Source organism: Butyrivibrio sp. YAB3001 (assembly GCF_900112195.1).
In the GTDB taxonomy this organism is placed as follows: domain Bacteria; phylum Bacillota; class Clostridia; order Lachnospirales; family Lachnospiraceae; genus Butyrivibrio.
The window spans coordinates 57,672-111,490 of record NZ_FOKR01000014.1 but is presented as its reverse complement, the minus strand read 5'-3'; the positions used below and the strand labels follow the sequence as shown (position 1 = coordinate 111,490).

Genomic DNA, 53,819 nt, shown 5'->3' with positions numbered 1-53,819 from the left:
TTGTTTCTTCTCAAACAAATTAAAAGCTTCAAGGGAAAATGTAGAGAATGTGGTAAAACCTCCACACACCCCTGTCTTCCAGAAAAGAATGGTATTATCAGATACACTTTCTCGGTTACTGGTAATTCCAACAACGAATCCAATTAGTATGGCACCGAGGATATTTGTAATCAGAGTTAATATCGGAAAATAAGTCTTAACAGGAATCAGACTTATTGCATATCGCGCTACTGCACCCAAGGCACCACCAAGTGCTACAAATAGAAAATTCATATCAACCTCTCTATTGTCATATATACTGAAATATATATTTCTTTAAACCGAATACCCCAAATTAATATCAAATGGAGCAATCAGCAATTTTTGCAAATCTTTATTGTAATTGTCGAAAAAGATCTTTATGGCCTTGCCATAGTTTTCTTTAGTATCAAATTCCCAATATGAATAATACTTAACACACTTTACAATCTTGGTTAACTCCCTTGGAGGCTCGCCAAGCTCGATTCCATCTATGGTGTAAAATCTCTTGAAAAACTTGAGTGATATGCAACCTTCACATTTAAGCTGATTTGTGCTCATTTCCTCAATCATAGATTCAAATTGCTCGAGTTTATTGGGCTTTACCTGAAAAAGTTTCATCTCGATAAAGGTCTTGTTCATTACGCGTCCCCCATAGTTTCTTCTCCTGAATTCATCCCTATTTTGCTCACTTTATCGCCTTTAATGTATGCGTTGCTTCCCAGTGTTTTAGTTCCTCAATCTGAGTGAACCCTGCCGCAAGAAGAGCCTCTTTTTCATGCTCGACCGTAAGCGGAGTATCGTAGTGATAAAAGACATCATTAGGAAGATTCTGTTCTTGCCTTATACGTAACAGTTCCTGTCGAAAATGGTTTTCTTGTTCATTAATATCAGCAAAATAATCTGTAAGAACAAAATATCCGCCAGGCTTAAGAGCTTTTTTCAGTTTTACATACAACGGTATCTTTTCCTCTTTTGTAAAATGATGCAACGACTCTACAGAAACAGCTGCATCAAACACTTCTTTTCCAAAAGGAACATCAAAATACGATCCACAGATTGTTGTGATATCTTTATCTGAAAACTTCGTTCTGAGCGATTCCAGCATAGCCTCTGTCAGATCTATTCCTGTGACTTTGGCATAAGGATTAACAGAAAAATACTCTTCCAGTTCAAGCCCCGTACCACAACCAAGATCCAAAACGCTGGCCATTTTTACCACAGGTAAAAGCGATGCAGTGTATTTATAAAACGAAGATGCCCCTTCGATATTACTTTTCATATGCTCATCATATCCATCTACTCGAGCAGTAAAAAAGTCATCCATCTTTTCAAGCATTATTTCGGTACTCCTTAGTCAGTTTTAACTGAAATATATTTTCCGAGTTATTTTACTATGCACTACGCCGGTTTCTTCGTCAGATACAGCACATAAGTATCCCGGAACTCGACTTTATCTCCGCCCGCAAGCACCACACTCCGAAGTCCTTCGAAAAACTTCGTTTTATAGGGTTCTGGGATCAAAATGTGATCGCTGTGCGTGCCGCAATACATCACATATTCATCTGCAGAAAAAATGCGTTTTCCGTAAAAATCATGCCGCGTCAGATCCGCATAGCCGTAGTCAGTCGCATGAAGATAGTCAAAAGGCTCCTTCATGTTTTTGTATTCCGTCACCGGTTTATAATACTCGTCGTAAACCTTCTGGATATTGTTAAACAGCTCCTCATTGGGCGATTTATAATCCCCAATCAGAAACATCATCGCCAGCGTTCCCCCTGGCTTTAGCAGTTCAAACGTCTTGGAAAAAGCGACCTTCTCCGGAATCCACTGGATCGTCGCAGCAGAGTATATTACATCATACCTCTGTTCACCGAAATCATGCGTAATGAAGTCGTCATTCACAATGTGGAAATTCGGTCTTGTATCGTATTTTTCTTTCATCTTCTCATAGAGATGCTCCCCGAGCTCAATGGCATTATAATCACAGCCGGTATCCAGAATCGGATCCGTCGCCTGGCCTGTTCCCGGGCCGATTTCCAGCACCTTCGTTTCAGTTCCGATACCGGCTTCCCTGATGAAATATTCGAACAGTTCCGCACTGTAACGGGGTCGAAACTTATCAAACTGCTCCGGGATTGTGTCAAACACCTTACGATATTCCATTGGCTTCTTCCTCATCTCGCTGTATTTTTCATTCTGCCCCAAAATCGTATCTCCTCACTCATTTATCTCAAAATTTAAGAATGTCTCTCAAACAATATATTGTTTACCTGCTCCGTAAGATATAACTCTGTATCTGTCTCTACCAGATTATAGCTATCTATCACTGTCTGATCATGCTTTTTCAGCACTTCCTCGTATCCGTAAGCCGTATCCTTCTTCTTTGGAAATCGTATTGAGCTGTTGAAACTGTCTACAACCATGAGCCCTTGTCTGCGGCAGATAGCTGTCCATTCATCCTTTGTATAAAACTTGATATGACCGTCCTTTTTAAGCCGCATGTAATCGTCAACGAATCTTTCCGTATCACACTCATTAGGGCATGGATCCGATATGAACAGCATCCCACCACTTTTCAAAACCCTGCTCACCTCTCCGATACTATGTTCTATATCCGGGAAATGATGCAAAGCATATCTTGTCACAACCAGATCAAAGGTATTCGCATCAAAAGGAAAATCAATGCCATCATAACTTACAAATGACAAATTCTTTATCCCTTCTGCGACTGCTCTTGCCCGATTTGCTTCTAGTGCTGAATTTACAATATCCAGACCGATCACATCACAGCAAGGATTGTTCTTCGCAATCGGAAACGAAAGATATCCGCTCCCGGTTCCAAGGTCAAGTATCCTCATACCTTTATTCACATTAATAAAGCTTAAGATTCTCTCCAGGTGTTCAGAATCCTGTGTCTGCCTGTTATAAAAATCTCCTACAGCAAAGCTTTTTTCGAATTCTTTTCTTGTGTCAGCAATACTTGATCTGATATCCATCACAGATGTTTCTCCATAACGTCAAAGCACAGATAATCCCCGTTTTCGGTTTCAATCATGTTATATTTTGTAGCTACATAACCGCGTTTAAGATATATTTGTTTAGCCGGTAGTGATGCATCAAGAATAATATGATCATGCTCCTTACTTATCATTTCTTCAGCAAAATTCATTAGCGCTCTACCATATCCCTTGTGTTGAAAATCCGGTAGAACAAATAGCCTGTTAATCTCATTATCGGAAACGGTAACGGTTCCAATTATAATCTCATCTACTTCAAGTACAAATACCTTTTCAGCATCGATATCCGCTTTAATTCTGTCATCTGAATGGTGGTCACTGAAAAAATGCACTGCTCCACTCGGATAGTACTTGGGGTAAACTGACCATATAGTTTTCTGGGTTATATTTTTGACAGAATCAAAATCCGTCTCTTTTGCAGCTCTGATCATTTCTTTTTCCTCTTTGGTTCCTTTTCGGGCAGTTCTGCATACATACCTTCAAGCAATTTTGCAATCAAACCCGTATCCTCAAATTTGTCAAATACGTGCATCAGTGTTTTTGATCCTTCATACGGATAACGCAGTTCGGACTCCGCAAGCAGTCTGTCAGATGTCGGCGTTCTCTTTAAAAACAGTTCATTATTACAAATATCACCTATCAGCTTACCATTAAAATATACAAGATATCGTGCTATACTCTGAATCAGTATTCATTCCAGTGAATCCTGTCTTGAGGATTGATCTCTATCTGTCTGACTGGTTTGATTCCCTTCAATGGTCTTCCGATTCCTATAAAACACGGCATGAAATAATCCTCCGGATATTTCAAAACTTCTCTTGCTTTTACATATGGTAGTACCTTCTCAGAAAAGATGCCTTCTTTACATCCAAAGTAATGATATGCATCTACACTGACTATGGCATCGAAATACTCTTCAATATAATAATGCTTAAACATATGCACAAACTTTAACACGCTATTCTTCACTTTTCACTCTTATACCACGGATGTATCCCGACGATTTCAAACCCAACTGAGCAGGCCAGCCTCATGGAAGCTTCATTTCTTATGTCGCACCCCCATATCGGAGTCTTTCCTCTTGATAAAATTTCTTTTACCATTTCAGCGGCAACAATCCGTCCGTATCCTTTTCCGCGACATTCCTCTGCTGTCTCTACGCCGATATCCACATACTCTTTTGAAACACCTGAAGCAAATGCACAAGCCATCATCTGTCCTTCCTCAACAAGACAATATCCGAAGCCGTTCTCAATAAACTCTTCTTGATTTGGCCATGAGAAAGAAGGAATGATCTTTCCCTTCATCAATTCATAATTATCGTGTGATATTTCCTTGAGCTTAGCATCCAGCGTGTGCGGAATAATGTATTTTTTTCCTGCAAACTCCAAAATATACCTCTCGTGTTTAGCAACCGTTGGAGTTCTAAGTATCATCTCCTCTAAGTGAGAGTCGTTCTCGGTTTGAAGTGCCATACGTCCCGAATGACCTTCCGGAGGATCCTGCATCAACTTCATAGTTTCTTCAATAAAGTTCTCGTCATAACTCCCCAGGATATTGGCGAATCCGCAATAATGCCACACTAATGCTGCTGTTGGTGCCTCGTCATCATCGACAAATATCTCGCCCGTTTGAATCCCCTCTAAAATGGACAGTGGGTATACTTTCTCTATTCTGATCTGATCAACCAAATGGTTGATTTTTCTGTAATCTGTAAGTTTTATCATTATTCCTTATTCCTTCACTTGCAGTTCAGCAATTGATATGTAGTGTTTTACCATAAAGTTCTCAGAAGCCTCTTTTTGTAGCATCTCCATGTGATCTTTATTCCATGCATCCAGCTGCTTTGGTGACATTGATGCCCCTACGCCTCTGCAGGCCCGCATTCTTCCATGCCACCCCTCTTTTGTGAACGGAATATCAACTCTGAATTGCTCTTGCGATAATAAATCAAAATACCTCAAGTACTGCTCCGGCACCCAGACAGGATGAACTGTATCACCATAAGCTGTCCAGTTTGGATTATGCTTTAAAATGATCTCTTCACTTTTACCTGCTATCGGATCTTCATATGGAAGCCACCCCATGTAAAGAATCAGAAATTTGCCTTTCGATTTAAGCATTCTTGCAAAGTTTGGCGCCGTAATATCATGGTCAAAGTACCATATGCACTGGCTTGCCGTTATCACATCAAATGTATTATCAGGAAAAGAAACTTCTTCTGCCCTGGATGTAAAGAAATCGATCTTCATCCCAGCTTCCTCAGAAAGTTCTTTTGCCTGCCTGATCTGATTATCGGCAATATCAGTTCCCGTCCACTTCGCGCCGTACTTATACATGTTCCTCGGAAGTACCCCTGTGCCGGTTCCTATATCAAGTATCCTCTGTCCGTCCTTACACAAACCCAGCTGCAAAATGTACTCATAAAACTCCTGCGGATAAATGTCCCTGTACTTGGCATAATCTTCTGATGTTTTGCCCCAGTCAAAGGGCCTTCCTTTATCAATATCCTGAATTATCATCAGCCTTCTCCAGCATCATCACATCATAACAGAGATAATCTCCATTCTCTGTTTCAATCCTGTTATACTCGATCTCTTTATATTTCTTACATCTTCCAGATTATTCTGGTCAGCCAAAAGTATTTTCACTTTTCCCTCCTTAGTACCCCATTGCTGTACGTACTTCGCTCATCTTTTCTTCTCCCACAAGAATGCTTAAAAGAGAAAATGCAACTCCCGGAGCAGTCTGTGGACAATATGATGTGATGATATTATCTGTCTGAACGATAGGCTCATTTATTACCTCAACACCATATTCACCTAGTTGTTTCTGCCTGTTTCCACTATTTAAGTGATATGTTGTTGCTTTCTTTCCTGTCAGGATTCCACTATGAGCAAGTGCCAGAGCTGCAACGCAGACAGACCTGATCCGCACACAGAAAAAGGTCTGTTTTTCACTGCTTTTGCATTATGCACATTAATACTTTAGAACGTAATATAAAAAGTTATAAATCCAATCCAGCTTTATGCGCCTGGATATGCTGTAGCTTTCTTGGGATGTTATAAAGCTTCCCATCCTTAATCAGTTTTGCTCCTGTCTGGTGATAATAAAATGAGATTCCGTTCTCTTTACACTGTAACCATACCTTCTCTACCCATTTATAATCGCAGACCCTTGCATTTGCTCCTGACTCTCCACCTACGGAAACCTCCTCGATGAGCGGTCGCCCATCGGAAGTCCTGTATTTTTCGATATATGGACTCAAATCCACCTCAGTCAGCATAGGTTCTATCATCACGGCATGATGGAACAATGGAAGATCCAGATAAACCGGAAGTCTCTTATCCAGCATATCCTGATTCTCACAGGTAACGGCTATCGTAACATGCTCCCATCTGTTCCCCCATCCTGCAGGGAGATGATCTGCAATACGCTCAGGTCTTTTAGTAATCATAAAGAATGTACAATCTGAACGCTCATGCATCATTTCCCAGGCATCTTTTCTCCATACATCTGCATCGGGATGAAAGAAATCTGAAGAAAAACATGTATAAATGTGTGACCCGCATGGAACCTTATACATACCCTTATACTGTCCTGACCTTAGTTTTCGTATTGGGAGATTAAAGTTATCTGTCTTATGAAGGACTGTAGGGTCCTTTCCTATGGACTCATCTCTCCGGTAAACATAACAATGTAGGCACCCTGTACTTGCTCTGGTGCATCCATGCCACAGATTCCAGTTAAGTGCCAGCGGAGGCCGTGGATCATTGTGTTTTTCCTCAAAAAACGATAATTGCTCCATCATGAAAACCATCCAGCTCAGAGAGCTGTTCTAATATGAAATCCAGGTACTCTTTAGTTGATGCCATAGGTTCGTTCTTTTCCTTTTTTGAAATCAATTCTTAATAAAGCTTTTCCGTTAGGAAGAGACTCTGTCTCCTCCAGTATCTTCTGATATCCTGCGCCTTCCATCACAGAAACAAGCTCGTCCTGTTCCATCTGGCTATGTACCTCATCAAGCCTGTCAAATACATGGATGTATGGCGAATCTGAAACCCAGTTCTTTTCATCTGTATTAATCTGAATTACGCAAGACACGTAATCAGGATCAACCCGATGTACAGCAACTACAAATGCCTGATATCCAATGTATTCTATTAGCAGATTTGCAATTAGTAGCTGTGCATTAGGCAGCTTTGATGTATCTTTTATAAGATCAACCTGAAGGCACTGCAATACGCCTGACAAGTCTGTATAGCGTCCAGAGACAGCTTCAAGGTACTCTTTATTTATATCTATGCCATAAACAATCTGATACTTTTCTTTGCTGACATGTTCTAATCCATTTCCACCGGCTATGCCAAAAATCATTGCCTTGTTTACTTGATAAGCATCAAACTGCTCTTTCATCATTTTGTTAATGGTCTGCAGCTGCTTTACAGAGTCCAGGCTCATATGCTTTTCATAATCATCAAGTTTTATCTCTTCCCAGGGATTGTTCATTTCTCTTTTACCAAAACCATGCATTCTTCCGAGTCTTCAAAGCCACATTTTTTATAAAGGGGCCTCCCCGCCTCTGTTGCATCAAGGCTGATCTCTGTTGCTCCTTTATTCCATGCATCATCTATAAGGATGTTGACCATTTTCATTCCTATACCCTGCTTACGGTATTCCTTAGCAGTATACACATTCATAAGATGAGCCCGCTTGCCTGATGGATGCGAGAATGTCGGCATAACACTAAAATAGCAGATTGTCGCACAGCCGATGACTATTTCTCCATCCAAAGCAAGAACCGTGGTCTGATCTCCCTCAAGGAAGTATCTCCTGCTTTCCTCTACAAAACTCTCAGAATACCGGTAATCTGCATCAAGAGAATTAACTTCTTTTAACATTTCCAGTCTGCTGCTCATCATGAGATCAATATCTTGTTTGTCTGCAATCCTTATTTCCATCCCAACTCCTGCTTTACCATTTCAAGCATTCTTCTATCTCTTTTGATCATGATTTCATTGAAATAATCTTCACTAGAATACGCTGCATTAGTCGCAATAGCCTCATCTATATCCACTATTTTCAGCACGAACCCCGCTTCGTCCTCATAAGCATCCAAATCCTGTTCGACAGCTCGATCCTCAACATCGCAGAAGTAGTAATAATTCTCCTGTTCAAAGATTTCACCATCCTTTACGGTGCTCTTCTGTCTTCGCAATACACTTCCATATTCCCTGATAGATTCAGGAATTACAACAAGTCCTACTTCTTCCCTAACCTCTCTGATGAGCGCTTCTTTCTTGTCTTCATCATCATGGATTCCTCCTCCAGGGAACTTGTAATATTTCTCTTTCTTGCTGTAGACTAGGGCAAGTTTATCATTTTTTATAATTATCGCCCTGGCTGAAGGTCTGCGAAAAACTGCATCTGTTTCTTTATAATCTTTAAGATCAATTTCAAATAACTGTTTCATACTCTTTTTATCACCATTTATATGTCCTCACAAAACTCTATTATTTCCTTTTTCCTTGGCCCCACGTTTTCCTTATACTCCACAGAACATAGCCCCAGACTCTTTACCACTTGAATCTCCAAATGTCCGTAAAAGTGCTCGATACTATGAATAATCCGCTCACATTCAGGCATACTTGGCCCTGTTCTAAGGGCTATAGAGTAGCCTCTTTTACCTGGCCTAATCGTTGCATGTGGCTCATGGGTATTACACCATGGGGTACATCTGTCTATAAAAGCTTTATATTGTCCGGGAATATCAGCCCAGTACGATGGAGAAACTGAAAATATCACATCTGCAGCATCAAATTCATCCATGACTACCTATATATCATCCTCTATCACGCACTTGGCAGTACTGTGGCACGAACGGCATCCTTTGCAAAAGCTGAAGGTATAGTCATCAATGCAAACGCTTTTCACATCATATTTCTTGGACAATTCCCGTGAAACAATGCTCACTATTTCCGCTGTAGCTCCGTTTCTGACCGGGCTGCAGTTAATCACTAATGCTTTCATTCATCTCTCCATCTTAACGATATATTCAGGTGTACCTTCTTCTAACTGTCTATCTCCCGTTCTGCAGAATCCATGAGTCTCATAGAACTTGATTGCATCATGATTCTTTTCCAGTGTCCACAAGAACCTGACTTCATATTCCTTCTTTGCAAACTCAATTAATTCAGCCCCAATGCCCTGCCCCATGAAGAAATAATCAACATAAAGCTCCATTACTTCATTATTCTCAATATGAATTAATCCCTTTACTATCTCATCTTCTTCATATACCCAGATATTCTCAAGAATCTCTGGGTTGGAATACTGCTCAGCTACAGGGATCACCTGCAGCTCTCCGAAAGAATATGCGTCATTATGAAAAATAGAACGATACTTCATTCTTTTTACAAATACCAGAATCTCTGCAATCCTGGACAAATCACTTTTATTGGCTCGTCTGATCATTATTTTTTCCTTTTTTCGCTATTAGTAAAATCCCTGACACTGCTAAAACAAGCCCACCTATCACAGCAGTAATAATGGTACCTGCGCCATATTTTCCGGCAAGGAATATAGATGTTGGGCCATCAGCACCACCTATGATTGTATAAGAATGGGGTTTAGTTGTGTAAAGAGTTACTGCTATCCACAGCACTCCTGCAATGGCCGCCATAACTCCAAGAATAATTCTTCCAACCCTCTTATGAATGGCAAGCTTTATAAGAAGGCACAAGATAATAAAGGCCACAAAAGCCACTGCATTTGGAACTGCGGAATAGTAGTACCAGGGTGCTGAATTGATCTCATACGCTTCAGGGTGATTTATGAAATCCCTATACGCAGCAAAAAGACTTTCTACAAATACTCCTGCTCCAAATACAATTATCAGGTTTATCAACATATTAAACTTCTTCATTACCCCTCCAACAATTATCAGATATTTACCTTCTACTATATCTGTTTTCACACAATAAAAAAAGCCATCTGACAGTTTTTTATCTGCCAGATGACTCGCAAAACTCCTTGTTTATGCTAACTCAAGTCTGTCTCTCACAAAACATCCTATCCGCTCTATTTAAGCACGATAATATTCCAATTTTATTTACTATCCGGTAGAATTTTCTCCTCAACTCGTCCTGCTTGTATAAGCATAGAAACACCGATTACAATAACAAGCAGAACTGCAACTGCACCGGATATGATCGTCATTGTCATCGAGAACCTATCACCTGCATCTCCGAATGTGCCGAGCATGGATCGTTCCAGTGACAATAGTGCCACAATAGCACAAGCCATGGATATATTTCTTAGCATTATCATTGATGGATTTTTCCTTTTTTGAGCTTTTACAAAGCTTATAATAGCTTGAATAACTATGTAAAAGGTGTATGCTGCGATAGTGATCATTACAATGGTATTATATTTTGGGTTACGCTTTTCAGCTATGCCCATACATACAATACCCGATACCACGATAGCCAGAAAGATCATGCCAGTGCCGATTACTTTCATCATTCTTGATTCTGACTTCCTCCGCTTTTTGCTTTTCGAAGAAACAACTATAAATCTCATTTCGGACAAAACCAGATAATAAGCAAACATAGACGCAAACCAGAATGAATGGTATTTGATTCCCATTACCCCGTTAAAAATTGCATATACAGCATTCCATCCCAGACTCATAGTTGTTGTTATGAACAGCCTAAATACAGGATCCCTAAGAATCCTGTGTCCCACTTCAGTACTATATATTTTTTGGATCAGCCGCTTCATATGCCGCTTACGGATGGTAGGGTCAATCCGCTTCTATATATGGTCGTATGCATTTTGTGATCACTCCTGCTATCTCATCTGTTTTTTCAAGACATTCGGCCTCCAGCCATTGCTTTATCACAGCGACAATCCCGCTGATATAAAAATTTATCGCATACCTGCGCTCATTCTCCGGATAATGAAACCTTTCAAGTATCGGATTAAAAACATGCTTGTACAATCCTTCATACTTACCTGCCGATTGCATGCCTCCAGGACTGTTAACTGCGGCCGCAAACACAAATCTGTTTTCCTTTACAAAATTCAGATAAGGCATCAGATAGTCCTCTTTGATAAGGATCAGATCATCAAGTGCGGCTTCTTCTATTCTCTCCGAGAACAACTCCTAATACCATCATCGGTGTTCCGCTTCCGACCACCTGCATACACAAACACATTCCCAGACCCATAAACAAGGCTGCACATATGCCAAAAGTGTAGGTAAAAACCGCAGCCGGCATTTTTGCCTTTCTGTCAAGCTTCTTTAGCGTAACCACCTTGGATGCATCTTTAGGTGCATATTCGCTGGCCAAAGCCTCTGCATAAGTTTTATCTGTGTTCATAATCATTACCTCCTGTGATGTAGTGTTTTGTTTTATGACTTCATTCTACCTAGGAGGAATGTTAAACTGAACAACACAATTTCAAAAAAGTGTTGTTTTCAATAATAAATTATCTTACAGATTTAGTTTTCAATACCAATATCATTGACAGTCAATAACTAGCTTTTCAGTTCTATTCACTGAAGATACAGATATAGTAATCTTACTCGGCTGTTGACCGGAACGAATCACAGCCTGTGCTTTTCCGAGATATGTAGAGTGAGTATTTCCTATAAAAGATTCTTTTGGCGCGGGTCTGGCTGACCCAAATGCAATCAGCTCTCCTTCTCCGTCCACCTTGATGCGAAGCATCTTGTCGCATGATGATTTTGTTATATTCTTATCACCTACAAGATCAATGTCAACAAAACAGCTGTCCTCTCCATTGGCAACAAGTTTTGTTTTTGAGGGAGTAAGCATTATCCGTGTCTCGCCTTCATCGGTCAGCAGTTCTTTTTCTCCAATAAGTCTGTTTTCTGTATCGTAAGACTTGGCAGTTATTGTTCCTGGTACATACATGATATTTTTAAAATCAGCTTTGTATTCTTTGGTTTTCTTGCGGCCATAGCTTTTACCATTAACCAATAGCTCTACATAAGCTCCTGTTGCATATACTCTTACTTTGTTTCTTTTTCCCTCACATCCCGGCCAGGTCCAGCTTGCGACTCCATCATTATCTCTCCACATGCTGATGGAGTTCTTTTCTCCTGCATGACTCATTGGTTCAACACTTATTTCAGGGATGTCAGTCATATGCCATATCATGCGGTTCCATTGCATTTCTGGTCTCATTTTACCGCATATATCTATAAGCCCGGGACCACCGGAGATGATAAGGTCACCAGCATCCATTTCTGACTTATACTTAACAGTGCCTATACCGGACTCACCCAGATAGTCCCATCCTGTCCAGACAAAATCTCCTATAAGATAGGAGAGTTTTTCACAAAGCTTCCAGTTTTTATATATACTTCGGGGAAGGGTCTCCGAACCAACTATCACTCTTCCTGGATATTTCTTTCCTTCTGAAATATATCTGGAAGTTGCATAATTATATCCATTGATATCAAGGATTCCTTCAAGGCGGGCAGTAACTTTATCTGCATCTTTTCCGGACGCCATTTTGTCCATGATGTCTCCCATGTGATTCATCAGCATATTGAAAAATGAACTTGTAGGCATATTGTCCATGGACTGGTTTCCTGAATTATTACCATCTTCTTTTCCGTATAGGCCTTTTCCTTTTGCTGCCATTGTTGCGAGCATCAGATTGATTCCGGCAGTAACGCATCTTGTTGGATCAATTTTCTTTACATACTCAGCAAGTTCTTTAGCCATATTGGCACCGCTATCCAGGCCAAGTTCTGAGATTTCATTGCCGATGGAATACATGATTACTGATGGATGCGAGAAGTCCTTACGGATCATTGCCAAAAGGTCTTTTTCCCAATTTGCCTTAAACTCTTCATTCGCATAATCGTATGGGTTTTTGTGGATCAGCCAATGGTCAGCAAATTCATCCATTACGTATACTCCATATTTATCACAGGCATTAAGAATGGCCTTGGAGCATGGATTATGTGCACTTCTGATCGCATTAAAACCTGCTTCTTTATGTATCCTGATCTTCCTGTCTTCAGCTTCATCAATTGCCGCAGCACCTAATATGCCGTTATCGTGATGTATGCAGCTTCCACGCAAAAGAACTTTCTTGCCATTAACAGTTAATCCATTAGCACTGTCCCAGCTTATAGTCCTAAAGCCAAACTTCAGCGAAGTTTCATCAAGAGACTGCTCGGCTTCAAAAAGCTCAATAGACAGATCATATAGTGTCGGGGTGTCCTCATCCCATAATGAAGGGTCATCAACTTGTATTTCTGCCTCGAACTTCCCATCCGTTACCTGAGATAATGTGTCAGCAACAAGTGTTCCGTCTTTCGAAATGCAAAGCTTTACTGCTTCTCCACCTGTGACTTCACCCTTGATAAATGTCCTTCCATCGGCTTCTGCTTTAACAAATACAGAATCGGGAACTATATGTTTTTTATTGCCTACATACAGTTTTACATTTCTATATATGCCGCTTCCGGAATACCATCTTGAATTGGGCACGTCTGAGTTATCTGCCACTACCTTTATAGTGTTTTCTTTTCCCAAAATGATTTCATCATTTATAGGGACAAAGAAATTGGAATATCCATATATATTGCTGCAAACTTTGTTTTCATTGACATATACAACAGCTTTCTGATACACCCCCTCAAACTCAAGGATGACGCTCTTGTTCCTCCATCCTTCATCAGCAGCTATTGTCTTTTCGTATATATATTTTCCGCCGGCAAAATAGGCGCATGCCGCACCGGAAGGATTATCTTTCGAGCGGTTTTCATAAAGCATTGCATCATGTGGCAATGTCACAGTCTTTTTATTGTTTTCACTGCCCTCTTTAAAAAAGGACCATCCTAAATTAAATGATCGTGCTTTCATGTGAGTCTCTCCTATTGTTAAGCGGCTTTCTCAAGTGTTGCGTTTTCTTCTTCAACCTTCATAAATATAAGACATACTGTAATCAGTACAGTCAGAATCAGGGGAATTGCACCATATATGAATTTTATCATATTGAGTACTTCCGGTGTCTGTACTTCTGCTGTTCCAACATATCCCGCTGCAAGCTTCTGCGGAAATGATAAATACCTCTTTTGTTCCATTTTTGTAATCCTCCCATGTATTGTTTATGATACAAATAATATATTAAATACTATTCACATTGAATAAAATGGCATATATGATACAATCAATTCATTATATGTATCATATTCGACTTTAGGAGGGAAACATGTTTGTTTCTTTATCTACAAAAAATTCAGACCTAATAAAAAAGACTGAGGCAAACTACTATCAGGACAGGATCTCCATAAATGGACCTATCAGGCTAACATTTGAAACAGTCCACCCTGATGATCCTGAACAAAATTTCATAGTTACTATCATGGAGCCCAATGCTTCTTTTATGTCCGTAATGGATCGTGATGATCCTAATAATCCCACAAACAGAAAAGGGCTTCATACGCATGAATGTTTTGAGTTAATGTTTGTGATTAAAGGCGAAATGTATCAGAACATAGAATACAAACGACATGTATATCCCAAAGGTAGTCTTTGCCTCGTGAATAAAAAGATACACCACGCAGAAGAATTTTCAACGGACTTTCGCTGTGTGTTTTTGATGATGACTACAGAACTAATAAATTCAGTTTTCTTTCCTAATGCGCCATTCATTTTTGATGAAAAAGAAAAGTTAAAGAGCTCTGCAATAGAAAGATTCTTTCATCAAAACACAGTCGGTACTGATTTTGACCGTAGGGAGTATATAGATTTTATTCCGGTTTCTGGTTCTCAGGGAACGTATGAAAATATGTATAGGAAATTCGATAATCTTACTGCACATATGCTGGCTCCGGAATTGGGGAGTACATTCGCAGTAAGAGGTATCATAATGGAGATATTTTACGATCTTATGAATCCCGGATCTTATAGTACAATTCCTATAAGTATCGGATCTGATAAGGAGTTCATGATATTTGACAGTATCAATTCCTTGATGCTTCGTCATAATGGCAGGATAAGCCGTTCACAGTTAGAAAAAGAATTATCCTATTCTGGTTCGTATTTAAATGCTATATGTAAGAAATACTCAGGATTAAACCTGTTTGATTATGGAATGAGAATATGCATGGAAGAAGCATGCAGTCTGTTATCCGGTACCAGGGCGAATATTGCAGACATATCAGAATCCCTTGGCTTTACCAACAGAAGCCATTTCTATTCTATTTTTAAAACACATTATGGGATGACTCCCGCTGAATTCAGGACGATCAAAAAAGGAAACTTCTTATAGAATGGTTCCTTACCTTTGGCTGCCATCAGACACATCTTTACCTTATAGCCTGGCTTAGCATCTGCTTTAATTCTATCAATACAGGTCTCAACAAGCATTCTCCCTATACCCTGTCCCTGATATTCCGGATCCACGATAACATCAGATAAAAAAGCTATATATCCTCAATCCCATATAAATACTGGGTTTCCGACACTTTTATAAAGACAAAATCCACGGCAGATGCCGTGGACTTTGTCTACAGTCTGAGACTCCGGAAACAAAAGCTCCGGAGTCTTTTCAAATTGAAGGCATGACCTTCAGGGCGCCATATCTTTCTGTTATCTTAGAAGCTGCATTGTTGGCTCTTTGCAGCATTTCCATAATTGTTTGTCTTGATAGATCAAGCCTGTTCTCAGCACCTTCCTCCTTCATATGATCCAGACAGGAATCGATGATGCAACCCATGAAGGTATCTCCCGCGCCGGTTGTATCGACTGCATTGGGGTTTGGAGTAGATGGACACCTTACAGTCTCATCACCATAGTATGCGATGCTGCCAACCTTTCCGAGAGTCGCGCACACAAGGGCGATATTGAACCTTTCCCGGATCATCCTGATTCCTTTGTCTATGTCACTTTCCCCGGTGAAAAACAATATCTCATCATCAGAAATCTTCAGGATATCGCAGCAGGACAAGCCATATTCCATCTTCTGCCTTGCAAGGTCTGGGCTGCTCCATAAGGGTTTCCTTATGTTGGGGTCAAAGCTGATGACAAGGCCCCTTTCCCGTGCAATGCCGATAGCCTTTTTAGTGGCAGCTTCCCCGCATTCAGAAGTCATAGACAAGGTCCCGAAATGAAATAACTTTGATGAAGCTATGAGTCCTTCATCGACATCCTGCTCTGACAGCATCATATCTGCGCCGGGATTTCTGTAAAAAGAAAAGTCCCGATCTCCGTCAGCTTTCCTGTGGACAAACGCAAGAGTTGTATGGACATCCGGATCATATACAAGACCCCCGGTGTCGATTCCCACTTCCTTTATGGTATCAGCAAGTAAATGTCCGAAATGGTCATCTCCCACCTTCCCTATAAAAAGAGTCTTCCTCCCAAGTTTTTGGAGCATGGCAAGTACATTACAGGGAGCACCTCCCGGATTGGCCTCCAGAACCGGATTGCCACTTTCGCTGATCCCCTTGTCGGTAAAATCGATCAGCAGCTCTCCCAGTGCAGTAACATCATATTCTTTGTTTTTCATCTGACCTGCTCCTATCAATCCTTAATTGCATCAGGCACAAGTTCAGCGCCACAGATATCTGCAACAGCTCTTTTATCTGAAGAAAAGACAATTTCCTGAGCTTCAAGAGGTGTGTAGACATTCATTGATGCTGACTTTTCACCGTTTCCTGCAAACAGCTCGATGCTGTATCTGTCCATAATGATCCTGAGTTTTAGCCTGTTATCACAAAGAGGGGCTTCAAACTCTCTGATATTTACAATATCTCTGATGCCTCCGCTCATGCTCCTGTCGAGCCTTAGCGTGTTTTCTGAAACATCATATTTTACAGTGACCGAATGGGCCTTGTCTTTGCATAGTTCTATCTTAAACCAGTTCATACCGGCATTTTCCGTCAGGTCAAGGCTCACTGTAAGATCAAGGCACCTTCCTCTTATGCCGGAAAAGCTCTTTTCTGTGCATATCTCTACGTTTGGATAGTCAAAGCTCTTTCCGTGATAATTCTCCAGCTCCCTTACAGGATTCTGGCAGACTCTCCCGTTATTTATCGATAATTCCCTGGGGATTGTCATCTGACCGTAGATCATCCTCTCTTCGTTGCCCACATTGCAGGTATCCCAATTCTGCATCCAGCCAATCATAACGCGCCGCCCATCGCAGGTTTGAATCGTCTGGGGTGCGTAAAAGTCCATTCCGAAATCCAGTGTCTGGGCGCTTTCCCTTGCAAAAGAAAGGTCCTCTTTCTTTTCCCCGACGAATAGTACCGTGCCATTTCCCGGGTGAAATTCTTTTCCGTCCCCCTTCATGTCCTGGGGGCTGACGATCAGTATCTGCTTCCCATCAAACTCAAAATAGTCGGGGCATTCCCACATTCTGCCGTACTCATTCTCACACCGTGCTACCACAGTGCGATATTGCCAGGTCTTAAGGTCATCGCTTTCAAACAGAAGTATCTCGCCGCTTCCGTCTCCGGGCCTACTGCCGATAAGCGCATAGTACTTATCTTTTTCCTGTATTATCTTTGGATCTCTGAAATCCTCTCTGCTGTTACCCTCAGGGATCATCGCTGTGCTAATGACAGGGTTTCCTTCAATCTTTTCATAGTCCAGCCCGTCTCCCACAGCAATAGACTGCTGCTGCCTGTCGATGCTCTTTTCACCCACCTGTACCCTTGTAACGCTGGTATACATAAGAAGCTGTCGGCCATCAGGAAGAGTGATCGCACTTCCCGAAAAGCATCCGTCGCTGTCATACTCTGCATCTGGAGCAAGCGCCGCAGGCAGACTCTCCCACCTTATGAAGTCCCGTGTCCGCACATGGCCCCAGTGCATGGGGCCCCAATGTGTGGAATAGGGATGATACTGGTAAAAGAGATGATAGTAGCCTTTATACTCTGAGAAGCCGTTGGGATCATTGATCCAGCCTACGGGAGCAGTCATATGGAAAAGAGGTCTCTGGCTTTTGGGAACTTTTGCAGCAAACTCTTTTTCATATTCTCTTGCTCTCCGCAAAGTCTCACTTATCATTCAAATAACTCTCCGTATATCATCAATTTATTGCAAAATCACTTTGCAGCAGCGTACCTGTCATAGGCATCCTGGTAGATCTTAAGAAGTTCTTCCATTCCGCAGCTGTTTGTAAGCTTGTCCTTGTAAGCTGCCCACTCTTCATCGCTTGGGCCGCCTTCCTTGAGCCAAAGGCCTTCCTGCTCTGCAACCGTGTTCTCAAAATCAGTCTTGTACATATCGATGGTCTCAAGCTCTTCGCTGGTGAATACACAGTCGATAGGATATGTAGAAGTGTCTTTTACCTGAGGCATCCAGAAGTCATAAAGATCTGTAAGTCTTTCGATGGCTCTGTCTTCCATGTTGAAGGTATCTTTATAGTAATGTGAGAGGATAAGCTTAGGTCCGTTAACCTCGTAGTAGCCCTTGAGCTCGCCGGCGCTCTTTCCATATTCTTCCCTTGACTGCTCGTCTGTAATAGAGTTCCATACACCGTTTGCGTCTTTTTCCTTGAAGTAAACACCGATAGGGCCGTACTGAAGCTGCATTACATTCTCACCCTGATACCAAAGGTCAAAGATTTTAGCGAGTTGCTGCACTACTCGGCACTGTATTTACGTACCAAGCAGTACTGCCGCAGACTTGACTAGCACTTTATGCTACTATAAAGCCCTACAATATCGGCTTCATTTTGCTGTATTCGTGCTGTCAGGAATATTCGATTGTGATTATGGCCCATAAAATGAGTCATTTTTGATGATGTTTGTTTTACTGAAGATTCAAAACCTTTTTCGCTATCCTGATGAATGGTTGCTGTCATTTGCTGTCAAAAAAACTGTCATTTAGATTTGCTGTCAAAACCGTTCCGGTTTAAAAAACATCATCCATCTTATCAGAAAGCAGTCCCATAATTTCATTGTTCTTTGTCTCACTTGGATCTGCATATATGTCCATCGTGGTCTCAACACTCTTATGTCCCATGATAGAGGTGATGACCTTCAGGTTCGTACATACTTCTACAAGTCTTGTAGCGAATGTATGCCTGCATATATGAAGTGAAAAATCCGGGAGCAGAACTGGGTCTCTCTTCTCTTTTAGTGCACGCTTTTCTTCTTCCGCATTGTAGTGTGCAACAATGCATTTGATCTCGCGATTAAGTGTCTGTGGATTATGAACTGTTGAATATTTGTTTAAGAAAACAAAATTTGAAAGTCCATCAATTACAGGCTGCTCATATTCGCATCCCTCAAGTTCTTCCTTAGCCATCTCGAATGCAAGCTTTACTGAGTCAAGCATTGGTATGAGTCTTGTTCCAGCATCAGTCTTTGGTCTGTGAACATGCATCCTGCAAATCTTCTCACCTCTCTTTTTGTAGTATGACAATGTATGATTAACGCTAATCGTGCGCTTCTCCATATCAATGTCGTCCCAGGTAAGGCCTACAAATTCTGCGGAATCATCACAGTGACTAAAAAAAAGATTTTGCTCAAAGCTCGCAACCGTGCGAGCCTTGAAATATCTGGGTTTCAAAAATCAGTCTTTTTTGACCAGTTTTCAAAAGTATCAAAAAAATCCATTAGTCATATTATTAATTTTTCCTTTTAACCCTATTCGCAGACCTAATATCCAGACTTATTTAAGGCATTTTTTGAACGCTTTTTCATTTTACAAAATCGGCCCATTCATACTCGATGTGATCTTCATATACCTTCACATACTTAATTATCTTTTTCAAGACCGCTGTATCAAATGAATCAAGCTTTCTTACCTCCGTAAGTGTTGTCTTAACATCAACACTTGCTGCAAGATTTCTGTTTGCTTCATAAGTCTTCTTATCTATTTCTGCAAGCTGATCTGCCAGTTCCATCTGCTTGGCACTGATTTTCTCAGACGCTTGCATATATGTATTCTTGGAGATTTTCCCCTCCCTGTACTGGTCATAGAGCTTAAGCTTCTTTATAGAAAGCTTCTCTGCTTTTTCGCGCAGCTCAGTGGTACCTTTCCATTCCCTTATATTGTGATTCCAGGTGGCGATGTCTTTCTTAAGCTGAACATTCGTCTCATCTGCTTTTTTCTTTGCTGTCGCAAGCACCTCTTCTTCAAAAGGATATCGCTTACGCTTTATGAGTTTACATTCAGGTAAGCCTGAGCTACTTGCTCTTGCGCACCTATAAGCCATATTGCTACCGGTAAATCCCATTGTTCTTCCACAAGAACCACAGATAAACAACCGCGGTTTTCCTGGCTCCATTCTCTTTTGTCCTTGACCAGTGAATGCTACTTCATTTGCCTTTTGGAAAAGCTCTTTACTTACAATTGCTTCATGAGTGTTTTCAACTACAATCCACTCACTTTCCGGAGTCCTCCTTTGACGATGAGAGCCAACTTCTAACCGCTTATACTTATTAGTAATGGTAGTTCCTATGTATACTTTATTTCGAAGCATGTCACTAATAGTAGTAATGGTCCAAAGTTTCTTTTCTTTTTCAATGACCCATTTTCTTCCATGCCCCTGTGATCTTTGATATTCTATGACTGTTGGAACACCATCATTGTTTAAATATGTGGCAATGGCGCTTTTATGTATGCCGGCTGCTGCCTCTTCGAAAATCCTTCTGACAATAGCCGCTGATTCTTCATCTATAATTAACTTGTGACAATTCTTAGGATCTTTCTTATAGCCATATGGCGCATGAGCTCCGACAAACAGGCCCTCCCTGGCCATGATGTTCCTCCCTGAAACCACTTTAAGTGAGAGATCTTTTGCATACATGGTATTCATATAGTTTTTAAATGCCATTTCCATTCCACCGGTCATGCCAATGTAATCATTGCTATCATAATTATCATTAACAGCGATGAAACGAACATGATACATTGGGAAAATTCTCTCCAAATAGTTCCCGCCTTCTATGTAGTTTCTGGCGAACCTGCTAAGATCTTTTACTATGACACAGCGAATGTTTCCACGCATAAGTTCTGTCATCATCAGATTAAACTGAGGCCTTCCAAAATTCATTCCCGAATACCCATCATCTGCATATTCCACAACAGTCATCCCTTCAAACTCCGGATGATTCTTTACAACCTGACGAAGCAATAATCTCTGATTCGTTATGCTATTACTCTCTCTTTTAACTACGTCATCATTATCCTCGTCTTCATCTGACAGCCTTATGTACAAAGCCACTATTGGATCAATTCTTTTCATTTTCTTTTTCCCTCTCTCTGGCAAACTTAACAAGATCAGCCAGCATGTCGTCATATACGAGCTCAACTTCAGCATTTCCATCTTCATCAATGCTTACCTTTTTAACAAAAGCATCAACCATTTTCTTGGTCAGAAGGCGCTTGTCCCTGAATGAATTGATTAAGTCATCCCACTCTTTATTTGTCTTATATTTAGTATCGTATCTTGCTCTGGCTTCAAACATTTCAGCATATTCTGCCTTATAATACTTTTCCCTCTCTTCGTATTCCTTCTTGAACTTAACATACTGTTCAGAATCAATGATCTTAGTAACATAGTCCTCATATAAACGCTGTCTGTCAGTTGCAAGTCTGTCCAATTCTTTTTGAAGGCGTTTCACTTCCTTATTGAAAATAGTGTACTGTTCAACATTATCTTTCCTGCTATTGATTTTCTTTATCAGTGCCAGGTTATCTGTATAAACATTGATATGTGTATGTATAACCCTAAGCACCTGATCATTAACTGTCATGTCCCATGTTGTATGAGGTGTGCAAAACTTTCTGTTTGAAGCATGGCCCGAACAGAAATAATTGACTCTGGCCCAGCCTTTTCCAATACTCATAGTTGATCCACAATCAGCACAGAAAATTTTTCCTTTAAAGAAATTGAGATGTCTTGCAGAATACTTTCCGGGACTAATGACTTCTTTTTCTCTTCTCTTCTTCGTTTCTTTTTCAGCCAGCTGATATGTGCGATAGCTGACTATTGCGGGATGCTCGTTGGGATTGATAATCCATTCTTCCTTAGGGTTTTCCCGCATAACTTTCTGTCCAATTTTGCTGGTATAGTATCTATTGTGAATACCATCACCGGTATAAGCTCTGTTATCAAGAATCTTTATTACGTTATGTCCCTGCCAATTTATTTTCTTGTATTTGGCACCTCTGAGAGATTTCCTGTATTCCTCAGGAGTCAGTGCGCCTTTATCATTTAATTCACGGGCAATTTCTGCACAGCTTTTCCCTGCTATGTACTCATCAAAAATAAGTCTTACATTATCAGCAACTTCTTCATCAATAATCATCTTGTGACTATCATCCGGATCCCTTTTGTAGCCATATGGAAGCTTTCCGGCAACACACTTTTGATCTTCCCATGCTGTTCTGTAAGATGCTCGTATCTTTTTCGATATGTCTCTTGCATACATCTCATTAAGAATATTGGTTACTCCAAGAAGCATAGAGCCATCGTTCTTATCCGAATCATAGTTATCATTAACTGCTATGAATCTAATGCCAAGGAATGGAAATATCCTCTCAATAAAATTGCCTGCGTCAACATAGTTTCTTCCAAGTCTTGAAAGATCCTTGACTATGATGCAGTTTATAAAGCCTTTTCTTGCATCATCCATCATCTCTTCAAAACCTGCGCGGTCAAAGTTGGTACCAGTCATAGAGATATCATAGTAATGCTTCTGGATAACTATATCTTCCTGTGTCTCAACAAACTTCTTACAGATAAGAACCTGATTCTCGATTGAGCCCCTCTCCCTATCCTCTTCTTTCTCACTGGATAGCCTGGCATATACACCGGCCCTGTAAACAGCAAATTCCGAAAGAGGCTTAAGTTCCTGCTTCGCGGGAATAACAACAACTTCTTCTTTTTCCTTTTCTTCCGGTTTGTAATCTATGCTAACTTTTCTACTTTTCCTTGCCATCTGTACTATCTCCTTCTATGTGATCGTCATTAAGTTCAACGTAGATGCTGTCTTTTCCATAAAACAGTATCTTTCTTACATATTTATCTATATGCTCCTGGGTTAGTTCCTCGATCCATAAGCCATATCTGAGTCTTAGAACATCTATCACAGCTTCGTTAATATACTTAAGATGTGCCGGTCGTGTGCCACAATTGGTAGCCTTAACATCTATACTTCGGCAACGATAAACTATGTAGTTCCCATCTGTTCTGTAGCTTCCAGGTCTTCCACATACACCGCAGAATATCTTTCCTTTATAGCAGTTGGTGGAAACACCATGTGTTCGTGGTCCTGAATATCCTTTAGGAAGTATCTTTCCCGCACTTATCTGAGCAATGCGTTCCTGTACTTCATCAAACATCTCCCTGGAAATAATAGGCTCATGCGTATTAGGGACAATTATCCAATCCTCTTTATCAAGATGTTGCTTTGCCCTTTCTTCATCAGGATGTTTCTTATGTTGCGTATGAACAGTATCTCCGGCATAGAACCTGCTTCTTAAGATTCTCCAGACAGTGCAGTCCTTCCAGTTATATCTGTCAGTAACTTGCCCTGTTCTCTGAAACACTTCATATGCTCTAGGAGACAACACATTCATTTCCTTGAGATCCCTTGCAATTTCATATGCCCTGTCATTTCTCAGATATCTCTCAAAAATGTTCTTCACAATAGGCGCTGTATCCGGATCAATATATAAACGATTGTCGATCCTGATGTATCCATAAGGAACAGGGCCCAGATGGTATTTACCTTCTTCCCAATTGCGGTTTCTGCTATCAAAGATATTCCTGCTAAGGGATCTTCTTACTGTCTCATCTGCCAAATGATATCTTCTTTTCCAGGTCCATTTGTTGTCCTTTTCAGAGTCATAATTATCTTTAACTGCTATCAGACGAACTTCCGCAAACGGACAGTACTTGGAAAGAAAATCCACTGCTTCCTGATAGTTGCGCCCAACCACTTCGATACTTCTGACAACAACGCAGTCAATCTTGTACTCATCGATATCATAGAGCAGCTTCTCAAAGACCTCGTTATCGCTGGATCTGTCCCCTGTATCCAGGTACTCCTCAACTACTTCAAAGTCCTTGTCCGCATCTAAAAAACTATGTATCGTCCGAAGCTGACGCTTCAGACTGTTATGCTTTTCCTCCTCATAAGATGAAGGATCATAGTGTGCATATACACCAACTTTATATTTTCGTTTCATCACTAAATTCTCCTGTAGCAAGCTGTATTCTGCCATTCTCATCTACACCGGTAATTTCTCCCTGCTTTTCAAGCGCGTAGATAAGCTGCTGGTACATGTCATCAAAGTTAAAAACCACTTCAACCTTGTTCTTATCATGAACAATAATCTTGTCTATAAGTTCAATAGCAGCAATTCTTGTAAGCTCCTGTATGTTCTGGTACTCTGCAAAATAATCAATCCACTTAAACTTATCTGATCGGTTCTCGATAATGTCTCTGATCTCATGCTCGTAGGTTCGTATCATTTCCTCAGCATTTCTGGCCCTTTTGTTATAGGATTCGTAAAGCTCGTTATACTCTTCCTGAGATACCGTGCCATCCTTAAGATCTTCATACAGAAGATTTCTATGTTCTTTGCATCTCCTAAGCTCCTTGATCTTAAGTTCCTTCTTCTTTTCAATTTCCTTTATATCTATCTCCTGAAGAGGAACATCCTTCAGATACTTAAGGATTCTCTGAATATCAAGAATGTTTTCTATAAAGGTCTGTATCACTTTAAGTACGATCGATTCCAACTTTTCCTGTCGAATTCTGTGACTTGAGCACTTTTTTGTCTTTTTATTTGTGTTGCATAAATAGTAGTGATACTCTCTTCCTGCTACCGGAATATTCTTTTTTACCATGCCCAATCCGCAATCAGGGCATATAACAAGCCCACTCAGCGGATATACTACTTCCTCATAAGGTGATGTCCTGGTGTCCATGCCAAGTAATCTCTGTACCAGATCAAACTCTCTTTTCCCAATAATAGGTTCGTGATTATCCTTGCATACTGTCCATTCATTCTCCGGCTTAACATAGTGCTTTTTTACCTTATGGTTTGGGGTAGTTACTTTCCCCTGAATCAAATCCCCGACATATATGCGATTAGTAAGAATTATCCTAACCGAACCTGGATTCCAGGGACAATGCTCATCCTTGGCATAAGGACTCGTGTAGTTCATCCCCTTCGACCTCTTATAAGCATATGGTGAAGGAATCTTTTTATTCTCCAGATGAATTGCTATACGATTGATGCTCATGCCATTGAGTTTTAATTTATAAATCTCTCTGACAACCATCGCCGCTTCTTCATCGATAATAGCTTTGTACTTATCCTCAGGATCCTTCATATATCCATAAGGAAGAAAAGAGCTTACAACCTTTCCATCCTTCCTCTTGGCCTCAAGGCTGCTCCTGATCTTGATTGAGATATCTCTACAATAGGAATCATTCAAAAGATTCTTGAAAGATATCAGAAGATCATTCTGCTGATCATTGATACTGTCCACGTTATCTGTGATAGCAATGAACCTTACTCCCAGTGCCGGGAATATTCTCTCCAGGTAATTACCGGAGTCTATGTATTCACGTCCAAATCTTGAAAGATCTTTTACAATAACGCAGTCAACGACGCCTCTTCTTATATCCTCGATCATCAACTGGAACTGAGGCCTGTCAAAGTTACTGCCTGTATAGCCATCATCTACTCGTTCTGAAACAAGGATGATGTCATCTTTGTCCTTAAGGAATTGTTTGATCATCGCCTTCTGGGTAGAAATACTGTTGCTTTCTGCCTTCTTGGCGTTGGAAACATCACCGTCCTCCTGAGAAAGCCTCAGGTACATGGCGGCGTGATAGATTCTTTTAGAATAGTTCATATGTTGCCTCCTTCAATTCATTCGTATATGTATTAAAGCTGGCAACACCGGTGTTTTAGAAAGTTAACTTCTTGCTTTACGCAAACAGTAACATAAACACCTGGTATACACCAGCTTGTCGATTCTCACCTCATGACATCAGAAGCAAATTTTCAAAAGCATCTTCAAAAGATACTCCGTTGTTTGCAAATCTGATCTTCACTTTTGTATCTCCAACCTTCACCAGGTATGGATTTCCTGCTGCCCTAAGAAACTGTTTCTTCCTTCTTTCCTGTGTTCTGTTCCTATCAATCCTGATCTTGCTGATGTCTACCAACTTATCCAGGCTCACGTCATCAAAATCTTCTTCCAAAAATTTCTTATGCTCTTCTGCTGTCATACACCCTCCTACGGCGCTTCAACACTCTCCGGAACATAAAACCCCAGATGTGCCTTAACTGCTTCTTCTACTCCCTTTAGTTCCTTTTTCTTCAGTCTCCCCAGGTACCTGATAACGCGCTGTTTGGATATGGTCTCAACACATTCTCCAAGTGCTGTAGATCTCAGGTCCAAGCCTCTGACGTTTACCAGTTCATAATGAGTAGGCTGATCCGGCTTCTTATCCTTGGATGTCACCGGGACAATAGTTATGTTCGGAGAAAAGAAATTTCCGACATCATTCTGCAAAACAATGACAGGTCTAACTCCACCCTGTTCGCTCCCGATTCTTTCACCAAGATCAGCCATGTAGATATCGCCTCTGCGATAACTCCAGTCTTCTCTTAACATTTAGCCTCTCCTTCCCAAATGTATTTATAGGAACGGAATCTGTTCCTATGTAAAACGACCGGCATGTGATATACCGGTCGCACCAATTTTTATATGATGTTCCTCATATTCGCCCTCGGCCCCCTGAGCGGACTAAATAGTCCTGGGAAATCATCAGGCGGCTGTAGCTACAGCTCCATGGGAATCTCACCCCTCCGCGGTTCTCGCCAAGCAGTCCATCGACTGAAGTCTCATTATCTCTGCATCTTTCATTGCCTCCCCGGTTGCTGTCCGGTTGTCGCAGTTGCGCTTCCTCGCACATGGCGAGCGGCTGCTTCGGCTGACGTTGTCACATCTGATGCAGGATCGTACCTGATGAATGACTATTCGGTTTTGAAGGTTCGTGAAGGGGAATTATTAACCCCTTCACTTATTTGGACTGGGAGAACTAAATCGTTCGGGTGTTTTTGAGATTTTTTTACTCTGCCTCATCCATAAGAGCCTTCAATTTCTTAAGTCCAGCGCTGACAGACTCATGAACTGTAGACTTTGCGTGCCCTTCCTTATTTGCAATTTCTCCAATAGAAAGTCCATCAAAGAAATGCATTTCAATTCTTCTTTTCTGAACATTTGGAAGCTTCGACATAGCAGCAAACAGCTTCTCTTTATCAAGATGATCACTGACAACATCGAACAGATTGTCTTGAATAAGCTCTTCATGACACATCTCAGTTACGCCTTCTTCATAACCAAAAGCATCAACTGATCGTTTCTGTCTCTTTGCATGCTTATCTTCATTCCTGCAAAACTCCTTCATTGCATCACCTTCGGCAACTGATAACACAACGTATGGGATATATGGCTTCAACTCATCTCCATACAGCTTCTCGATTTCTCTTGCGCTAAGATCTGATATCACTGCATACTTTTCAGATCCTACAAATCCCGGGTACTCATATCTAAGATCGATTACCGAGTACTCCACCGTTGCCGCTCCTTTTGTTCCTGTCATTTTGTCCTCGCTTTCCGGTCACAAGGCAGGAACAGAATATGAGCAACAGCCTTATCTCTGAGGTTCATGGAACAAAAAAGCGCAGAGAACAAAAGGGTACAGACATACGCTTTTCCATCCCATTTCTGGAATTAAGAAAAACTGTATGTTCATATCCTGTTCACTGCGCTTCATGAACCTATATGAAATTTGTTAGTTACCTGGGAGCCTTAGACTCCCATAGAAAGCCGCATGAACTGTAGCCTTCTATGGAAACCAAGGCAAAAAAATAAGCCTGACAAAGTAAAGAGAAAAGTCTCTCTAAACTTCGTCAGGCGTTGGTCGCTATGATCTCTCATGCGCCGATTTGCTCAGTACGAACTGATCTGTGATGGAAGCTGACTGCAATTACCGCCTTGCAGATGGAGCATTTGATCTTGATGATACCCTCTACTGCAGTCGGATCTGCATCAAACAACCTTTTATTTTTACAACATGGACAAGCCACATGCACTTCATGCATTCATTTCGCCTCCTTTACAGAAGCCAGCTAAAAGGGAATGTCAAACTGACCGTTGATTATAGTTTCATTTTCCTTTGCACTTATGTCCGTGAACTTGTACCTAAGATAGCGATAAATAAATTATACCGAACAGGTGTTCTTGCGTCAATTATTATTTATATCTATCTTCGCAAACATTCTAACGAAGTATTATTCAGTTTTTTCCAAATAAAAAAGCAGAGCAAAACAGAATACCAATTAAGGTATTTCTCTGTTTTGCTCCGCCTTCCAACGATTCTATGTCGTTCCTAGCCGCCTAAGCAAACTCTAACTGAGTGCCGCATCCATTCACTATTACTGATCCGATGCCAGATACACACAGCGCATTACGATGTTCAGTTTGCATCAGCAAGGATCCTTATGCTGCCTGCTTTCGTCTGTCCTTATAGACAAGTGGTATCCATCTTACTACCCTTATCACCAGCCTATTGTGACACTTGGGACACTTCTGAATAATCCTTCCATTATCCATCTCGATATCACATACCCAGCCCCCGCACAAATGGCAGTGTACCGATGTCATCTCCCTTCTCTGAACTCTTACTACATTTGTTTTGTTACTCATGTTTCCCTCCATAAAAACTTTTCTTACTGAACGTTATTCTATCACGAAAGGAAACGAAAATTTCATCAACATTATCCACGTAAATCCATCGTCCTACATGGTCCTCCACGAACCGCCACTTTACAATCAAAAAATAAAAAGAAGCTTATAATTCATAGTCTGGAGGATCTATAAGCCCTGCTGCAATGTCCTCTTTTTCTCTCTTAAGGGCATACTCATAGATAAGCGCTCCATATAACGCAATCGCATCCTTCTTCCTTCTGCCATAGGTTCCTTCAGACATATGCAGTTCTCTCTGCATAGAAGCATCAATCCTGCCTTCTCCTTCGAGATACACCTGTCTCAATATGGCAACCATATCCTTGCCATCTGGCACCATGACCATCATCTTAGTCAATAGTTTTTCGGACTTCTCCGCATACCACGAAGAACAGGCAACTGCATAAGCAAACAATGTTCTGTCTAATTCCGAGAACATCTCCGGCTTTTTAACCATGTCTATGAATCTTCTTCGTATTCCCTGTTTTGTTCCATCGATAGAAACAAGCTCCATGATGTCATCCCTTTTACCAATTCCAGCACAGTACTGCATCAACAGCGGTTTAATCAAAACTACCATAAAATCATAATCAATCTTAAGCTGTGCGCAGAAGTTCAAAATAATTTTGTGTGATGATAGCCTATTCCTTGGCATTTGAGTACCTCCTCTCCCATAAGAAAAAAATAAGACCAGGCATATTAGCACACACTAATACGTCTGGTCAGTTACCACTTTTTGTTTTTACTTTAAGCAAACGTGTAACATAAGCCATTATTACATCAAGTAGTCGTTCCTCATCATCTGCATTTCTTCTAACAAATTCATTGAATTCAACTTCTATATCTTTAATTTCAGAGCTCTGATTACTACTAATACCAAATGCAATGTAAGCTAAATCCAAGTTTATATTTGGATCTTCTCCTACCTTTTGCAATCTCCATAAATGAATAGGTCTTTTTCCTGCTTCCATCTTTTTGTAATGGTCTAGCCCTACTCCCATACTTACAGAGATCTGCTCCTGGGTATACTTCTTTGCTTTTCGATCTTCTTTTAATCTTTTTGCCGCTTTTGCATTAAGCACCGCTTCTTCAGGACTCATAGACTTACTCTCCTCATATAAATAATCCCACAAAATGATGTTTTCATGGAGGTGCTATCAAGTCGCATAAAGCAGCCTATTTGCACCCCTACAATAAAAAATCCCAGTACAAGTCATATCACACTTGTACTAGGATCTTCATTCATAAAAGAGTCCTCACTCAAAGTTTGACGAAGAAGCATAAGGTCATCTATAAACAAGGTCAATGCTGCCATTGTTCTACGCTGTATTGCAAATGTATAACAATAGTCGTATAATATATTCAAGAAGAAGGAGGTATTCAACATGGCACAATCTACTATAAGCGTAAGATTAAACAGTGAAGATAAAAAACAGTTTGAAGAGTTCTGCGAACAAACTGGCATGAATATATCCGTCGCCATTACTATGTTTGTAAAGAGCGTTATCCGTGAGCAGAAGCTCCCCTTTGAGGTTAAAGCTGATCCATTTTACAGTGAAGAGAATATGACTGCACTTAAAAGATCAATTAAACAGCTCGATTCCAGAAAAGGAAAAATACATGATATTATCGAGGTGGATGAGTGAACAAGATTTGGTCTGATGACGCATGGGATGATTATATATACTGGCAGGGACAGGACAAGAAGACTCTAAGAAAAATCAATGAGCTCATTAAGGACATTAACAGAAACGGATACAAGTGCAAAGGGAAGCCCGAGCCTCTCAAAGGCGATTTATCCGGATTCTGGAGCGTTCATATTGATGAAAAAAACAGACTAGTATTTAGGATATCGGATGCTGGACTAGAAATTGCCCAGTGCAGAACACATTATAAGGATAAGTAAATTAAAACGACCTGGTGGACTATCATATCCGCCAGGTCGTTTTTCGTTTATACAAACCCTTTTGCCGAGTACTATTTATGTAAAGAGCTTTCTTCCAGCCCAGATACAGATGCAAGCACCTACTGTTGAAACAATAAGGCTGCCAATCATTCCAGTGGCAGTAAATCCAAGAACCTTAAATACCAGGCCTCCTACAAATCCACCGCCGATACCAAGAAGAATATTCTTGATCATTCCTGACTTTTCACTCATTAGCTTGCTGGCAAGAAGTCCAGCGATTGCACCAAGTATAAGTCCCCAGATAAGTCCCATAGCATTTCCCTCCATTCTTAATAAGTGTTATCTATTCTCAACTGGACTGATTACCGGCTTACCATCCCTGTCCAGCATGTGTGTAAGTCCTCCAGCATATCCACTTGCATGGAATATGTAGTTAACGCCTGTGTCCTGGTCTACCCAGATTTCTGTTACATTAACTGTTCCCTGTGAATAAACCTTTTTAAATCTTTTGTCCATTGTCATGTCTTTGTCCTCTTTCTCAACCATGTGTCATATTTATCTGGTTGATGATATCATTATATTTGAGACGGTATCTCGAATATATAACTATGTTTGTGTCTGGAAAATGTATATTCCACCATTTCAGCGAAATATGAGTCGAAATGGCTGACCGCTGATCAAAGAGAGGTTATAACCATGAGCGAGAATAATACAGAAAACAATAAAAACAATAAAAGCAGCATTACTGCAGGCGCTACTGCACTGATATCAGTACTTGCTGTACCGGTAACATTACTTGCAGGACTACTCTTATCCAATAAGCGCAAAAAATGACTGTATTACCAATTTCTGCATCTTTACGCATTTTGGGGTAATATCTTTTCAAAGACAGAATACTTGTAGAAAATATAAATCGTAGCTTGATTCAAATAAAAAGAATCAGCTCCAAATCCATCTCTGAATTCTTTGCTGATTCTCTCTTTTTCTTTCTTGCGGTTATAGGCCTTTCCATTCGGAACGCTTCTTGTTACGGGATTAATATCTCCCCAGGTGCGTCTCTGTCTGGAATGGTACTCTTTTTGCTGTTTCTTACTTCGTTTATCTAGCGAAACATATTTGCTCATTGTCTTTCCTCCGTTTCTTCCTTCTGAACCTTTTTGTTATATTTTGATGCTGGAATACCGAACAGTAAACATACCGGTATTATCGTAGCAACCAAAACAAGAATCAATAAAATCTGTGCCGTCATTATTATAAGCCCTCCAACATTTTTGATGTTGAAATCATTGTATCTTAAGTTGTAGGGATTATATATCTCTGAGTTGGTAATTACCTGGCATCTAATTTACTAACTGTGCAAATCAAATTCCCATTACAACGCTTATGCACGATAATGTGCTTTAAGACTAGCAAATGGCGCAATGGATTGCCTATAGGTCACAAATCCCAAGATATTTTTCTTTTGTCAAAGACAAACCATCCATTTAAGTACTCTTCTACTTCATTTATATACTCTCTTAATCCATAAAGATAATCACTTGCTGTCATTCCATCAAAATAGCTCTCTATTAATCCATAAAAAAGTATATCTGGACGATATGATTTCTCATCTATGAATGCTACGTCATCATGAACTAAATCATAATGTGCCATACAGTTTCTGAGTTCAGAAGGAAAAAATATCTTACCCCTCTTTACAAAATCACTTATTCCGGCTAAATCCACACCGCTTTCATCAAACTCAAAATGACGTTCTATAACCCTTAACATATTCCATATGCCATGTGAAATAACATACTCGCATCTAATTGTCCAAGTGTTGTCCCCACATAATTCTCGCAAAAGGTACTTGCTCATGCCTATTAAACTAAGCATATGTAAAAATATAAGATTCAGCCCTTTGTTCTCAGGATGTACCATAAATGTCGCTGGTATATTCGTATTGTAATCAATATATCCAACCTTAAATTCTATAAAATTACTATTAGTATTGGTCCTTAGCCTCTGCTTTGCTAACATCATTATTCTACTAATGGTTACTCCCATTTTTCTCCCTAATTTATAAGAGTCAACTTCAGTATTATTGGCAGTAACGTCAGCTTTAAACAAATAAAAATTGACCAATTGAGTGTTTCCAAGCACATGACCTTGTTCATCAAAATAAACGCCAAGATTATAATGAATATTCATCGTTTTCAAAGAATCAAATGCTAACAAGCCTTTAAAATACTCATCTTGTTCGTTGTCTGATGAAAGAAAAGCTTTTTCTGCTTTGGTATATTTATCACCAAAGACTTTTATAGCATTTCTCAAATCAGCAATTTGCTTATCAACAGATTCATCCATTAACTTTTTGTTATAAAACTCCTGTGCTTCACGGCAATACAGCCCAACAAATGGAAGCAATAGAATTGAAATAATCGCCTTATAAGGTGCATCTAAAACAAGAGTAGTTATGATTTGCCCATCTGAAGCAATCATTTTTTCTGTACTTTTATATAATTTTAAATAATACTTTTTACTCATTCCCCCCATTACACGTTACTCCTGCACTCGCATGCATAATCAAAAACTGGGAACCACTGAAACTCAGAATCCCCCTTTAGATACAGTGGATGTCTGGGATTCCCCCACCTGGTTGTTGTTCCAAGGTAGTACCACTCAGCCTCTTTTATCGTATCCTGAATGTCATAAAGGGTGTTGCCAAGGTAATCCCTCGAATCAATGAGATCTCCCCATGCAGCCCATACCTTATCTATGAAATATGACTTCTGAAGAGCCTCCAGGACCTTCAGGTTCTTCTCGATGAGTTTTTTGTCCGCCTTGGCAGGCAGATCATCAGGGTTCGTTGCCCTGAGCGGGTAAAGATTCGCCATGATCCAGCCATCGCAGCAAGGATCCTTTTGAACAAACTTCCTTACTCTTTTAATTGTCGGGTCAAGATTGTTCTCTCCTGCAGAAGCTGTGCTGGGATTCACGCCAAACACAAGCATGTTCCTTCTGCCAGGTTGCCCCAGAAGATATCTCTCCTTCTCATCCCCAATGTAAAGCCATCCGCTTGGAATATCTTCCTGTTTTTCAAGCCATGCCGGAATATCATCCAGCATTCTTTTATCTATTCTCATGTCATTTCCCCGTTAAAATTTTATCTGTATTTAATACTAATTTCAGTGAAATAATGATACGATTAGTTCACCTCTTGTAAGGATTTTGGGATGTCCTTACATATCATAAGAATAGGCTGATGCTGACCGTTTCAGGTACCCTCGCATCAGCCTTTTTTCGTACCGTAATTACTCACTATCTTCATAGCGGCTTTTCTTTTCCCTGCAAATGTAATCCCAACTGCAATCTCCGCAGATATCTCCGCGGATACCCGCATCTATTATCTTCTCTCTGACAAGTCCTATGAATTTGGCAAAAGAGATCTCGCTTCCATCAGAAAGTTCGCAGGCACTCAGCACTTCCTCATCGTATCGCCGTACTTTCTCCTGGGTAGTGCATACGCTGCCTTCATTGTTCGGGCAGTTCTCGCATACAATATCTGTTTCAGCCTTCAACACCACCTTCTGCTCCGGGTCCGCTTCAAGCTCTTTTATCACCCGTCCCATGTGGTCCGTGAAATCAGCACTGTAGCCCTTGCCTTCATAGAACTGAAGGCACATCCCATGGTGGGGTCTTAAACAATTATTCATTTCATCCCTCATCCGGCTTCTGTCCATCATGTGCCTTCCACGCACACTCTGTCAGGGCTATGTTTGTAAACTCTGCGGTAAAAGAGCTGTCTTCCGGCGAACATGCATATATTCCAAATCTCACCTTGCCAGCACCCTCATGCATATGGCAAACTCTCATCTGTTTCCACTTATTTCCATCATCTGAGCACTCGATACAGTAATCATCTTCCCTGCGGCTCAGCCTATACCACATAGACTTCACTGACGCAGGAATCTCAGTAGTTGCCCAGTCAGAATAACCGTGGTTGGTAACAACTGATCCAAGGTGCTGGAACTCCTCGTTCTCATACTCAATTGAGCCCTTAAGCCAGTTCTCACTATCCAGGTACATCACAACTCCGCACTGATCAAAGCGGTGATGGCTGTCAGCAAAATCTGTTTTCACCACAAAGGAAAAGAACTTCTCCTCTGTCTCCATTTGAAACACAGGAGCATTATCATTCCTGAAATGATAGTACGTCCTCTGCCACAGATCTGTATGTGGCAATGTCGTCACAGTAATCTTATCCTCTGTCACGCTGTAACTCTTCGGTTCTCTGGTCCAAGTGAATTTCAACATATCTCATTCTCCCTCATCCGGCAATTAAAAACTGTGCGCTCATAGTATACCGATTTAAGTTATCCCCTTTGCTGCTAGCTCCTGAATCCAAAACTGTCTTGGTTATCTTATATGTTCCAGGTTCAAGATTTCCGTAAAGCCATTCCCAGTTAGTTTCAATCTCAGCTTCCCCATTCTTTGGAATATTGTAGCCGATATCAGTAAAAACTCCATTATCAATTATCATCGGAACAGCTTCCCACTTCTCACCTTCAAGTTTTTCAAGTGTGTAGTCTTCTCCATATATCAGCTCGCCGGTATTCTTATCTTCGTATTGCCTGAAATGAACAGTCAGTCCTGAGGTCGTCACATTACTCACACTCATCATGAGCCCAATAGCCTCAACTTCAGAATCTGAAATGTACTGTCCTATTCCGCCTTCAGTCTTGCTGGTATCAAACTTAAGTGTATCCAAAATGGTATCTGCTTCTTCCCACATATGGCTTATCCAGGAATCGCAGTCTATGCTCTGGGCAACTATCTGCGGACGCTCATCTCCAAAAGTAATGAAATCCCAATGCTCATGATCATCATATGTGCCAGCATGCGCAGTATATCCCGCTAATGTAATCTCTTCCTGGGAAAGTCCTGTTCCGCAAACGCCAAAACTGTCTGAGCAAAAGAGCTCTATCTGCCCTGCATCTGCAGATTTTGGTTTTAGTATCAATCCGTATAAACCATAAGTGAGCTTCCCATCATCCACTGCAGAAATATCCGCTGTCCATCCTTCCGGAACAACTACAGACATCTCTCCATAGGGTCCGCCCACTGAAACTGTCTGCTTCTCATATGCGCTTCCCGTGGCAAAAGAGCTCCATTCGCTGTAAACTCTCTCGGCTCCGTTGCCTTTAAATGCCCTTACTCTTATTCTGAAATCGAAATAATCCTGGGCACTGGTAACATAAGTATTATCGGCAATCTCAACAGTTTCAGGTTCTCTGTATTCCTTCTCTGAATAGTACTTATTCTCCTCAGAAACTTCGTATCCTTCAGCACCCTCAACCGGATCCCACTCGAAAACAACCTCTGCACAGTCTTCTCCCGGTCTCAAAATGCCGTCTTTAACCGCAGGCACGCCAAGACTATCAACTTCAACTGTTTCCGGTTCACTCACTGTGCTGGAAGCAGCTCCGCTATCTGCCACTTTATTGTTTCCACATCCAACAGCGGCAATCGTCATAAGCATTACCATAGCAACACATAATCTTTTCATACGGCTCCTCCATTGCTTAGTGCAATCACTCATCCTCCAGATCCCAGGGGTCTATATCAAGCTCAGCCTTGATACGGGTCTGCTTGCCGTCTCTATTCTGGAATGGGAACTCAATTATTTTCTTTTCCTTTTCAGCTACCATCCCCAGCTGTTCATTGATTTCCATCTTTGCCAGCTGCTCTTCTGTATAATCATCCAGGAAAAGACAATCCGTATCCCAGAAGCATATATCAAGGTATGCACGCAGATCCTCGTAGCAGTTAACCAGATACTCAGCAGTTTCCTCAAGTTCTTCGCTTTCAAATTCTCCCTTATAAGATTCAAGAGCGGCTTTTTTTACTACACTGCGGTCGGGCTCAGGAATTCTTTCTACTGTGGTGAGTTCTTCGTCATCGTCAAAATCATCTCCAAAAAAATCATCCTCGTCATCGCCGAGATCCTCATCAAAGTCTTCATCAAAGCCATCCAGCATATCATCCTCAAAATCATCGAAAAGGCCATCCTCGATATCCTGGTTGATCATATCTACTTCGCCAATCTCGCTCTCGATAATGCTGTAGAGAACATATTCCGTTGTAATATCCGGCACATACTCTTTCTTTGCCCTGAGAAGCTTGTAAAGTCCAAAGAACTTCTTGTTTGCCTTTTCCAAAGGATAATTATCCGGAAGATAAGACATAGAAACAGCAGCTGCAAACTCATCATCAAGCATAAGCTCTTTTAAATCCACGAGCTCATCAAAACTCTTTGTAGACGCACTCTGGTCAAGTTCACCTCTCTGAGCCATTCCCCAGACAACTTCATCGAGAATAATATCCTCCATGATCTCCAGAAGCCTGTAATTTACAAATTCAGTAATTATCTTATCCGCTTTTTCATCCCCAATACGATTAGGTAATTGAAGCATTCTTCATTTCCTCCTTTGGCCACTCTGAGCCAACATCTAATCTATTCTCCGTAAGCCAGTCATCTTCCACTGACACAAATTTCTCATTACCGGCATCATCCACAAGAGTGACTGATACCTTGGGCTTCTGCCCCGGCTGTAGTTCTTCGCAGCCATAATCTCCATCAAAGATCTGCTTTATCTTCATCACTTAACAACCGCTTTAAAAGCTGCTCCTTATTCTCTATAAACATCTTTGTAATCTGATAACTGTCTGTGTCCTCATAATCAATCGGATGAATCTGACCATCATCAAAGCTTAATATCTCCGCTCCCGGAATTCCTAACAGTATCGGAGAGTGCGTTACCATAATGAACTGTGAATCCTCTTTTGCGCAGTTTACAATCTCAAGTAAAAGAGTCAGCTGCCTCTGTGGAGACAACGCTGCTTCAGGCTCATCCAAAAGATAAATCCCCTGACCCTGGAAATTATTCTGTACCAGTTTTAGGAAGCTCTCACCATGAGACTTCTCATGGTATTGCTGCGGCACACCACCCCATTTGCTATACTCCACTTCAGCAGATGCCACATTGTAAAAGCTCTCCGCTCTTAGGAAATATCCCCATTTGGGCTTTCTGATTCCTCTGGAAAGCTTAATTGCATCGCACAATTCAGAGTGCGAATCATACGTTGAAAAGCTGTAATTCTTGGTTCCGCCTTCAGGGTTAAAACCGTAGTTCACAGCAATCGCTTCCAGCATGGTGGACTTTCCACTACCATTTTCGCCAACAAATATCGTGATTTTATTATTAAAAGAAAGATAGTCCAGACCTTTGATTGCCTCTATCCCGCGAAGGTAACTGCCTCCATCTATCTTATCCCAGTCAATGCTTACACCTTGAATTGGCAAGCTCATTTTCTCATCTAAAAAATCCACGTGCACCTCAAAAATTTTAACAATTTCATCACAACACTTTAAGCTTCGTTTAAAGTTGGTGTCTTATGATAAAACCATCAAGAAGAACAAAGCTTCTTGATCCCCACACACAACACTTTTTCATATTCATAACACACATCCCTTCGGCCCCCACACACCGAAGGGTCCTCCCTACAATAGTGCCGCTGGTCTTTTCTCATATAAAAAAGGTCAGCGGCTTCATATATGCCAGAGATTATAAATTCTTATAAAACTCCACTGCTGCCTGAAGTTCTTCCTCTGTAGGATGTCCCTTTTGAAGTCCTCCTACAAGCTTAAATGGGCCGAAAGTGTCAAAACCGGCACATTGGTATCTTCCGATTTCGTTGCAGTGCTTCTCTTTGGTAACGGCAGCAATGGAATTAAAGTTATGGCTAATCGGATTTCCTGCGGTCGCGATAAAAAACACATTCTTACCTGTCGGCAAATTAACCTTAATAAAAGTATGCAGTTGCTCAGCAAACTTTCCAAAGTAGATACCATTGGCAAATCCAATTCAGTCATATCCTGTCAGATCTACTTCATGCTTCTCAGTTACATCAATAAGCGTAACGTCCTTATCAAAACCAGCAATTGCATCTAATACTTTCTTAGTATTTCCATGATGCTGGCTGTAATAAACGATAGCTGTCTTTCCCATAAACAAAAACTCCTCCAAAACAGATACATCCATTATAAACCCAACAGCCCTATTCCTCCCACAAAAAATGGACTAGATTACTCTAGCCCACCTTTAAATCATTCATGCAATTACATATTCAAAATCTCCCGCAAATCCGGAGTCAAATATTTCTTCAGAAGCCCTTCCGCATCAATGCTACCGAATCCACCGTAGAACTCTTCTGCCACTCCACCGGCAATTGCTCCGAAGGTATCAGAATCACATTCCAATGAAAAGACATTTCGTATGAAACTCTCGTAATCACTGCTCTCGTAGAAGCATCTCATGGCTGCAGGTACTGATCCCTGACAGCTTTCATTCCACTTATAGCGTGGTCTGATCTCATCCAAGCTGTAAACAATGCTGTATTCATAGTCAGCCTTCGGATACTGCTCCAGAACATAATCGTAAATATCCTGCTTGCTCTTGCCATGCCTAGCCATCCAAATACATGTCGCTGTTACGACTGCGCCCTTGATTCCTTCAGGATGATTGTGTGAAACAACTGCTGTTGCTTCAGCCATTTTCTGCATCTCGCTATAGTCCTCATAGAACTCGCCTACGAAGGAAGCTCTCATTGCCGATCCATTGCCCCAGCTATTATAAGGCTCGTGGTTATTTCCATTTATCCAGTTAAAGAACCTTCCGCCATATCCTGCAAATGGATACTCACGGCCAACTTCTACCATGGTCTCAACCAGATCTGCTCCGGTCTTTAGCGCCTTCTTAATTGCAAGAGTCATGACCGTATCATCTGTAAAACCGATTGCATCTCCATCTGCCAAAGGTACATTCTTCCAATCCAGATTCTTTGGCCTGTCAAACTCAAACTGTGCTCCTAATATATCTCCTAAAACTGCTCCTTTTACTGCCATTAACACCACTCCTTATCTATCATATGGCAACGCTCGCGAATTTGTTTACCACCAATGCTATCGAAAAAGTTTACCACTTCCGTTACTGAATTTGTTTACCACCAGCGCTGACGAATTTCTTTACCACTCATCATTCTTGAAACATCCGGACAACGTTCCTGAATTATCCGGACAGATTATCTCCTGACCTTTCTGCCTCTCTTTTGGAAGTCTGCATTGATTTCTTCATTCCATCCGCTTCCGGTTAAGCACTCACTGGCTTTAGCTGAGCAATCCGCCATCATTACTGAGCAAACTGCATTTGAAACTCCTGCGTAAACCTTTGCTGTTCCGATATTATCACTTACATAGTTAACCGCTCTGTCCTTGCGGATTCCGTACTTCTGTGCCTCAGCATAAGCATCGATATTTGCTCCGATGAAGATGAACTCCCAACCATATTTCTTTTGCTGCTTCTTAACCATCTTCTCGATCTTCTCACGAGAATATCTTCTGCTGGCATTCTCCATGCCGTCTGTAGTAATAACAACGATGGTCTTCTCTGGTCTGTCCTCTTCCCTGGCGTACTTGTGAACATTTCCGATGTGGTGGATTGCTCCGCCAACCGCATCCAGAAGTGCTGTGCAACCTCTGACGTAATACTGCTTGTCAGTCATCTTCTCTATCTTTTCAATCGGAACTCTGTCATGAATGACCTCGCACTCATCATCGAAAAGAACTGTAGAAACCACCGCCTTCTCGCCTGTCTTTTTCTGCTTTTCCATCATGGCGTTGAAACCTCCGATGGTGTCTGCCTCAAGGCCGCCCATTGAACCTGATCTATCTAAAATATAAACAATCTCTGTATATCCTTTACTCATCTCTTTTGCCTCCATCATTACATCTGTAGCTTCCTGCAGTGAGCTCTGTCCTTTGTTCTGATGTAATAATACCTTTTGGGCAAAAGAAATAGGTCAACCCGAAGGCGACCTATCCAATCAGCCGTTTGACAGCGGATCCAGTCCGTAATCAAACAGCACTATATCTATCTTCATAACGTTGTAGTCTTCATGCCTGATGAAATACTCAACTATCACATCTGTCTGCGATACCGGAGACAGAGCATATCCGGCAAGCCTTAAGAAATCCACCGCCTCGTCCATGTTCAGCTTAAGGCCCACTGCCAGGGCGAGAACCTTTTCCTTTGATGGCTTAACCTGGCCCTTAATCAGCTTGGAAAAATACTGCTTTGAAATATTCGCAGCTGCATAAACCTCTGAATTCTTGAGGCCCTTCTTGTTGATAAGCTGCTGAAGGTGCTTTTCAAAAGAATCCGTGTACATGCTCTTTAAAGCATCATCAAGAGACTCTGCCTTCTTGGAAGCAAAGAGCCTCCGCTTATTAGAAGGCGCAGCTCCGGCAACGCTAAGAGAAGACATCATAGGAGCGCATTCAATAGCATCTTCATATCTTCTCTCGCGAGGACGCTCTAATCTGTACTCTTCATCAAGAGTCTCAGTAACATAATCATCATCAATGTAGCTGCGCACTTCCTCGCCCAGCTCGCCTGAAATCTTAACAGACTTCTGTCCGAATACCACCAGGAAGATTTCCATCTCATGCTCTTCCAGGAACCTGGTAAATGAATCTACGGCAATTTCAATACCAAGCTTTTGCGGAAATCCATAGGTCCCCGTTGCAAGCAGCGGAAAAGCAATGGACTTGCATTTATGCTTATAGGCCAATTCCAGAGATTTGTCATAGCAGGCCTTCAAAAGATCTTCCTCGCCATGATCTCCACCATCCCACCATGGTCCGCTGGCATGGATGATGCATTTTGCATCAAGATTAAAAGCAGGAGTAATGCCTACTTCTCCTGGCTCCAGGCGTCCAATCTTCTCACGAGCAGCAAGGAGTTTCTCTTCTCCTGCAGCTTTGTATATGGCAGAATCAACGCCAGCTCCGATCGCAACCTCAGGGTTCGCTGTGTTAACTATGGCATCTGCTTTTACTTTTGTAATATCATTTCTGATAATTTGAAATGGCATGATCGTTCAACCTCAGTATTTATCACCAATTTCCTGGTATCAGGAAAATCGTGCTGTCATCAGGGATTACATCTTTTGCATGGATCATATCCTTGTTGTATCAGCTCATCCCTTGTGCCTTCATAATACATTTTATTCTTTTCTTTCATATCTTTCACGCTATCGCAGGTCGGATTATGAAACTTCTTGGAATTCTTATTAACAACGTAGGTTGTTCCTGCAGGAGCAGCATCATTACTCTTCGCAGGAGCAGATCTGTCTACAGTTGTTCCGCCAGTGCCACCTGTAACTACAAATTCATCTGCACTTACACTCTTCTTATAGTTCGGATCTACCTTATTGCTGCCATTAGAATAATTGATGATTACTCCTGGCTGAACATTATAGCAGAACACGTTAAAAGAAATACCTTTGCCCTTATCTTCTACAGAATATGCTTCAATCTGAACTCCGCTGCAGAGAAGGTTTTTGCCTTCAAACACAGGAGTAACTCTATACATTACATGGTTTCCAGTGCTGCGAACATAGTCTGCAACCTCATTTTCATAAAGCAGCATACCTTCAACATTCATGTAACGAGTGCCTGTAATCAGATTCTGCTCATTTGCATTCTCTCCGGTCAGCTGGAATCCGATCATGTGGCATCTGTTATACAGATACGGAGGATCTGAATCTACCAGGCCTGGATACTTATTCTGTTTCCATCCGGTAGGTTTTACCATACTGATTGACTGACGTTCCTCTGTAGGCATCAGGTCTTTTCCAAGACATGCCATAGCAGGAGTACAACGTCCCTGTTTATCAAGCTCACCATAGCTTTCATAAGACTTCGTTGTAATCTCATCAGCCGTAAAACCGGGCACATTCTTATTCAGCTCAACCGAAGCGCTTCCACTATATGCAGGGATCTCTTCCTCTGCATGTGTCTTGACGCTCCAAAACAAAAAAGAAGACATACCCAAAGAAAGCGCCAGCAGCAAAGCAAATATTCTATTTGCAAAACTAACCTTTCCTAAGTATGTCCTCATATTCGTATCCTCTTTCTTATCTAAAAACATCAAACATCGATGCAATCACATAAACAATAAATATTAGCAGACAAGCAGCCAGCTTGTTCGGAAGAATAATTCCTATAGCAATCATAATGCCAAATGCAATCAGCTTATTGTTCCTATCGCTTTCCTGGACTTTCCTACGAAGCTGATCCATATCTTCTTTCTGTTTCTTGCGCTGCTCTGCAGTTGGATAATATCCGCCTCCACCAAAGGAAATATCATCTTCAAGTCCGGCATCTAGAACATTATTGTCCTCATTGTAAAAAGTATCATAGATATATGCCGCTTCATTCGAATCAATATGTCCATCATGGTTTAGATCAAATGGTGTGTTTTCAAAATTATCATATGCCATAACACGCCTCCACTTTCTTGATGGGTTTAAAACTCATCATCAAAATCATCTGGATCCAAGCCGGCATCCTCAAGAGCTGATCTACGTTCGTCCTCATCCATAAATTCCAGCTCGTCACGATCAAGGCCTGCCAATTCAATCTCGTCTAACTCGTCTTCTTCATCAGCAAAACTTCTACCCTGGGATGAAATACCATTATTGTCTTCAAAAAATGTATCGTTTATGAATGCCCACTCAGCTCCGCTTATCTTGCCATCTCTGTTAAGGTCAAATGCTGAATGTCCAAATAATCTATCCATAGGTCCTTCCATAGTTCAGATCCTCCTTCCATGAAGACCATCAATAGTTGTCATTCCAGTAGTCCTCAGCTGCATCATAAGCTTCGTCTTCATCATCGTAGTCATCTTCGTAGTCATAGAACTCTTCGTACTTATCGTCTGCAAAGTCCTGTGCTGACTTGTAATTATGTACATCGTAGGAATCATAGGATTTCTTTGATGACTTTGAGCTACTCTTCTTTGATGAGTTCTTGCTGCTTGATGATTTTGTCTTTGAAGAGCTCTTACTGCTTGAACTCTTACTCTTTAATTTTGAGCTTGTAGTTTTCTTCTTTGAGCTACTCTTGCTCTTACTTGATGAATAACTGCTAGTTGTTTTATTCTTGCCAGCTGCCTCTACAGATACTGATGTCATTCCCACAGCTGTTATCATCATCATTACTGCTACTAAAATGCTTAATAATGTTCTCTTCATAATTCACAACCTCCATTTCGTATGAAAAGAGTTTTATCCTGTTATAAGCTTACCTCCAAGCCATTTCGGAATACATATTCGCTTTGGTAAAAAAGCTATTGGTATTTTGCTAAAACAGTGATAAACGATTTTGCTCTTTCTGATAATCCTATTCTGCCAAATTTCGAGTCCAATAATCCTCCCCGGTTAAACCCGCATGTTTTCAGGTGTTCTTGCTGGCATTCAATAGAATTACCTCTTTTACGTATTCCTCTCTTTTCTCCTGTGGAAATGCATTGTACTGGTATAAAAAGAGCTTTTCCATTATTTCTCTGCAGCTCTTGGCACCGCAGTTTCTGATCTTGGCAATCTCTGTACCTTCTGCTATTGCCTCAGCCAGTTCTCCAATAGTGGAATATCCCGCTCTTTTAAGTGAGTTATAAGCCCTAACTCCAAGATCCAGTGCCTCTATAGGTGTATCCCCGGCCTTACTATTCAGGTAAAAATTGAAATAAAACTTGCCGCCCTTTCTTTCATGAAGCCTTGTTCCTGCAAGGGCCTCAACTATCTGTGTTAGTGTTCGACTCTGATCCTGGTTCATATTCGATTCCTCCGTATACATCCTTGATAACCTCTCGGACTGTGCGGGCATGATATTCTTCAATATCATTTATGCAAGCCTTCTTGATTATCTTGGCCATGTAATTGATTTGTTCGGATGAATCAGATACAGCAACAAGATGAATGTGATACTCTTTCATTGTGGTAAAAATCTGCCTGACATAAACTGTTCTGGTTGCCACATATTCAAGTACTCTGTCAAATCCATCAGGTGTAGTGATAATATCAATCAGCATCGTGATTTCATCATCGCGCTTAATGTATGTATTGTACTGACGGATGATTCCCTCATCCTCAAGCTTTTTCACCCTCTTCTTGGCTGCTACTCTTGATATCTCAAGCTTATCTCCAATTTCCTGATAGCTCATACGAGCATTGCCTTTGATCAAATTCAAAATCTGCTTATCTTTTTCATCCATGTTATTAGCTCCTTATCAGTAGTCGACTCTGATTATGCTGATTATATTCAGGCACATAAATTTACGCAATAGAAAAGGTTACGAAACGTAACTTTTTAGTTTCGTTTCGTAACCTAATTATATCATGATATGCAGTTAGCCTCCGTAATGTGGCCATAATGGAACGTAATTGTCGTAACGATCGTAGTGATAAAGACAATTCTTGTAGCTATCTGTATTTATTATAAATCTTCTCCGCCTTAGCTTTCATGCCTGGAAAGTCTTTAATAAAATTATCAAAAACTTTTATTTGCATATCAGACCCTTTCATCCCGTTGTACTTAGTATCAGGATCCACACAGCGTATTCTGCACCAGTGCATATAAATACCTGCATCATTCCTAAATATCTCAGAAACACTTTTCCCCGTCAAGAATTCTTCTCTCTTCCTAAGAAAGGAACTTATTTCATGACATTTATTCTTTATCAAGTGCAGTGGCTGTCCCTTTGTATTAAAGTACTCATATACAAGAATGATTGTTTCCTCTTCATCCCAAACACGTTCACGTGGCATAATGCAACCTCCACTATATTAAAGCAAAGCCTCCAATTTACTCAAGCACTCTTTTTTCTCTTTATCACTCAGTTTTTCGAACTGAATAAGCACATCGTCAATTCTTCCTTCGCTAATGATAGCCTCGGCCTCTTCGGCTAATTTTTTATATTTTGTCTTGGTTTTCTTAGATAAGTAATCTGGTAAGAACTTAGTCGCATCTTTCCATTTATATACAGATTCTCGCGACTTATCTCCAAGTGAAAGATACTTTTTAGCCCACTCATCTTCTTTCTTATCCATGCTCTTCTCAGCTTCATCTATGGCTGCATCAATCATGGAAAGAGCATCAAACTCCGCTTCCTGTTCTGAATACTTATTGCGAATATCTTCAACTGTCTTAGTGAAATTATCTCTATTAGCTTCTGCTTCACGTATTATTTCGATATCTTCGAGAACCGCCTTTAAAGTATCCTCCATTTCTGTGAAAGAATTATAATCTGTTTTTGATATTCCTTTTTGTTTGACTAGCTGAATTCTTGATAATAATCCTTTTATACCCGCTTCATCACAAACTGAATCCAAATCGTCCCATATGGATAACATATCATCCCTAATGGCCTGTTCTGCTTCATTAAGCTTCTTCAGCCTCAACTCCAATTCTTCATAAAGCTGCTTTCCAGCATTTCCAAGAGAATTACCATATTTAGCGTAACGCTTTGTGAGTTTTTCAGCATCTTTGATGAATCCTTGTATTTGAACATATGTAATGTACCTAGTTATCTCAGAATCACTCAAATACTTTTCTAAATCCGTTTTTAGCGCTTGTCTAGACTTGATTTCCTCCTGATTATTAAGCTCTTCATCCTTCTTTTTTTCTATTTTTTTAGCCAATTCTAGCTGGCCTATTTCTTTAAGCTTAGAAATCAGCTTCATATTATGATTTTTAAATGTATTTAAACGCTCAATTTCTGTACAAGCCATGTTTTCTACATATACATTTCCTGTACGACTAAGAAGATCAGACAATTCCATACGGATTGATCCTAAACTGTTCCTAGCTTCTTCGGAAATCTGATATCCATTCTCATCAAATATCTCATGTAGCGGAAACTCTTTGATATCAACTAACGCATCAACAAAATTATATATCTCTGCTCTTTTGTGAAAGTCCTCCAGTCCTTTTTCTTTTTTGTCATCAAGTTCTTCAATTCTTCTATCCCACTCAGCTCTGGCTTTTTTTCCAGAAGTAATTGTTTTAACCGCGAGATCTCTTGCTGTTTGAAGTTCCTCCGGAACTTCATCTGACATTTCAAGTTCTTTCAATTCTCGTTCCAAATCAGCCACCTTGAAAATATCCTTATTGGCTGTTACCTTATCAAAAAACCTTGAGAACTTGCCACTTACTGCATCGCCATCAACGTATATTAGTGAAGACTTATATATATACGCCCAATCAATCTTGTTCTTCTTCTCCTCACCGATTGCATCGGCTTTCCAATTATTGATTGTCTTTACAGTTCCTCCAACCTTGAACCTGATGCAGTAACTATAATATGCGCACACTACAGCAAGCATCATAAAAATGACTTCTTCACTAATTCCATATGGAGGTGCAGTAAATAAATCGAATAATTCTTCACAAGAGAACTCTCGATCATCTTTAACCCTATCAACAATATAATCAAATACTTTCCGAGCACTCTTTGTCTCTGGTGGCACAACTCTATATGATGTATCAACACATTTCCAGGAAGTATTGCTTGTCGTCATCAGCACAGCTTCAAATCTGTTCCTTACTTCACTGTTAAATGCATGTATAGAATTCTCATTTACAGAGTCAGACAACAGCATTTTTACAATTGAACAATAAATACCGCTTGATTTAGGAGCAATGTTGTTATTCTTAGTTACAAAGCCATCAAATTGGAATGGAATATTATCCGGATAGATTTTTTCAAAAACATCTGTCAGATATATTGGCACTCTAGAAGAAATAACCTGAACACCTTCATTAGTCAATTCATTTCTTTTCTTCTTTAACTCCTCAAACTCATCTTTCAAATTACTTTCTGCCTGACTGTAATCGTCATTGAAATGGCGTTCATATTTTTTTCTAGTATCTAAATCAATTTCATCTAGTACAGAATATTCAAGAAGCGTATTGAGTAGCCTATTTTCTGCGTCATTCAGCAGCATAAAGATAATTGGCATATCTTCACATTGTTTTACCAATTCTTTTGACTTTTCAACAATATCTGGATCTGTTTCTTTATTTAAATAAAGCCAAACTAACTTACCCTTAGGAGTTATTGTATTCTTGGCTTTTTTCCATGCATCAATATATGCCTTAACCCTACTAACGGTAAAATTCTCTATAGGATACATTTCTTGCTGATATAGCCACTCGCAAGTTGTTATTTTATGTTTTGTTGCATAATTGGTAGTCTGTAGCTCTCTTATTCCAGCAAGATCTTGAATCTTTTCACTAATTATCAGGCTACTATCAACTTCCTTCTTGGCCATGAGTCTTTTTTTCAATACCTTGAACTCATATGCACCGTTTGATTCTTCCATGAAATCAAAACAGTTATTTCGGTCATCAAAGCCCAATACAGCATACTCGTCTTCGAGCCACTTTAATTCTTGTGTTATCTCATCCATGCTCAATCCTGAGCAGATAGAAATAGCTAATTTAGCATCGTCATAACTCGTGGTCCTAAATCTAAGGATTCTGACAATCAAATTAGATCTCAGAACCATCATAGACTTTTCCGATAGTTTATCCCCATATTTTCTAAGAACGTTGTCATATCGGATACACTGCTGAGATTGCTGTTTACCATCTTGCTCTGCTGCGAGCATTTCTACATAAAGATCCCCTAACATCAATGTTTCAGGCATGATTACTACTGGTTCTTTATCCATAGTAGCTTCTGAATAATCAGTAATATACCTGCTAATAAGCATGAGTGACGATCTATTCTGAAGATAATCAGATAACTGAGTAAGCATAAAAGTCGCTATAGGATGCATAGGATATATTCCCTCGACTATAACCTTCCTAAAAAGTGCATAGTCGTGCCACATCCCCTTTGTATTGACCCACTTATTTAATAACTCAAAAGTCTCTTTCCACGTGCTCTCATTTTCGTCTTGCCATTTCACTACACACTGTGCAAATGCATCCGCATCTTTTCTACGAATAAGATTTGCAAATACTGTTTCTAGGTTAGACGATATATAATACTTATCACTAGCATCATATCTTCCAATATATCTTCCCACATTTGTAGTCTGATCTATTCTTTGAAGATACTGCTTTATATCATTTTGAATAAAGTTTATGATATGCAAAGCCCCGTCTGCATTTTGCGTCATCTCAAAAATCTGCTGTAGCGCAGAGTCACCGCTTTTTGCAGGATTAACTCCAGATGCATACTCCAAAAATCTTCCAAATTCGTCAAAAAGAATGATAACATGGTCAAAATCACCATTCATTCCGCAATATTCAGATACTAGCAACTCTAATATTGCTCCAGCAGAAATGCCTTCATCCCATCGTATTTCCTGACCGGTCATTTTACTGTAAACATCATTAACGATGTCAAAGCACTCATCATCGACCATAAGCTGGGAACTAATTTTTTCTAATAATTCCTCTCCATTCTCGCTCCAGCCATGCTTTTTAGCTGCCTTTTCAAATTCCTTAATCTGAACGTTTTTGTTAATATCAAAAAATGTCTCAGCCGTCTCAAGAGCCCTATTGAGCTTCTTAAGCTTCTCATCTGATAGTCCATAAAGCTTTAGACTCTTCTGTGCTGCTTTCAAAATCTCAGAATGAAGATTAAAATCTCTCATTCCGTTTATTACCATCACAAAGTTTTTACCTTTGCTCAAGTTTTCAATGCGCTTTCCAGCATTTTTATCAATAGCAGATATATTGCTCAATACAGCATTATATGTTTCCGGCTGATAATCTGCACCTGATAAAATATGTGCTAACGTCACTGCCAAATGCGACTTTCCTGTTCCATAATCCGCAATAGCCAGAGAAAGCCCATTTTCATTTTCATCCGACAGCTTATTTAGCAGCTTCTCAACTAAACTGATAGTATCAATTCTCGCTCTGCTACCCAGTCCAGCGTTATCTACCCCATAGTATTCGCTGCCATGGAATACAAAGTTTTCTGCTACTTTTGAAGACTTTTCAGGCATATAAAACCAATCCGCCTGAACAGCGCCTTCAAAAAACAAATCTTTTCTAAACTCCAATACATCATTTAACTTCATTGCTACATCTCCTAGAATAACTCACTAAATAGTAAATCTCTCAAATCGTCTAGCGTAACCAACTTATAAATAGTATATGGAGATAGTTGCCTATTTAGTCTTATGATACTCTTTTCGGTCATCCTTTCTAGCATTTCATATTCATCTTTTTTGCCCCAACCAAATATGTGTCCAAAATGCAAATCATCCATCTGTATAGATGTTATTTCAGCTTGATCTGGATACTTTTCATTCCAAAGCGAATAAAATATGTATGCATAGGCAAAAATAAATTCCTTAGACATTTTTGCCTTCTTAACAATTACATTATCTCCTGAAACCTCCACCAAATCTAACGATGAAAACATATCGTCATACGCATTTAGTAATGGAGACAGATTTTTAGTGGATACTTTTCCATCATATATTTGATTTAACTCACCTAAAAGATAGTCTTTGGAAATCGTTTCATTGTACCTAGGCAAAACATCTGCAAAAAACGACTTCCATAAGGGCGCTCCATCAATAGGCCTAGACAACATTCCATGACAAATCAAAAGAGAAAGATTTTCCTGAAGTCCAGGATCCTCGTTATAAATTACCTCGCCCAGATTTGTCCTTGAAATATAAATACTTCCAGGCTTTTTCACAACATTTATCAGTCCCATATATTTAGAATATAAAAGATGCGAGTCCACTTTACCACTATGATCCCCTTGCGGGATGCCTGTATCAGACGAAATCTCCTGTACACCTGAATATGTCGCATCATCAGCAATCTCCAGTATGCTAGCTATATAGCTAGCATCTGGTTTAAAAGTCTCATGAAAATTTACATTTCCATTAGAAGCCATTCTTAATTCCTTTCCTCAAATGAGATAACATTTGTGATTGTGGGCTTAACTTGTCCAAAATCACCATTTGCCTTTATACGTTCACCAACTGCAATACATTGACCCTTTTTTAGGCCTTTGAGCGAACTTAACCAAGCATTTCCGTCTGATGGATCAAGCTGCTTTGCCATTCTTGTAACTTCATCATCTGTAGGCTTAAAATACAACTTAAATGCAGCTTGTAATAGCCTTGTAACTTCATCATCCGCCAAAATCTTCGTTGATTGTGTTGCAAACCAAGCTGACCATCCAAATTTTCTTCCCTCAGTAAGGATAACTGCACTCGGCGAATTTGATTTATGCGACAAATTCTGCGCCTCATCAAGTACAACGACAAAGGGTTTTTCTTTACTACCATATTTTTTCGAAAAGTACCATGCATCCCATAGCATAAGTTCAGTTATTGCTACTTGCATCTCTCTATCGATCAGTGTTAGCTGAAAAATATTCAACTGAGGTTCTTCCGAATACAGAACTTTGCCCCAATCAAAATCCGATTTTTGGTCAAATTCTATACTATGGAAAAATGGAGTCATCTTAGAAATAACAGTTTTGGCAGTTTGGTTAGTACTCTTTACCTCCTCAAGTTTTTCAAGGAAATGAAGCATGTTCATATCCTCTTTATATTCCTCAATTCCCATACGTGCAGCTTCAAATATAGCAGCATATTGCTGTTCCCCAAATTTATAAACATGAGTGAATATATTGGCTATTCTATTAGCTACATCCGACGGTTTTTCAACAATACTCATCCCCGCAACTTCAATCTCATGTCTCTTGAATGGATTAATAGGAACTCCAGTACTATAAATGATATGCTGTTTAACTTTGTCGCCCATCAACTCAACAAACTTCTGCTCCAGCTGATCCAGTCTAAAACCTTCCGTATAATCAAAAACAACTGAAGAAACATTATTCTTACTCAATTCATATAGCATAGTCTGTATGCTATATGTTTTTCCTTGACCAGAAGTGCCAGTAATAAGTAGGTGTCTATTCGCAAGACTTTTATTTCCAAATTCCCAGAAAACATTTTCGCCCATTTTGCTTTTACCAACAAGAACCCTAATGTTTTCAAGAGAAACAACCTCTCTACTACTAGCATCTACCTCTTCTGCTACATCTATCTTTTCGGTTGCAGATGTTTTTTGTTCGATATTATTATCGCTTTCATTGGTCACAGATTCATTCCCACTTGTAGTCTCCGGTGTATCAGAAACATTTACTGGAGTTTTCTCAACAATTTGACTCTCAGGAGCTTCTTCGCCAACACTTATCGGAGCATCATTTTGAGAAGACTCAAGTTTAGAATGATTCTCTGTTGCAGAATCATCTTTTCGTTCACGCTTATCTTCTCTCCTTACTTGCTCCATTTCTTTCTTTACAAGTCTCTGGCGCTTTTTAATGTCAGCTTCTTCTTCCTCTTCATCCCTTAACAATTCTTCATCAATAGCTACATAATCTGCCTGAGTCAATGAATTATTCTCAAGCAACAACTTTTGAACTCGAATCTGCGGAATATCCAAGACTGTAATTGGCTCGTCCTCTAATTCAGTCGCAACTTCCTCTTCAGTATTTAAGTCAAGCCAAAAACCTAATACTCTACCATTCCAATTGATTTCAAAATTGCCGTCTAGTATTGCTCTTAGTTTTGCAGACATAACCTCAAAGTCTGCTGATTCATTTGAGAATGTAACCTGAGCAAAGACTAACGCCCTATATAATTGGGCATACCAATACCTTCTCTTTACCGACTTAGAATTAGGATCAAAAATCTGTGATAACCTTCTAATGCCATGACGAACCTGTCCGACAGCCTTCATTTTATGACTATCTGCAGATGCTAATCCTGCTATCTTACATTCTACTATCGTTGCATTTAATACGATCTTGTCATCACCATTTGTATTTGCCTCAAGGACAAGGAAATCTGGTCTAGACATTGAATTGTCATCATCCTTATCTATTTCACCGCTAAACCAATGTTTGTATGAATCCAAATGAACAACTATTTTAAGGGCATTTTTTGTTCCTTTTTCCTTCTCTATAAGCGAAGTTAAAACATATGCCATAAACTCATTGATGTTTCTATCCTTAGGATTTATAGCCGACAATAGACTAATTCCATCTAGACCACTTGCTTCTTCTAAGCATAATTTGGCTGCTTTCTCAATTTTGTCAGGAGTCCATCTAAATAGTTTATATAGTCTTGAATCAAGTCCTTTCTTTATAGTTTCAAGAATAGTTTTTCTAGCTGTAATAGTTAGATTGTACTGACCATACTCTCCTTTTCCAGTACTAAATCCAATTATCTGATAACTATTTTTATAATCATTACTTCTTAAAAGAGCTCCATCCATACCACTGTCGATACATACAACCCAATACGCTAATGTATGCAAGAAAAACACTATTTCCTGAGCATCATCATCAATTCTCACCTCTTTATAAGCAATATACTTGTCCACAGGTGCATTTTCCATATTGTTTCTATATCTAACAACCTGCGTATGTTCAAATGCTGCTCTAAACTGAGGCTGCGACAATTCTATCTTACGCTTTACAGAAGTCTCCGACATAGGTGATGGCTTGTATACTATAGGAAATCTACACTCATTTGTTTTAATTGCAACAATTTCATTATCCTTAAGAAACTTCAGCGCATCCACACGTAAAATATCCATAGCAAAGATAATGTCATTATTGCTATCAAGCAATCTTTCAAGATCATTCTTTGTTTCATACTCATTCAAGTAAGTATGAATATTCACATTTGAATCCTGAGAAAAAGCTTCATCCATCCAGTAAGCAAGATAGTTTCTGCCACCCTTATTCTCTGGTTTTACCAATATATTGAGCTCTATATTGATTCTTACATCACCATGCTTATTCTTTTCTACATCCACGAATCTATAAATAGCAGCAATAATAGGCTGAAGCTCGGAAGGATCCAAAAATACAATGCTCAGATTACTATAAGCATTAGGAAAAGCTTTCATATAATCATGAAGAACGCCATATATCATTTTTGCATTGTCATTAAAATGCTTTATTTCACTAGAATCAAAGTCATCGTCAAATATAGCATCTTTGCGGATCATGTCCTTCAATCTGTTTGTATTTTCTATATCTCTTCTACCGTACAAAGAGAATGCATCATATGAATTCCTTGCGCCGAAATAACTTGAATCATATGACGGAAATAGGTCTAATGAGCTTTGAATTGTGCTC

70 protein-coding genes (1 of these 70 only partly in view) are annotated in these 53,819 nt (G+C 40.1%); 4 read left to right on the top strand and 66 right to left on the bottom strand.

Annotation, left to right across the window (positions count from 1 at the left end):
* The 23 genes from BM086_RS14635 to BM086_RS14525 all read right to left on the bottom strand — a co-directional run.
* Nucleotides 1-273: fluoride efflux transporter FluC (locus BM086_RS14635; protein WP_092328144.1), on the bottom strand; the 273-nt coding region annotated here is incomplete at its 3' end.
* A gap of 42 nt (nucleotides 274-315) precedes the next feature.
* Nucleotides 316-660, bottom strand: coding sequence for a hypothetical protein (locus tag BM086_RS14630; RefSeq protein ID WP_092328141.1), 345 nt, complete (start codon nucleotides 658-660; stop codon nucleotides 316-318).
* Between the two features lie 46 nt (nucleotides 661-706).
* A complete protein-coding gene (locus tag BM086_RS14625) occupies nucleotides 707-1,357 on the bottom strand; it encodes a class I SAM-dependent methyltransferase (protein ID WP_092328139.1) in 651 nt (216 codons plus the stop codon).
* A 62-nt stretch (nucleotides 1,358-1,419) separates the two neighbouring features.
* Nucleotides 1,420-2,226 carry a class I SAM-dependent methyltransferase gene (locus tag BM086_RS14620; RefSeq protein WP_330391611.1) on the bottom strand — a complete coding sequence of 269 codons (807 nt, stop codon included), beginning with the start codon at nucleotides 2,224-2,226 and terminating at the stop codon, nucleotides 1,420-1,422.
* Between the two features lie 32 nt (nucleotides 2,227-2,258).
* A complete protein-coding gene (locus tag BM086_RS14615) occupies nucleotides 2,259-3,017 on the bottom strand; it encodes a class I SAM-dependent methyltransferase (protein WP_092328136.1) in 759 nt (252 codons plus the stop codon).
* A complete protein-coding gene (locus tag BM086_RS14610; RefSeq protein WP_092328134.1) occupies nucleotides 3,017-3,469 on the bottom strand; it encodes a GNAT family N-acetyltransferase in 453 nt (150 codons plus the stop codon). The genes BM086_RS14615 and BM086_RS14610 overlap by 1 nt, the downstream gene beginning before the upstream one ends.
* Nucleotides 3,470-3,722: 253 nt before the next feature.
* On the bottom strand, nucleotides 3,723-3,995 hold the full coding sequence (locus BM086_RS21035) for a hypothetical protein (protein WP_175560298.1): 273 nt from the start codon (nucleotides 3,993-3,995) through the stop codon (nucleotides 3,723-3,725).
* An 8-nt stretch (nucleotides 3,996-4,003) separates the two neighbouring features.
* Complete coding sequence (locus BM086_RS14595) at nucleotides 4,004-4,765, bottom strand: GNAT family N-acetyltransferase (RefSeq protein ID WP_092328128.1); 762 nt, start codon at nucleotides 4,763-4,765, stop codon at nucleotides 4,004-4,006.
* 6 nt (nucleotides 4,766-4,771) lie between these two features.
* Complete coding sequence (locus BM086_RS14590) at nucleotides 4,772-5,560, bottom strand: class I SAM-dependent methyltransferase (protein ID WP_092328125.1); 789 nt, start codon at nucleotides 5,558-5,560, stop codon at nucleotides 4,772-4,774.
* Nucleotides 5,561-5,699: 139 nt separating this feature from the next.
* Nucleotides 5,700-5,975 carry a DJ-1/PfpI family protein gene (locus tag BM086_RS14585; protein ID WP_092328122.1) on the bottom strand — a complete coding sequence of 92 codons (276 nt, stop codon included), beginning with the start codon at nucleotides 5,973-5,975 and terminating at the stop codon, nucleotides 5,700-5,702.
* A gap of 70 nt (nucleotides 5,976-6,045) precedes the next feature.
* A complete protein-coding gene (locus BM086_RS14580; RefSeq protein ID WP_242952226.1) occupies nucleotides 6,046-6,849 on the bottom strand; it encodes a DUF5131 family protein in 804 nt (267 codons plus the stop codon).
* A 50-nt stretch (nucleotides 6,850-6,899) separates the two neighbouring features.
* On the bottom strand, nucleotides 6,900-7,571 hold the full coding sequence (locus BM086_RS14575) for a methyltransferase type 11 (protein WP_242952225.1): 672 nt from the start codon (nucleotides 7,569-7,571) through the stop codon (nucleotides 6,900-6,902).
* Complete coding sequence (locus tag BM086_RS14570; protein ID WP_092328117.1) at nucleotides 7,544-7,999, bottom strand: GNAT family N-acetyltransferase; 456 nt, start codon at nucleotides 7,997-7,999, stop codon at nucleotides 7,544-7,546. Before BM086_RS14570 ends, BM086_RS14575 begins: the two co-directional genes overlap by 28 nt.
* The gene (locus BM086_RS14565) at nucleotides 7,990-8,511 is read right to left on the bottom strand and encodes an NUDIX domain-containing protein (RefSeq protein ID WP_092328114.1); all 522 of its coding nucleotides are present in this window, start codon (nucleotides 8,509-8,511) and stop codon (nucleotides 7,990-7,992) included. Before BM086_RS14565 ends, BM086_RS14570 begins: the two co-directional genes overlap by 10 nt.
* Before the next feature lie 17 nt (nucleotides 8,512-8,528).
* Nucleotides 8,529-8,867 carry an NAD(P)H-dependent oxidoreductase gene (locus BM086_RS21460; protein WP_242952224.1) on the bottom strand — a complete coding sequence of 113 codons (339 nt, stop codon included), beginning with the start codon at nucleotides 8,865-8,867 and terminating at the stop codon, nucleotides 8,529-8,531.
* Between the two features lie 6 nt (nucleotides 8,868-8,873).
* Nucleotides 8,874-9,068, bottom strand: coding sequence for a hypothetical protein (locus BM086_RS21455; RefSeq protein WP_242952223.1), 195 nt, complete (start codon nucleotides 9,066-9,068; stop codon nucleotides 8,874-8,876).
* On the bottom strand, nucleotides 9,069-9,512 hold the full coding sequence (locus BM086_RS14555) for a GNAT family N-acetyltransferase (protein WP_092328111.1): 444 nt from the start codon (nucleotides 9,510-9,512) through the stop codon (nucleotides 9,069-9,071).
* Nucleotides 9,493-9,963 carry a Trp biosynthesis-associated membrane protein gene (locus BM086_RS14550; RefSeq protein ID WP_092328108.1) on the bottom strand — a complete coding sequence of 157 codons (471 nt, stop codon included), beginning with the start codon at nucleotides 9,961-9,963 and terminating at the stop codon, nucleotides 9,493-9,495. Before BM086_RS14550 ends, BM086_RS14555 begins: the two co-directional genes overlap by 20 nt.
* Before the next feature lie 182 nt (nucleotides 9,964-10,145).
* Entirely contained in the window at nucleotides 10,146-10,820 is a 675-nt protein-coding gene (locus BM086_RS14545) for a hypothetical protein (RefSeq protein ID WP_092328105.1), read from the bottom strand.
* A 22-nt stretch (nucleotides 10,821-10,842) separates the two neighbouring features.
* Nucleotides 10,843-11,136 (bottom strand): TetR-like C-terminal domain-containing protein, encoded by a 294-nt coding sequence (locus tag BM086_RS14540; RefSeq protein ID WP_092328102.1) that lies wholly within the window; start codon nucleotides 11,134-11,136, stop codon nucleotides 10,843-10,845.
* 31 nt (nucleotides 11,137-11,167) lie between these two features.
* Nucleotides 11,168-11,422: a hypothetical protein gene (locus tag BM086_RS14535; RefSeq protein ID WP_242952222.1), complete on the bottom strand. Its 255-nt coding sequence runs from the start codon at nucleotides 11,420-11,422 to the stop codon at nucleotides 11,168-11,170.
* A gap of 141 nt (nucleotides 11,423-11,563) precedes the next feature.
* On the bottom strand, nucleotides 11,564-13,948 hold the full coding sequence (locus BM086_RS14530) for a glycoside hydrolase family 2 TIM barrel-domain containing protein (RefSeq protein WP_092328099.1): 2,385 nt from the start codon (nucleotides 13,946-13,948) through the stop codon (nucleotides 11,564-11,566).
* Nucleotides 13,949-13,965: 17 nt separating this feature from the next.
* Nucleotides 13,966-14,169 carry a hypothetical protein gene (locus BM086_RS14525; RefSeq protein ID WP_092328096.1) on the bottom strand — a complete coding sequence of 68 codons (204 nt, stop codon included), beginning with the start codon at nucleotides 14,167-14,169 and terminating at the stop codon, nucleotides 13,966-13,968.
* A 128-nt stretch (nucleotides 14,170-14,297) separates the two neighbouring features.
* On the opposite strand from BM086_RS14525, the gene BM086_RS14520 reads away from it, so the two are divergent.
* The gene (locus tag BM086_RS14520) at nucleotides 14,298-15,359 is read left to right on the top strand and encodes an AraC family transcriptional regulator (RefSeq protein ID WP_092328093.1); all 1,062 of its coding nucleotides are present in this window, start codon (nucleotides 14,298-14,300) and stop codon (nucleotides 15,357-15,359) included.
* On the opposite strand, the gene BM086_RS22105 is transcribed toward BM086_RS14520, so the two are convergent.
* The 16 genes from BM086_RS22105 to BM086_RS14445 form a co-directional block, all read right to left on the bottom strand.
* A complete protein-coding gene (locus BM086_RS22105) occupies nucleotides 15,305-15,457 on the bottom strand; it encodes a hypothetical protein (RefSeq protein ID WP_442857343.1) in 153 nt (50 codons plus the stop codon). The two genes, BM086_RS14520 and BM086_RS22105, sit on opposite strands and share 55 nt — an antisense overlap.
* Before the next feature lie 181 nt (nucleotides 15,458-15,638).
* Nucleotides 15,639-16,598: a carbohydrate kinase family protein gene (locus tag BM086_RS14510; RefSeq protein WP_092328087.1), complete on the bottom strand. Its 960-nt coding sequence runs from the start codon at nucleotides 16,596-16,598 to the stop codon at nucleotides 15,639-15,641.
* A 14-nt stretch (nucleotides 16,599-16,612) separates the two neighbouring features.
* Nucleotides 16,613-18,103 carry a glycoside hydrolase family 32 protein gene (locus tag BM086_RS14505; protein ID WP_092328084.1) on the bottom strand — a complete coding sequence of 497 codons (1,491 nt, stop codon included), beginning with the start codon at nucleotides 18,101-18,103 and terminating at the stop codon, nucleotides 16,613-16,615.
* Between the two features lie 38 nt (nucleotides 18,104-18,141).
* Nucleotides 18,142-18,630, bottom strand: coding sequence for a hypothetical protein (locus tag BM086_RS14500; protein ID WP_092328081.1), 489 nt, complete (start codon nucleotides 18,628-18,630; stop codon nucleotides 18,142-18,144).
* Nucleotides 18,631-18,952: 322 nt separating this feature from the next.
* Entirely contained in the window at nucleotides 18,953-19,612 is a 660-nt protein-coding gene (locus BM086_RS14495; RefSeq protein ID WP_092328078.1) for a site-specific integrase, read from the bottom strand.
* Between the two features lie 130 nt (nucleotides 19,613-19,742).
* Entirely contained in the window at nucleotides 19,743-21,293 is a 1,551-nt protein-coding gene (locus tag BM086_RS14490) for a recombinase family protein (protein ID WP_175560296.1), read from the bottom strand.
* Nucleotides 21,280-22,992 carry a recombinase family protein gene (locus BM086_RS14485; RefSeq protein ID WP_092328071.1) on the bottom strand — a complete coding sequence of 571 codons (1,713 nt, stop codon included), beginning with the start codon at nucleotides 22,990-22,992 and terminating at the stop codon, nucleotides 21,280-21,282. The genes BM086_RS14490 and BM086_RS14485 overlap by 14 nt, the downstream gene beginning before the upstream one ends.
* Complete coding sequence (locus BM086_RS14480) at nucleotides 22,976-24,244, bottom strand: recombinase family protein (protein WP_175560295.1); 1,269 nt, start codon at nucleotides 24,242-24,244, stop codon at nucleotides 22,976-22,978. The genes BM086_RS14485 and BM086_RS14480 overlap by 17 nt, the downstream gene beginning before the upstream one ends.
* A complete protein-coding gene (locus BM086_RS14475; RefSeq protein ID WP_092328065.1) occupies nucleotides 24,228-25,925 on the bottom strand; it encodes a recombinase family protein in 1,698 nt (565 codons plus the stop codon). The genes BM086_RS14480 and BM086_RS14475 overlap by 17 nt, the downstream gene beginning before the upstream one ends.
* Before the next feature lie 130 nt (nucleotides 25,926-26,055).
* Nucleotides 26,056-26,304, bottom strand: a complete 249-nt coding sequence (locus BM086_RS14470) for a DUF6870 family protein (RefSeq protein ID WP_092328062.1) — start codon at nucleotides 26,302-26,304, stop codon at nucleotides 26,056-26,058.
* Between the two features lie 8 nt (nucleotides 26,305-26,312).
* Entirely contained in the window at nucleotides 26,313-26,693 is a 381-nt protein-coding gene (locus BM086_RS14465; RefSeq protein WP_092328059.1) for a type II toxin-antitoxin system PemK/MazF family toxin, read from the bottom strand.
* A 457-nt stretch (nucleotides 26,694-27,150) separates the two neighbouring features.
* On the bottom strand, nucleotides 27,151-27,684 hold the full coding sequence (locus tag BM086_RS14460; protein WP_092328056.1) for an RNA polymerase sigma factor: 534 nt from the start codon (nucleotides 27,682-27,684) through the stop codon (nucleotides 27,151-27,153).
* Between the two features lie 334 nt (nucleotides 27,685-28,018).
* The gene (locus tag BM086_RS21030; protein ID WP_175560294.1) at nucleotides 28,019-28,186 is read right to left on the bottom strand and encodes a hypothetical protein; all 168 of its coding nucleotides are present in this window, start codon (nucleotides 28,184-28,186) and stop codon (nucleotides 28,019-28,021) included.
* A 397-nt stretch (nucleotides 28,187-28,583) separates the two neighbouring features.
* The gene (locus BM086_RS14455; RefSeq protein ID WP_092328054.1) at nucleotides 28,584-28,790 is read right to left on the bottom strand and encodes a hypothetical protein; all 207 of its coding nucleotides are present in this window, start codon (nucleotides 28,788-28,790) and stop codon (nucleotides 28,584-28,586) included.
* A 145-nt stretch (nucleotides 28,791-28,935) separates the two neighbouring features.
* Complete coding sequence (locus BM086_RS14450; protein WP_092328051.1) at nucleotides 28,936-29,484, bottom strand: hypothetical protein; 549 nt, start codon at nucleotides 29,482-29,484, stop codon at nucleotides 28,936-28,938.
* A 67-nt stretch (nucleotides 29,485-29,551) separates the two neighbouring features.
* Nucleotides 29,552-29,929: a helix-turn-helix domain-containing protein gene (locus BM086_RS14445; protein ID WP_092328049.1), complete on the bottom strand. Its 378-nt coding sequence runs from the start codon at nucleotides 29,927-29,929 to the stop codon at nucleotides 29,552-29,554.
* 285 nt (nucleotides 29,930-30,214) lie between these two features.
* Here BM086_RS14445 and BM086_RS14440 point away from each other — a divergent pair, with 285 nt between their 5' ends.
* Together BM086_RS14440 and BM086_RS14435 are read left to right on the top strand one after the other, a co-directional pair.
* Entirely contained in the window at nucleotides 30,215-30,475 is a 261-nt protein-coding gene (locus BM086_RS14440; RefSeq protein WP_092328046.1) for a type II toxin-antitoxin system RelB/DinJ family antitoxin, read from the top strand.
* Nucleotides 30,472-30,735 (top strand): Txe/YoeB family addiction module toxin, encoded by a 264-nt coding sequence (locus tag BM086_RS14435; protein ID WP_092328043.1) that lies wholly within the window; start codon nucleotides 30,472-30,474, stop codon nucleotides 30,733-30,735. Before BM086_RS14440 ends, BM086_RS14435 begins: the two co-directional genes overlap by 4 nt.
* A 75-nt stretch (nucleotides 30,736-30,810) precedes the next feature.
* On the opposite strand, the gene BM086_RS14430 is transcribed toward BM086_RS14435, so the two are convergent.
* Nucleotides 30,811-31,047 (bottom strand): GlsB/YeaQ/YmgE family stress response membrane protein, encoded by a 237-nt coding sequence (locus BM086_RS14430; RefSeq protein ID WP_092328040.1) that lies wholly within the window; start codon nucleotides 31,045-31,047, stop codon nucleotides 30,811-30,813.
* A gap of 27 nt (nucleotides 31,048-31,074) precedes the next feature.
* Nucleotides 31,075-31,257 carry a DUF6440 family protein gene (locus tag BM086_RS14425; protein ID WP_092328037.1) on the bottom strand — a complete coding sequence of 61 codons (183 nt, stop codon included), beginning with the start codon at nucleotides 31,255-31,257 and terminating at the stop codon, nucleotides 31,075-31,077.
* Between the two features lie 174 nt (nucleotides 31,258-31,431).
* On the opposite strand from BM086_RS14425, the gene BM086_RS21025 reads away from it, so the two are divergent.
* A complete protein-coding gene (locus BM086_RS21025; protein WP_175560293.1) occupies nucleotides 31,432-31,569 on the top strand; it encodes a hypothetical protein in 138 nt (45 codons plus the stop codon).
* A gap of 23 nt (nucleotides 31,570-31,592) precedes the next feature.
* On the opposite strand, the gene BM086_RS14420 is transcribed toward BM086_RS21025, so the two are convergent.
* From BM086_RS14420 to BM086_RS14310, 25 genes are all read right to left on the bottom strand, one after another.
* A complete protein-coding gene (locus tag BM086_RS14420) occupies nucleotides 31,593-31,859 on the bottom strand; it encodes a hypothetical protein (protein WP_092328035.1) in 267 nt (88 codons plus the stop codon).
* Nucleotides 31,856-31,984, bottom strand: coding sequence for a hypothetical protein (locus tag BM086_RS21675; protein WP_255367840.1), 129 nt, complete (start codon nucleotides 31,982-31,984; stop codon nucleotides 31,856-31,858). The genes BM086_RS14420 and BM086_RS21675 overlap by 4 nt, the downstream gene beginning before the upstream one ends.
* A gap of 188 nt (nucleotides 31,985-32,172) precedes the next feature.
* The gene (locus BM086_RS14415) at nucleotides 32,173-33,270 is read right to left on the bottom strand and encodes a hypothetical protein (protein ID WP_092328032.1); all 1,098 of its coding nucleotides are present in this window, start codon (nucleotides 33,268-33,270) and stop codon (nucleotides 32,173-32,175) included.
* The gene (locus tag BM086_RS14410) at nucleotides 33,270-33,860 is read right to left on the bottom strand and encodes a DUF1643 domain-containing protein (protein ID WP_092328029.1); all 591 of its coding nucleotides are present in this window, start codon (nucleotides 33,858-33,860) and stop codon (nucleotides 33,270-33,272) included. Before BM086_RS14410 ends, BM086_RS14415 begins: the two co-directional genes overlap by 1 nt.
* Nucleotides 33,861-34,028: 168 nt before the next feature.
* Complete coding sequence (locus BM086_RS14405; RefSeq protein ID WP_175560292.1) at nucleotides 34,029-34,430, bottom strand: DUF1284 domain-containing protein; 402 nt, start codon at nucleotides 34,428-34,430, stop codon at nucleotides 34,029-34,031.
* Nucleotide 34,431: 1 nt separating this feature from the next.
* Nucleotides 34,432-35,031 (bottom strand): DUF1349 domain-containing protein, encoded by a 600-nt coding sequence (locus tag BM086_RS14400; RefSeq protein ID WP_092328023.1) that lies wholly within the window; start codon nucleotides 35,029-35,031, stop codon nucleotides 34,432-34,434.
* A 13-nt stretch (nucleotides 35,032-35,044) separates the two neighbouring features.
* Nucleotides 35,045-36,283, bottom strand: a complete 1,239-nt coding sequence (locus BM086_RS14395) for an immunoglobulin-like domain-containing protein (protein ID WP_092328020.1) — start codon at nucleotides 36,281-36,283, stop codon at nucleotides 35,045-35,047.
* Between the two features lie 25 nt (nucleotides 36,284-36,308).
* A complete protein-coding gene (locus tag BM086_RS14390; protein WP_092328017.1) occupies nucleotides 36,309-37,190 on the bottom strand; it encodes a hypothetical protein in 882 nt (293 codons plus the stop codon).
* On the bottom strand, nucleotides 37,174-37,377 hold the full coding sequence (locus BM086_RS14385; protein WP_242952221.1) for a hypothetical protein: 204 nt from the start codon (nucleotides 37,375-37,377) through the stop codon (nucleotides 37,174-37,176). Before BM086_RS14385 ends, BM086_RS14390 begins: the two co-directional genes overlap by 17 nt.
* Nucleotides 37,355-38,086: an AAA family ATPase gene (locus BM086_RS14380; protein WP_092328173.1), complete on the bottom strand. Its 732-nt coding sequence runs from the start codon at nucleotides 38,084-38,086 to the stop codon at nucleotides 37,355-37,357. The genes BM086_RS14385 and BM086_RS14380 overlap by 23 nt, the downstream gene beginning before the upstream one ends.
* Nucleotides 38,087-38,342: 256 nt before the next feature.
* Nucleotides 38,343-38,573 carry a hypothetical protein gene (locus tag BM086_RS21810; RefSeq protein ID WP_207650992.1) on the bottom strand — a complete coding sequence of 77 codons (231 nt, stop codon included), beginning with the start codon at nucleotides 38,571-38,573 and terminating at the stop codon, nucleotides 38,343-38,345.
* Nucleotides 38,574-38,642: 69 nt separating this feature from the next.
* Nucleotides 38,643-38,786, bottom strand: coding sequence for a hypothetical protein (locus tag BM086_RS21805; RefSeq protein WP_207650991.1), 144 nt, complete (start codon nucleotides 38,784-38,786; stop codon nucleotides 38,643-38,645).
* 110 nt (nucleotides 38,787-38,896) lie between these two features.
* Nucleotides 38,897-39,682: an ADP-ribosylglycohydrolase family protein gene (locus BM086_RS14370; RefSeq protein ID WP_092328011.1), complete on the bottom strand. Its 786-nt coding sequence runs from the start codon at nucleotides 39,680-39,682 to the stop codon at nucleotides 38,897-38,899.
* A gap of 176 nt (nucleotides 39,683-39,858) precedes the next feature.
* Nucleotides 39,859-40,542: a vWA domain-containing protein gene (locus BM086_RS14365; protein ID WP_092328170.1), complete on the bottom strand. Its 684-nt coding sequence runs from the start codon at nucleotides 40,540-40,542 to the stop codon at nucleotides 39,859-39,861.
* Nucleotides 40,543-40,659: 117 nt separating this feature from the next.
* The gene (locus BM086_RS14360) at nucleotides 40,660-41,709 is read right to left on the bottom strand and encodes a macro domain-containing protein (RefSeq protein ID WP_092328008.1); all 1,050 of its coding nucleotides are present in this window, start codon (nucleotides 41,707-41,709) and stop codon (nucleotides 40,660-40,662) included.
* Between the two features lie 59 nt (nucleotides 41,710-41,768).
* Entirely contained in the window at nucleotides 41,769-42,737 is a 969-nt protein-coding gene (locus BM086_RS14355; protein ID WP_175560291.1) for a DNA/RNA non-specific endonuclease, read from the bottom strand.
* 16 nt (nucleotides 42,738-42,753) lie between these two features.
* A complete protein-coding gene (locus tag BM086_RS14350; RefSeq protein WP_092328005.1) occupies nucleotides 42,754-43,119 on the bottom strand; it encodes a hypothetical protein in 366 nt (121 codons plus the stop codon).
* A 26-nt stretch (nucleotides 43,120-43,145) separates the two neighbouring features.
* A complete protein-coding gene (locus BM086_RS14345) occupies nucleotides 43,146-43,430 on the bottom strand; it encodes a hypothetical protein (RefSeq protein ID WP_242952220.1) in 285 nt (94 codons plus the stop codon).
* 28 nt (nucleotides 43,431-43,458) lie between these two features.
* Complete coding sequence (locus BM086_RS14340; RefSeq protein WP_092328002.1) at nucleotides 43,459-43,872, bottom strand: hypothetical protein; 414 nt, start codon at nucleotides 43,870-43,872, stop codon at nucleotides 43,459-43,461.
* Nucleotides 43,873-44,074: 202 nt separating this feature from the next.
* Nucleotides 44,075-44,452 carry a DNA-directed RNA polymerase subunit alpha C-terminal domain-containing protein gene (locus BM086_RS14335; protein WP_175560290.1) on the bottom strand — a complete coding sequence of 126 codons (378 nt, stop codon included), beginning with the start codon at nucleotides 44,450-44,452 and terminating at the stop codon, nucleotides 44,075-44,077.
* Nucleotides 44,412-44,891, bottom strand: a complete 480-nt coding sequence (locus BM086_RS14330) for an Lrp/AsnC family transcriptional regulator (protein WP_092327997.1) — start codon at nucleotides 44,889-44,891, stop codon at nucleotides 44,412-44,414. The genes BM086_RS14335 and BM086_RS14330 overlap by 41 nt, the downstream gene beginning before the upstream one ends.
* Nucleotides 44,892-45,099: 208 nt before the next feature.
* Complete coding sequence (locus tag BM086_RS14325) at nucleotides 45,100-45,444, bottom strand: hypothetical protein (protein ID WP_092327994.1); 345 nt, start codon at nucleotides 45,442-45,444, stop codon at nucleotides 45,100-45,102.
* An 18-nt stretch (nucleotides 45,445-45,462) separates the two neighbouring features.
* Nucleotides 45,463-49,716, bottom strand: a complete 4,254-nt coding sequence (locus BM086_RS14320) for a hypothetical protein (RefSeq protein WP_092327990.1) — start codon at nucleotides 49,714-49,716, stop codon at nucleotides 45,463-45,465.
* An 11-nt stretch (nucleotides 49,717-49,727) separates the two neighbouring features.
* Entirely contained in the window at nucleotides 49,728-50,549 is an 822-nt protein-coding gene (locus BM086_RS14315; RefSeq protein ID WP_092327988.1) for a hypothetical protein, read from the bottom strand.
* Nucleotides 50,550-50,551: 2 nt separating this feature from the next.
* Nucleotides 50,552-53,819: the 3' portion of an ATP-binding protein gene (locus BM086_RS14310; RefSeq protein ID WP_092327985.1), read on the bottom strand. 2,063 nt of this gene lie beyond the right edge of the window; the window shows 3,268 of its 5,331 coding nt (coding positions 2,064-5,331); its start codon lies off the right edge, out of view — the gene reads right to left on this strand; it ends in the stop codon at nucleotides 50,552-50,554.

Bases quoted from the DNA above. Each gene is read 5' to 3' on its own strand.
- BM086_RS14565 (WP_092328114.1), bottom strand. From the start codon at position 8,511: ATGAAACAGTTATTTGAAATTGATCTTAAAGATTATAAAGAAACAGAT.
- BM086_RS14345 (WP_242952220.1), bottom strand. From the start codon at position 43,430: ATGGAAGGACCTATGGATAGATTATTTGGACATTCAGCATTTGACCTT.
- BM086_RS14410 (WP_092328029.1), bottom strand. From the start codon at position 33,860: ATGAGAATAGATAAAAGAATGCTGGATGATATTCCGGCATGGCTTGAA.
- BM086_RS14590 (WP_092328125.1), bottom strand. From the start codon at position 5,560: ATGATAATTCAGGATATTGATAAAGGAAGGCCCTTTGACTGGGGCAAA.
- BM086_RS14450 (WP_092328051.1), bottom strand. From the start codon at position 29,484: ATGCCAAGGAATAGGCTATCATCACACAAAATTATTTTGAACTTCTGC.
- BM086_RS14610 (WP_092328134.1), bottom strand. From the start codon at position 3,469: ATGATCAGAGCTGCAAAAGAGACGGATTTTGATTCTGTCAAAAATATA.
- BM086_RS14420 (WP_092328035.1), bottom strand. From the start codon at position 31,859: ATGAGCAAATATGTTTCGCTAGATAAACGAAGTAAGAAACAGCAAAAA.
- BM086_RS14470 (WP_092328062.1), bottom strand. From the start codon at position 26,304: ATGACAGCAGAAGAGCATAAGAAATTTTTGGAAGAAGATTTTGATGAC.
- BM086_RS14475 (WP_092328065.1), bottom strand. From the start codon at position 25,925: ATGAACTATTCTAAAAGAATCTATCACGCCGCCATGTACCTGAGGCTT.
- BM086_RS14340 (WP_092328002.1), bottom strand. From the start codon at position 43,872: ATGAAGAGAACATTATTAAGCATTTTAGTAGCAGTAATGATGATGATA.
- BM086_RS14430 (WP_092328040.1), bottom strand. From the start codon at position 31,047: ATGGGACTTATCTGGGGACTTATACTTGGTGCAATCGCTGGACTTCTT.
- BM086_RS14615 (WP_092328136.1), bottom strand. From the start codon at position 3,017: ATGGATATCAGATCAAGTATTGCTGACACAAGAAAAGAATTCGAAAAA.
- BM086_RS14545 (WP_092328105.1), bottom strand. From the start codon at position 10,820: ATGAAGCGGCTGATCCAAAAAATATATAGTACTGAAGTGGGACACAGG.
- BM086_RS14555 (WP_092328111.1), bottom strand. From the start codon at position 9,512: ATGATCAGACGAGCCAATAAAAGTGATTTGTCCAGGATTGCAGAGATT.
- BM086_RS14395 (WP_092328020.1), bottom strand. From the start codon at position 36,283: ATGAAAAGATTATGTGTTGCTATGGTAATGCTTATGACGATTGCCGCT.
- BM086_RS14365 (WP_092328170.1), bottom strand. From the start codon at position 40,542: ATGAGTAAAGGATATACAGAGATTGTTTATATTTTAGATAGATCAGGT.
- BM086_RS14460 (WP_092328056.1), bottom strand. From the start codon at position 27,684: ATGACAGGAACAAAAGGAGCGGCAACGGTGGAGTACTCGGTAATCGAT.
- BM086_RS14480 (WP_175560295.1), bottom strand. From the start codon at position 24,244: ATGAAACGAAAATATAAAGTTGGTGTATATGCACACTATGATCCTTCA.
- BM086_RS21675 (WP_255367840.1), bottom strand. From the start codon at position 31,984: ATGACGGCACAGATTTTATTGATTCTTGTTTTGGTTGCTACGATAATA.
- BM086_RS14595 (WP_092328128.1), bottom strand. From the start codon at position 4,765: ATGATAAAACTTACAGATTACAGAAAAATCAACCATTTGGTTGATCAG.
- BM086_RS14570 (WP_092328117.1), bottom strand. From the start codon at position 7,999: ATGGAAATAAGGATTGCAGACAAACAAGATATTGATCTCATGATGAGC.
- BM086_RS14320 (WP_092327990.1), bottom strand. From the start codon at position 49,716: ATGAAGTTAAATGATGTATTGGAGTTTAGAAAAGATTTGTTTTTTGAA.
- BM086_RS14330 (WP_092327997.1), bottom strand. From the start codon at position 44,891: ATGGATGAAAAAGATAAGCAGATTTTGAATTTGATCAAAGGCAATGCT.
- BM086_RS14485 (WP_092328071.1), bottom strand. From the start codon at position 22,992: ATGGCAAGGAAAAGTAGAAAAGTTAGCATAGATTACAAACCGGAAGAA.
- BM086_RS21025 (WP_175560293.1), top strand. From the start codon at position 31,432: ATGAGCGAGAATAATACAGAAAACAATAAAAACAATAAAAGCAGCATT.
- BM086_RS14335 (WP_175560290.1), bottom strand. From the start codon at position 44,452: ATGAACCAGGATCAGAGTCGAACACTAACACAGATAGTTGAGGCCCTT.
- BM086_RS14360 (WP_092328008.1), bottom strand. From the start codon at position 41,709: ATGCCATTTCAAATTATCAGAAATGATATTACAAAAGTAAAAGCAGAT.
- BM086_RS14440 (WP_092328046.1), top strand. From the start codon at position 30,215: ATGGCACAATCTACTATAAGCGTAAGATTAAACAGTGAAGATAAAAAA.
- BM086_RS21030 (WP_175560294.1), bottom strand. From the start codon at position 28,186: ATGCATGAAGTGCATGTGGCTTGTCCATGTTGTAAAAATAAAAGGTTG.
- BM086_RS14355 (WP_175560291.1), bottom strand. From the start codon at position 42,737: ATGAGGACATACTTAGGAAAGGTTAGTTTTGCAAATAGAATATTTGCT.
- BM086_RS14505 (WP_092328084.1), bottom strand. From the start codon at position 18,103: ATGATAAGTGAGACTTTGCGGAGAGCAAGAGAATATGAAAAAGAGTTT.
- BM086_RS21805 (WP_207650991.1), bottom strand. From the start codon at position 38,786: ATGGGAAAGACAGCTATCGTTTATTACAGCCAGCATCATGGAAATACT.
- BM086_RS14520 (WP_092328093.1), top strand. From the start codon at position 14,298: ATGTTTGTTTCTTTATCTACAAAAAATTCAGACCTAATAAAAAAGACT.
- BM086_RS14465 (WP_092328059.1), bottom strand. From the start codon at position 26,693: ATGTTAAGAGAAGACTGGAGTTATCGCAGAGGCGATATCTACATGGCT.
- BM086_RS14625 (WP_092328139.1), bottom strand. From the start codon at position 1,357: ATGCTTGAAAAGATGGATGACTTTTTTACTGCTCGAGTAGATGGATAT.
- BM086_RS22105 (WP_442857343.1), bottom strand. From the start codon at position 15,457: ATGCTTGTTGAGACCTGTATTGATAGAATTAAAGCAGATGCTAAGCCA.
- BM086_RS14390 (WP_092328017.1), bottom strand. From the start codon at position 37,190: ATGCTTCAATTACCTAATCGTATTGGGGATGAAAAAGCGGATAAGATA.
- BM086_RS14385 (WP_242952221.1), bottom strand. From the start codon at position 37,377: ATGAAGATAAAGCAGATCTTTGATGGAGATTATGGCTGCGAAGAACTA.
- BM086_RS14325 (WP_092327994.1), bottom strand. From the start codon at position 45,444: ATGCCACGTGAACGTGTTTGGGATGAAGAGGAAACAATCATTCTTGTA.
- BM086_RS14425 (WP_092328037.1), bottom strand. From the start codon at position 31,257: ATGACAATGGACAAAAGATTTAAAAAGGTTTATTCACAGGGAACAGTT.
- BM086_RS14415 (WP_092328032.1), bottom strand. From the start codon at position 33,270: ATGGGGGGAATGAGTAAAAAGTATTATTTAAAATTATATAAAAGTACA.
- BM086_RS14535 (WP_242952222.1), bottom strand. From the start codon at position 11,422: ATGAACACAGATAAAACTTATGCAGAGGCTTTGGCCAGCGAATATGCA.
- BM086_RS14380 (WP_092328173.1), bottom strand. From the start codon at position 38,086: ATGAGCTTGCCAATTCAAGGTGTAAGCATTGACTGGGATAAGATAGAT.
- BM086_RS14490 (WP_175560296.1), bottom strand. From the start codon at position 21,293: ATGAAAAGAATTGATCCAATAGTGGCTTTGTACATAAGGCTGTCAGAT.
- BM086_RS14575 (WP_242952225.1), bottom strand. From the start codon at position 7,571: ATGCATGGTTTTGGTAAAAGAGAAATGAACAATCCCTGGGAAGAGATA.
- BM086_RS14455 (WP_092328054.1), bottom strand. From the start codon at position 28,790: ATGAGTAACAAAACAAATGTAGTAAGAGTTCAGAGAAGGGAGATGACA.
- BM086_RS14315 (WP_092327988.1), bottom strand. From the start codon at position 50,549: ATGGCTTCTAATGGAAATGTAAATTTTCATGAGACTTTTAAACCAGAT.
- BM086_RS14445 (WP_092328049.1), bottom strand. From the start codon at position 29,929: ATGAGTCCTGAAGAAGCGGTGCTTAATGCAAAAGCGGCAAAAAGATTA.
- BM086_RS14525 (WP_092328096.1), bottom strand. From the start codon at position 14,169: ATGGAACAAAAGAGGTATTTATCATTTCCGCAGAAGCTTGCAGCGGGA.
- BM086_RS14510 (WP_092328087.1), bottom strand. From the start codon at position 16,598: ATGAAAAACAAAGAATATGATGTTACTGCACTGGGAGAGCTGCTGATC.
- BM086_RS21455 (WP_242952223.1), bottom strand. From the start codon at position 9,068: ATGAAAGCATTAGTGATTAACTGCAGCCCGGTCAGAAACGGAGCTACA.
- BM086_RS14630 (WP_092328141.1), bottom strand. From the start codon at position 660: ATGAACAAGACCTTTATCGAGATGAAACTTTTTCAGGTAAAGCCCAAT.
- BM086_RS21460 (WP_242952224.1), bottom strand. From the start codon at position 8,867: ATGGATGAATTTGATGCTGCAGATGTGATATTTTCAGTTTCTCCATCG.
- BM086_RS14530 (WP_092328099.1), bottom strand. From the start codon at position 13,948: ATGAAAGCACGATCATTTAATTTAGGATGGTCCTTTTTTAAAGAGGGC.
- BM086_RS14540 (WP_092328102.1), bottom strand. From the start codon at position 11,136: ATGCCTTATCTGAATTTTGTAAAGGAAAACAGATTTGTGTTTGCGGCC.
- BM086_RS14405 (WP_175560292.1), bottom strand. From the start codon at position 34,430: ATGAATAATTGTTTAAGACCCCACCATGGGATGTGCCTTCAGTTCTAT.
- BM086_RS14580 (WP_242952226.1), bottom strand. From the start codon at position 6,849: ATGATGGAGCAATTATCGTTTTTTGAGGAAAAACACAATGATCCACGG.
- BM086_RS14350 (WP_092328005.1), bottom strand. From the start codon at position 43,119: ATGGCATATGATAATTTTGAAAACACACCATTTGATCTAAACCATGAT.
- BM086_RS14370 (WP_092328011.1), bottom strand. From the start codon at position 39,682: ATGGCAGTAAAAGGAGCAGTTTTAGGAGATATATTAGGAGCACAGTTT.
- BM086_RS14400 (WP_092328023.1), bottom strand. From the start codon at position 35,031: ATGTTGAAATTCACTTGGACCAGAGAACCGAAGAGTTACAGCGTGACA.
- BM086_RS14550 (WP_092328108.1), bottom strand. From the start codon at position 9,963: ATGAAGAAGTTTAATATGTTGATAAACCTGATAATTGTATTTGGAGCA.
- BM086_RS14500 (WP_092328081.1), bottom strand. From the start codon at position 18,630: ATGCAGCTTCAGTACGGCCCTATCGGTGTTTACTTCAAGGAAAAAGAC.